The organism is Streptococcus sp. 22.1, from assembly GCF_016648645.1.
In the GTDB taxonomy this organism is placed as follows: Bacteria; Bacillota; Bacilli; order Lactobacillales; family Streptococcaceae; genus Streptococcus.
The window spans coordinates 1-57,671 of the sequence record NZ_JACLQK010000005.1; the positions used below are offsets into that span (position 1 = coordinate 1).

Consider the following 57,671-nt stretch of genomic DNA (forward strand, 5'->3'; position numbering starts at 1 on the left):
ATTCTTGTAAATTGACAGGTTATAATTTCTTCTATCATAACCCTGCACTTGGTTTCTTATTCAGTTTTCAAAGGTCTTTGTCTCTCTTAAGACAACTCCTATATTCTAGCAAATCTAGAATAGCTTGTCAACACTTTTTTTGAAGTTTTTTCACTTCTCGTGTCCGCCGTCCCTTCCGAAACAGCTTATTTATAATATCATCTCTGACTTATCTTGTCAATAACTTTTTTAAAGTTTTGGAACCTTTTCAAGTTTGTGGCAAGTCTGTTAAGACAACTTTTATATCTTATCACCCAATTTAGTTATTGTCAATAGGGTTTTTAAAAAAAATAAAGGAAGCACGTTTCTCAACCTACTTCCCTTTTTTATTATTTAGCTTCAATCAGACCGTAGTTACCGTCTTCTCGTTTATAGAGAACATTAGTTGTATGATCTTCGCTATCAGTATAGATAAAGAAGTCATGACCCAACAATTCCATTTGAAGGATGGCTTCTTCAACATCCATTGGTTTCAACTCAATGTTTTTAGTTCTTACAACTTCAACAGCTGGTGCTTCTTCAACTTGTTCGTTATTAAAATCAGCTGAGAATACTTCTCCTGTTGGAACTTTTTCACGATGCTTACGTGCAATTTTTGTTTTGTTTTTACGGATTTGTCTTTCAATCTTATCAACCACTAGGTCGATAGAACCATACATATCTTGCGAAACATCTTCTGCTCTTAGTGTTACAGAACCTGTTGGAATAGTAACCTCTACTTTAGCTGTCTTTTCGCGATAAACCTTAAGATTTACACGCGCATTCAATTCTTGGTCTTCGTTGAAGTATTTTTCAACTTTGCTAAGTTTACTTTCAACATAGTCACGAAGTGCTTCAGTTACTTCGATGTTTTCGCCACGGATACTATATTTAATCATAAAAGACCTCTTTCTCGCTTGTTAGCGTTTTCTTTATCTTTATTATATCCTTTTCATGAAAATTTGCAAGGATTTTTATTATCTAGCTAGTGAAAAGGTCAAAACTTCTTTAATACCTATACCTTCTAACAGTTGAACCATCTGATATAAAGTGGAACCCGTTGTATAGATATCATCCACTATAATAATCTTATCTGGTAGATTTATACCTTCCTTGAGACAGAAAGCATTATCTTGACTTAGACGCTCCTCGCGTGTTTTTGAGGATTGCTTCTCAATATCTCTTTTCTCAAAGATATCTCGATAGGGAATTCCCTCTATCAATCCCTCAACTTGGTTGAATCCTCTTTCTGCCAAGCGTTCTTCCGATAATGGGACTGGCACTATGGTATAACCTTTCTTCAAAAATGGTTTTAAGCTGTTTTTAATATCTTGTTGAAATATTTTTCTAAGACAATAGTCTCCCATAAATTTATAGCGACTAAAATACTCTTTCATATTTTCCTCATATCGATAAATAGCAAGGTGCTTAGGAATATAGCCTTTTTTCATCCAAAGTTTACAATCAATACAAGCATCTCCATATAACTCTTTATTACAATTTTGACATCTTTCTTTTGAGAGGTTTTTAAACTGATGTTTACATGATCGGCAAGAGTACTCTTTTCTTTGGTTAAACATAATGAGTTCTCTTAATTTTGGTAGTGATTCAATCCAATCATTACATAGCAGACACTTCATTGTTAAACCCTCCTTTTTTATTCATAACCTTTATCTCTTCTCGACACCGAAGCATTGATTTGGATAGTCCTTCATGAAAGAAATAAAGCTTTCCTGTCGGTCTATCTGGTGATCTTCCAACTCTTCCTCCAATCTGAATAAGACTCGAACTAGTATATAAGTGATGATTTGCCATACAAACAAAAACATCTACTTGTGGAAAGGTTACACCACGTTCGAGGATAGTTGTTGTCACTAAGATAGACAGTTCTTTTTTTCGGAACTTCTCTACGATAGTTGAACGCTTCTCGCTTTTTGAGGAAACAAAGGCCATTTTTTCATCTGGAAGATATTTTTGTAGAATACTTGTAAACTTTTCACCTATCGCTATATTTGGAAAGAAGATTAATAGAGGAAATTTTGATTTACGTTGCTTTTTAATCTGATAAAGAAGAGGTCTTGGAAGCTTGCCTCTTGTCAGAGATTTTTGTAATCTGCCCTGCCAGAAGAATTTAGGAAGTACTAAAGGATTTCCATGGAAACGTCTAGCAAGGTGATGCTTTTCTAAAGTCCCAAGTCGAACTTGCTCTTCTAAAGATAATGTTGAAGTCGCTGTTAAGTAAATAAATCGACCGGTTTCGGTCTTCGCCTGTTCTACAGCATGATTTAACATGACATTGCCTACAAAAGGATATGCATCTACTTCATCTACAATAACTAAGTCAAAACTCTGGTAAAACTTTAGTAGTTGATGTGTGGTAGCTATTACAAGCGGACTACCATCATATGGTTCACCCTCAGCATGAAGCAGGGAAATACTACAAGTAAAATCCCTCTTCATACGTAGAAATAATTCTCGACAAACATCAACCCTAGGACTTGCGATAGCTACATGACCTTTATTTTCCAGAACATAGGCAACGATGTTATAAATCATTTCTGTCTTACCAGCACCGGTCACAGCATGTACGAGACTATCTTTCTGTTTTTGATAAGTTCTCAAAAGTTTCTCTGAGATCTCAGCTTGATAGGGAGTCAGTTCTCCAAACCACTTCAAAACAGGAAATTCAATTTCTGATGTTTTGGAAGGAAAATAATAAAGTTCTTTTCCTTCTTGGTTTCTACCAAAGACAATACATGCTCTACAATAATACTGACCTCCCGGTAATTGCCAATCTTCCTCTATCCAACTGTAACATCTTTTACATCTAAGTTGTTTATCGACCTTTATCATACTTTCTAATGTTAAAGCCTCTGGGTGATAGTTCACTGGCAACTGCTCTTTCGTAAATAGTCGTCCATAATATTCTTTAGGTACCATATCTTTCTATTCGAAAATATGTTTGAATTCATCTTTTTATGATAAAATTTTTTTATGGATTACAAAACTATTGCCAACGATGGAATCGTTGAAGAAGAAATAAAAAAATCTCGTTTTATTTGTCACTTGAAACGTATCAGCCGTGAGGAAGAAGGAAGAGAATATATCGCTCAGATTAAGAAACAGCATCACAAGGCCAATCATTCTTGCTCTGCAATAATCGTTGGTGATGATGGCCAAATTAAGCGTTCCAGTGATGATGGTGAACCTTCTGGAACAGCTGGGGTTCCTATGCTTACCGTTCTAGAAAAACAAGGTCTTACTAATATCGTAGCAGTTGTGACTCGTTATTTTGGAGGAATCAAGCTTGGGGCAGGTGGTCTTATCCGAGCTTACTCTGGTAGCGTTGCTCATGCTATTGAAGAGATTGGCCGAGTTGAAGTCAAGGAATTAACAGGACTAACCGTAGAGTTAACCTACTCTCAATACCAAGTCTTTTCCAACTTCCTTGAAAAAGAAGGACTCCAAGAATTTGATACAACTTTCTTATCAGATGTTTCTACTACTTTATTTGTCGAAGAGTCTGAGATTGAAAGACTCGGTCAGGAACTAACCGAATTCTATCAAGGGAAAGTTACTTATGAAAAATCTGGAAAGAAAATCGTTGAAATTCCTATCTGATAGTCAAACGTTATCACAGTGATAAAGAAGATGTATTTTACAAGTTGGCCCTACCGTCGTATACTTAGAACCATCAATCAAAGATTAAGAGGATTTTAAATATGACAATTTACAACTCAATTACCGAACTTGTTGGGAAAACACCTGTTATTAAACTTAATTCTATTGTTCCAGAAGGATCAGCGGATGTTTACGTTAAACTCGAAGCATTCAACCCTGGTTCTTCAGTAAAAGACCGTATTGCTCTCCGTATGATTGAAGATGCTGAAAAAGCTGGTACGATTAAATCTGGTGATACCATTGTTGAACCAACTTCAGGTAACACTGGTATCGGTCTCGCTTGGGTTGGTGCTGCTAAAGGCTATAAAGTTGTTATCGTAATGCCTGACACAATGAGTGTTGAGCGTCGTAAAATAATCCAAGCTTATGGAGCTGAACTTGTATTGACTCCTGGTAGCGAAGGAATGAAGGGTGCGATTGCTAAAGCTAAAGAAGTTGCTGCTGAACGCAACGGTTGGGTACCACTTCAATTTGCTAACCCATCAAACCCAGCTGTTCATGCGGCTACAACTGGCCAAGAAATTCTTGAAGATTTTGGTGCAGAAGGTTTGGATGCTTTTGTTGCTGGTATCGGTACTGGTGGTACTATTTCAGGTGTTTCAAAAACCCTTAAGGCTGCCAATCCAAATATCAAGGTTTATGGTATCGAAGCTGACGAATCTGCCGTCTTGAATGGTGATAAACCAGGACCACACAAAATCCAAGGTATCTCAACTGGTTTCATTCCTGACACATTGGATACAAAATCATATGACAGTGTTGTGCGTATTCCCTCTGATGAAGCTATCGCAACATCACGTACATTGGGTAGCCAAGAAGGTTTCCTAGCTGGTATCTCATCAGGTGCTGCTATTGCTGCCGCCCTAAAGGTTGCCGCTGAGCTTGGCGAAGGCAAAAAAGTCTTGACACTCTTGCCTGACAATGGTGAGCGCTACCTCTCTACAACACTTTACGATTTTCAAGACTAATAAAAAAGAAGCTGGAGCATAATGCTCTAGCCTCTTTTTATTGTATAAAGTTAAACCTGTAGTTCATTAATTACTAGAAAAAGTAAGGATTTTAATCTTATTTCCACTGAACTGTTCCTACAAACTTTCTGTTTTTTTATCCTTGTTATTAGTCTAACTCTTTTGCTTCTGTTTCTGCAATTTCAGTAACTGTAAATCCTGCTTCTACAAAAACCTTCTTGAGTTGTTCAATCCCAATCTCTCCTTCAACTTGAAGTTCAACACGAAGCACAGTGTCATTTTTAGGGGCAACAATTGTACGTTCGATGTTGAGATTCTCACTAGCAATAAGGTTCGCAATTTTTTCCAAAACACGTGGAGTATCTGTAACTTCCAACCCAATACGAATTCCAGCTTGACCATAACCAGAAATTTCCAAGAAAGCACGAAAGACATCTTTATCTGTGATAATTCCTGAAATTTGGTCATTGTCCACAACTGGAAGGACTCCAACCTTATTTTGAAGCATGATATAGATTGCATCCTCAAGGCTAGCATATTTGGAAACAGTAAGGACATTCTTAATCATGATATCTCCTACTTTTGTCTTATTAAGGAGATAGTTCATTTCATAAATTGACAAGCTTGTTGCTTTTGATGGTGAGGCCTCCGCCATTGTACCTTCTGTAACAAGCCCAACAAGTTTATCGTGTTCAATTACTGGCAAACGGCGCAAACCTTTCTCACGCATAATATCTGCAGCTGCTGCAACTGTTGTTTCTGGTGAGACATAAACTACACGTTTCGTCATAAAATCTTTTACTGCCATGTTTCATTTTCCTCCGAATGATTTCTTACTTGTATTATACCACACTAAGTGAAACCGATTGCAATATTTTACTGAAAAATTAGTATTTCACAATCAGCATGAGACGATAGAAAAACGCCCTTGGGCGCTTTTTCTTATCCTCCAAGATAGGCTTTACGAACTTCATCTGATGCAAGAAGTTCTTCACCAGTACCTGAAAGAACCACTTTACCTGTTTCAAGAACATAACCACGATCCGCAATTGACAAAGCCTTATTGGCATTTTGTTCAATCAAAAGAACTGTAGTCCCTTGTGCCTTGATATCTTCGATAATATCAAAAATTTCTTGAATAAAGATTGGAGCAAGTCCCATTGAAGGTTCATCCAAAAGCAAAAGTTTTGGACGACTCATAAGGGCACGACCCATTGCAAGCATTTGTTGCTCACCACCAGAAAGTGTCGCTGCATCTTGATTCTTACGTTCTTCTAGACGTGGGAAACGTTGGAAGACTTTTTTCAAGAGAGCTGCGTTCTCTTCTTTATTTGTATGAAGGAAAGCTCCCATTTCAAGATTTTCCATTACGGTTAATCCTGCAAATACATGACGTCCCTCAGGTACTTGAGCCAAACCTTCGGCAACAATCTTACGTGCTGGTGTTTTGTGGATGTCGTTTCCAAGATAAGAAATGGTTCCCTCAGTTGGACGAACAAGACCTGAGATGGTACGAAGAATTGATGTCTTACCTGCACCGTTAGCTCCGATAAGAGTTACGACTTCACCTTCATTAACTTCAAAGCTGACGTTTTTTACAGCTTCGATCGATCCATATTTAATTGAGAGATTTTCAACTTTCAACATTGCCATTATGCTTCACCTCCCAAGTAAGCTTCAATAACGCGTTTGTTATTCTTAATTTCATCAGGTGTTCCTTCGGCAATCAAGCGTCCATATTCCAAAACATAAATACGTTCAGTAACATCCATGACCAAACTCATATCGTGCTCAATCAAGATGATGGTAATTCCGAAGTCTTTTTGAATTTGACGAATATGAGCAGTCAATTCAGCCGTTTCTTGTGGGTTCATACCCGCAGCTGGTTCATCAAGGAAAAGAATTTTTGGTTCTGTTGCAAGTGCACGAACAATTTCCAAATGACGTTGTTGTCCGTAAGCCAAGTTTTTCGCAAGTGTATCTGCCTCACCATCCAAATTGAAGATAGCCAACAGTTTCATAGCTTTTGCTTTTAACTCTTCTTCACTTGAATAGTACTTGGGCAAACGCAAAAGAGATGCAAAGAAATTTGAAGGTTGCTTATTTGATAAACCAACAAGAACGTTTTCAAGTACAGTCATGTCTTTGAAAAGACGGATATTTTGGAAAGTACGTGACAAACCGAGTGAAGCGATTTTATAAGGTGCTTTACCGTTTAGGACTGTACCATCAAGTATAACAGTCCCTTCACTTGGCTCATAGACACCTGTCAAAAGGTTAAACAAGGTTGTTTTACCAGCACCATTTGGTCCGATAAGCCCAACCAACTCACCTTCATTGAGTTCCATTGAAACATCACCAACGGCAGTCAAACCACCGAAGTTTTTAGTCAGATTTTTAACTTCAAGAAGTGCCATTTTTATTTGCCCTCCTTAGATTTATTGAAGAATTTTGAGAGATAGAGTTCTTTTGTTCCGAGAAGTCCACCTGGACGGAAGAGCATTACAAGAATCAAAGCCAAGGCGTAAATAATCATACGAAGGTTTGAAACATTTTGTAGGAACATGTTGATAATACCAAGAACAACAGCGGCAATGATAGTACCTGTGATAGATCCAAGACCACCAAGAACGGCAATGATAAGGTAATCAATTGATTTCATGATAGTGAAGTCTTTTGGCACGACTGTACCGATGTAGCTGACATAAAGTGAGCCAGCAATCGCTGAAATCATGGCACCGATAACAAAGATAAGAACCTTCATTTTTGTGACATTAACACCCATTGACTCAGCAGCAATTTCATCTTCACGAAGAGTGATTGCTTGACGTCCAGTTGCTGAACGTAAGAAATTAAGCACCAAAATTGTAATGATTACCACAAAGAAATAAATTACAGGCCAACTAGTATAAGGAAGGATACCTGTCAAACCAGCGGCACCATTGGTCAATTCACCACCATTAACGATAATGATACGGATGATTTCAGCCATACCAAGAGTTGCAATGGCAAGGTAGTCACCTTTCAAACGAAGGGTAGGTAGACCAAAGATAAGGGCAACAATAGCTGCGATGATGACACCGACAACCATTGAGAGGTAGAAACCGTCATATGTTGGCATCATACCAGTGATGATAGCTGATGAATAGGCACCAATTGCCATGAAACCAGCTTGCCCAAGTGTAAATTGCCCTGAGAAACCAAGAACCAAGTTAGTACCAAGTCCCATAAGGATTGAGATTCCAATCCCCATTAAAATTTGGATATAGTAAAGGTTCATGATGCCTGAAAGTTCAAGACCTTTCAAGATAAGGAAGAGCCCAATGATAAGACCAAACCAAATAAGGTTTACTTTTAGATTTTTCTTCATGTCTTACACCTTCTCTTTCACATTTTTACCGAGGATACCCGCTGGACGAACCAAAAGGATAACAATCAAGACACCATAAACGATGGCATCACGGTAACTTGACAAACCAATTGCAGTTGATAATGTCTCCAAAATACCGATAACAAATCCACCAAGTGCTGCACCAGGGATAATACCGATACCACCAAGAACAGCGGCAACAAAGGCTTTAATACCTGGCGTCATACCCATAAGAGGTTCGATAGAGTTATAGTAAAGACCAATAAGGACACCCGCTGCCCCTGCTAGTGATGATCCAAGAGCAAAAGTGAAGCTAATAGTGTTATTAACATTAATACCCATCAATTCAGCGGCATCACTGTCTACAGATACGGCACGCATAGCTTTACCCATCTTAGTCTTTTTAACAATCAATTGAAGAGCAACCATAAGCACAAGCGCAACTACCAAGATAAGCAATTGCACATTTGTTACAGAGATTGATCCAAGATGATAAGTCTCAATTGCAATCTTTTGAGGGAATGAACGTGTATCTGCCCCTACAAAGAGAACCATGATGTACTCAAGGAAGAATGAGACACCGATAGCTGTAATCAAGGCAGAAATACGTGTCGAATTACGGAGCGGGCGATAAGCCAAGAACTCAATAACAACCCCTAAAATCGCACAGACAAGCATAGCAAAGACAAGGGCAACCCAGAAATTCATTCCAAGGCTATTAATCGCATAGTAACCAACGAAGGCACCCATCATATAGATGTCTCCATGGGCAAAGTTAATCAATTTGATAATCCCATAAACCATGGTATATCCAAGGGCAAGTAGGGCATAGATACTACCCAAGATAATACCATTGACTAGTTGTTGGGGAAGTTGTTCAAAAAACATATATAACCAAACTTTCTAGTTCATTTTCAGTATAGATAACAGATTATTTTTCAATTTCAACGGCTTGCGCTGAAACTTCTTCACCATTATCTCTTTTAACCATAAGAGCTGCTTTAATAGGGTTATGATCCTTATCAATCGTCATTTTACCAGTAACCCCGACAAAGTTTTTCAAATGTGCTAAGTTATCAGCAATATCAACTGATGTTTTCGCATCTTTAGATGCTTCTGCAATCATATAAACTGAATCGTACGCTAGAGCAGCAAACATATTTGGTTCAGTTTTGTAAGCTTTTTTATATGCTTCGATAAATCCTGATGCTTTGTCAGAAAGAGAAACATTTGTTGAATATCCTGATACATAGTAGACGTTTGACGCATTCTTTTTACCTGCAAGCTCAGTGAATTTCGCATCACTGAATCCATCAGGTCCAAGGATTGGTTTATCAATTCCAAGGTCACGTGCTTGTTTAGTGATAATACCAGTCTCAGTATAGTAACCAGGCATTACAATAGCATCATAATCAAGGTCTTTAAATTTAGTCAAAGCTGACTGATAGTCCTTGTCACCTGAAGCAAAGGTAGCTTCAGTAACAATTTTACCTTTATATTCACGCTTGAATTCATCCGCAATCCCCTTAGCATAATCCGAAGCATTATCATAGTAGAGAACTACTTTCTTAGCATTCAAATTATTGTAAGAATAAGCTGCCAAAACTTTACCTTGGTAGCTATCTTTAAAGGTTGTACGGAAAACAAATTTCTTAGCTCCGTTAGCATCTACCGTAAGGTCATCCTGAGTACCAGAAGGTGTCAACAAAGGAACCCCTGTTTTTTGTGATACGAGGCTAGCCGCAGCGACAGCACCTGATGTCGCTGGACCAACGATAGCATTTACATTACTCTGAATAGCCAAGTTCGTTGAAGAGGTTGAAGCTTCAGCGTTTTCAGATTTATTATCTTTTGTGACAAGCTCAAGTTTTTTGCCATCGACGCCACCAGCTTTGTTAATTTCATCAACAGCCAACTTAATACCATTTTGCTCTGCCTTACCATAGGCTGCAACGGCACCTGTCAACTCCATATTAACACCAATTTTGATGGTATCGCCAATCTTAGTACCATTGGCATTAGCAGTCACATCTGGTGACTTGCCACAGGCAACCAAGAAAATGGAAGCAAAAAAGGCTAACACAATAAGTGTGATCTTTTTAGACATAAGATTTCTCCTTAATATTTTCTTAAAAAAGTCCACCTTATAGCTTACAGAATTATCAGACAATTGTCAACTACACACAACTAAGCTTTAGCGGCAGTAATCGTTTCCATTGCTTTAAGAATAACTCTTATTAAAGAAAAAAACTTTTCTCTTATTAAAGAGAAAAGTTCTTAAACGGTTCAGGGACTGAGGTGTCATAACGTTCCAGACTACCTACAAAGTCCATATCAATATCAGAATAGTAAGAAGGCAGAGCTTTTTTCACTGCTTTCATTCCATCTAGCTCTTTCAAAATATCCTCGACCTTGTCCTCATCTACATAAAGGTGCACATAACGCATCTTAAAAGAATGGTAGACAACATCCCCAAACTTGGCAATTTTACGTAAGTCTCTATTGTAGTATAAATAAACAATAATGCCTTGACGCTTAATCATGACTCATCTTCTCCTTTATGTTAGTGTCTCCCTTTTTATGATGTGGTTTATGAGGGGCAAGAGGTAGCCCAGTATCAATAAAAATCTGATTTGAAACAGCTTGGGCAATCTCCTCACCAAGATTGGCTAAAATAGTCTGTAAATCGAACTCTGCCTGACGATAGCCAATAACCACCTCGTTTAAATCAATTTGGCGCTTCATTCGCAAAACCTGACGTTTCAACTCTCTCACATCTGGTCTAAAAGCCTCATACGCCTTAGCAGCATCATAGCTATCTTTTAATTCTTGAAATGCAAAGAGTTGCTCTTGAAGTTCTCTGTCATTTTCGAATTTCTGGCGTTTCAAACGATAATTCTCTACCTCAGGTAGCTTTAGAAAATACGAAACAAGACACTCTATAGCTTGATCAATCGCAAGCAACTCCTCATTGATTATTAACATGCTTTCTATTATAACACAAAAAGCCAGATGAAACGGTCCTTATACAACCGATTTGCATCTGACTTTTATTTAAGACAAGCTCAGTTTATTTTAATTGGTTATTAGCCATGATTTCATCGATGAAACCATATTCAAGCGTTTCTTGAGCACTCATCCAATTGTCACGTTCAGCGTCTACATGAACTTTTTCAATTGGTTGTCCAGAATTATCTGCCAAGATTTGCTCCAAATTATTACGTGTCTTGAGCAAGTGTTCAGCTGCGATAGCCATGTCTGTTTGTTGCGTACCGCCACCAGTACCACCCATTGGTTGGTGAATCATGTACTCTGCATTTGGCAACATGAAACGTTTACCTTTGGTACCGCTTGAAGCGATAATTGTTCCCATAGATGCTGCCATCCCCATAACGATAGTCTGAACATCAGACTTGATGAAGTTCATTGTATCAACAATGGCAAGACCTGCCGAAACGGATCCACCTGGTGTATTAACATAAAGATAGATATCTTTTGTATTGTCTTGAGCATCCAAGAACAAAAGTTGGGCGATAATTGAGTTTGCCATATTATCTTCAACAGGACCTGTTAACATGATGATACGATCCTTGAGCAAACGTGAGTAAATATCATAAGAACGCTCACCGCGTGATGTTTGTTCAATTACTACAGGAATCATATGAATCCTCCTTTTAATATTGTCTTGATGCTATTATATGATTTTAGTCAAATTAGGTCAAATAAAAAACATCATTCTTAGCACTCTTTTCAAAAGAGTGCTAAACTCCCCTAAACCAATCTCACTTAAAACTTATTAATCTAGTAAAAAAAGGGAAATTTTCCCTTTTCAACTTATTTTGTACCAAAGAGACGGTCACCTGCATCTCCAAGACCTGGAACAATATAACCGTTTTCATTAAGTTTCTCATCCAAAGATGCTGTGTAGATATCGATATCTGGGTGAGCATCTTGCAATTTTTTGACACCTTCTGGTGCTGCAACTAAGCAAACAAACTTGATATTAGCTGCACCACGTTTTTTAAGTGAGTCTACTGCCAAGATTGCTGAACCACCAGTCGCAAGCATAGGGTCTACTACAAAAATCTGACGTTGATCAATGTCTTCTGGTAATTTAACCAAGTACTCAACCGGCTCAAGAGTTTCCTCGTCACGATACATACCAATATGACCAACTTTAGCTGCTGGTACAAGGCTAAGGAAACCATCGACCATACCAATACCCGCACGAAGAATTGGAACAATCGCCAATTTCTTACCAGAAAGTTGTTTTTGTACAGTTTTGGTAATTGGTGTTTGAATTTCAACCTCTTCGAGAGGAAGGTCACGAGACACTTCGTAACCCATGAGCATAGCAATTTCATTAACTAGCTCACGGAAGTCCTTAGTAGAAGTATCCTCACGACGGAGGATTGAAAGTTTATGTTGAATCAGTGGATGTGAAATAACTTGAAATTTACCCATAATAGTTTCTTCCTTTGCTTTATATTCACTCCATTATATCAAAAAGGCAAAAAAAACGCTTGCTTTACTGCAAACGTTTTTGAAAAGGATTATTTTTTAGGCAAATGAATCTTTCCTGTGACCAAACCATAGCCAAGAAGAGCTAGACTTGCAATTGCTGCAAAGATAGTCGCCAAGATTGAAAGAATGTTGCTCTTTGAACCTTCTGAATCACTTGGTGTCTTAGGAGTCGTAGCAAGTTTGGCAGCAACTTTAGTATTGTTGTCTTTACTTGACTCATCAGACTTAGTTACTTCATCAGCTTTAGCGACTCCGTGAGACTGAACTTCCTCTTCAGACTTAGCTGGTTTTGGAGCTTCTGTTTCAGTGACAGACTCTTCTTTAACAGGAGTCGTTGAAACAGTTGGTCCAGTTGCTACAATAGCCTCTGGTACTGGTGACGCAATCTCTGTAGCTTGAGCTACTGGACGACGGTCACCCACAGAACCCTCTGTTGAAGGTTTCGCAGGAACCTCTACATGATGATCATCTGATGAATTATTATCATTAGATGGGCGATCTGTGAAATAAGGGAACGGATTACGAACTGGAGAATCTGGATTCGTCGGCGTTGCTGGTTTATCTTCTTTATTAGTTGATGGTTGATTATTGTCTGCTGGTTTAGAAGGTGTATCTGGTTTGTTAGACTTATCATCAACAGAATGATTACCTTCTGTTGGACTTACTGGTGTTTCTGGCTTATCTGCCTTCTTGTCTTTACCATCTTTAACAGTTACAGTCAAGACACCGTGAGCTTCAGAAACGCCTGTTGAACCATCAACTGTAGGATAAGTATGTGGTTTAAGACCATAACCCGATACCGCATAATAATCTACATTAAAGTCCTCGTTTGGCAATTTAGCACTGTTTTGATCGCCTACGTGTACCAAGCTTTCACTAGATTTATCCCAAATCCAGTCACCTTGATTCGTCATCTTAGGAAGAACTTCTGTAGTATCATCTGCATTCATCTTGATAAGGAAGCTTGGAGCCCATGTTGATTTATTCTCAGCACCGGCAATTCCACCACGGTTAGTCATGTAAGAAGTTACCAAAAGAGTATCTGATGAGCCTTCAACAGGAACCGCATAGTAAGAATAGGTAGATGTACGCCAGTCAGCTGGTACAGAGGCTGTCAAAACCACACCTGAGCCATTAAGCGGACGATATTCTCCACGGAGGCTATCTGATACGAATCCGAGCATGACAACGTCATCACCGACAGCTTCACGCGCTGCTACAGTACCTTCAGCATCCGTAGATTTATTGATACGTGAAGCAGTGAAGAGGTAATACTTGTTACCCATCTTAACAACACTTGGACGTTCTACTTCATCAGTAACCAAGTGGCTAGTAACAAGTGGTGTGTAAAGTTCAGCTACAGATGGATTTTTCTCATTGTCGTCAAGTTTCAAGATACCAATAGAACCATTTGCCCATGAAGCAAGGTTATAAAGGTGTTTATTATTGACAATATTGAGGAATGACTTAAGGTTAAAGGCGTCATCTCCTCCATAGTTTGACCAGTTGTAGATTTGTTTTTCGCCTTGGTAGTTTTCGTCACCTGTATTTGATTCGAAAATAAGGTAGCGGCTACCGTTATCTTCAATGATGTGTGGGTCACGAAGACAGTAGTTATCTGTACGGTCTGGATTTCCATCGTGGTTGTGGTCATCGTTGAAAGTACTCATGAATTTTGGATAACTTTGATAATGATAGTTATCCCCACCAAAGAGAATGTGGTCATTTTCAACTGACTTGATAACAACTTCATCGTTTTCAACAGCTAGGTTAAGTGTAGCACTAGCCAATTGTTGCCAGTTCAATTTACCGCCACTAGTATCATTCTTAGTGTAGTAAAGTTGGATACTACCGTCAGAGTTTACCGTCGCTGAACCTGACCATTGTTGGTCATCTTCAAGGGCATTATAACCAAAGATTGGACCCGCATTTTTCCAATGTGTAAAGTCATTATCTCCATATTTACTATAGAGCAAGTAAATGTGGTTTGAGTTTTTATTTGGTGCACCGGCCATTGAAATGACTAACTGGTAACCGTTCCAGTTACTTACTACACCTGACTCAGCATCTTGGACTGGCCAAGAATCCCAAACGTCGATTTCTTCTTTTTCCATTGTTTGGGCATCAACAGTGTTGAAAGCAGGCATATTGATGATTGTATCTGCTTTAAAGTAAGGAACTGCCAATTTGCTGTCTTGCTTCAAGAAGCTAGCAACGATATCTTTCAAGTTACGGTAAGTCAAGCTAGTACCTGTACCCTTGATTGCATCATCACTAAAGTCAACTTTATTAAGTGCTTTAATTTCTTCCTCAGTCAAGGCAACGATTTGATCTGAGGTCATATTATCTTCAACAATAGACTTGATACGACCGTTAAGTTTGCTAAGGTTTGCATTAGCAGCACTGTTTTCAGTAGGTTTAAGGGCTACTTCAGTGTGTGTATCAGCTGTTTCTGAGCTTGCTGTTGAAGTTGGTGCTTCTACTGCAGCCTCTGATGTATGAGCTGGAGCAGAAACCGCAGCAACCGTTTCTGAAGGTGTTGTTGCATCTGATGAAGATGTCACTACTGTGCTAGACGCCTTTTCTTCGACTACTGATGGAGTTGTGTTGCTTGGTTGTGTCTCTGTAACTGGTGTAGTTACAACCTCTGAATGTGCAACTGAAGATTCAACTGCTTCTGAAGTTGCCACACTTGTTGCTGTTTCACTGGCTACCGTTAGAGATGCTGTGCTTGTTTCTGGTGTTGCTGTCGCAGTAGCTACCGCTGGTGCTGTTTCTGTAACTTGATCAGCTTTTACCTGAGTGGCACCCAAAAATGCCAAGGTACCAACGAGCGCTGATGTTGCCCCTACTGTGGCAACCTTACGGATGCTATAACGCATCTTTTTGCACTCTGCTTGCTTTGGTGCTACTGTATTTGACTGTGAATTAACTGTACTATCCATATTAAACTCTCCTTTTAGGTTTTCACATGTTTTATTCTATCATTTTTTAATCTAAATTCCAATCTTTTTTTAATGACAAATTTATATTTTTTGTAAAAAACTATTTTTTTGTTAAAATAATAACTAGAAAATTAGTAATTTTATCAGGAAATATCACTATATGGAATCAAAATATTCACCTCTAATTTTAGCTCTCGTTTTTTTAATTTTATTTTTTGTTTTTATAATAAAAAATGAGAACGCTAACAATCCTTCCCAAAAAACAAATAGGGTTTCTGTGAGTCAAACCTTTCATCTAGCATCTCATAAAGGATGGTCTAACGACCTACAGACTATCGTGTGGAATCAAGAAAAAAATTACTATGATATCTATTTTCTACATTCTGTAGATGGGGCTACTGATCCTTTTGGACCTAGCGGTCAAGATTGGATACATACAACGACTAAAGATTTTATCACCTATAGTAAACAAGAGACTGCTATACCAGCAAAGGGTGGTGACTCTAAAGAAGGATGGCATTCTGCTTGGACAGGGAGTGTAGTCACAGATAGTCAGGGGATTTCTGGTATCCAAAACGAAGAACCTGTCGCCTATTTTACAGGGCTCATGGATGATGGAAGCCAGGCAATCTATGCTAGTGAGTCAAACGACAAGGGAGCTAGCTTTACTAAAGCCTTAAAAGATGGTAAACCTTTATTGACAAAGGAACAATCCTATAATGGTAAGGACTTCCGCGATCCTTATGTCTTCCACTTCAAAGACAAATTACTCATGTATGTCGCTGAAGGTGACGCCTTAGGTGTTTATCAATCTCAAGATGGTATCAACTGGACCAAAGCAGATAGCAAGGGAGACTCCAAAATCCTACCCGAAACATTTTTTAAGGGTCGTAACTGGCAGGACAACGCTCCTATCGAGTGTCCCGTTCTAAAAACAATGACAACAACTGATGATCGGGACAAGCAAGTTCTCTTTTTTGGAGCTAAGGATACAGCCTCAGGTGAAACAACTGGAACCTACTATACTGTAGGGCATTTAGATGATAAAGGCTTATTTATTGCAGACACAGAAACGAAACGCTTAGATCAAGGCTCAGACTATTATGGCGCTAACTTCACTGGAAGCGATCGAATTGAAGAAAGCAACCATAACCTTATCAGTCTTGGCTGGGTTGGTAATTGGAACTACTTCACGTCAGGCATTCACAGTGACCAAGAGGCCAAGAGTGATTTTCTAAAAACTATCGGTTTTTACACTACACCCAGACAGCTACAGCTAGATAAGAACAATATTATTCAGTCTGCTCCCCTCTATAAAAATGAACAATTAGCCCTCAAAAATCAAAACGGCAACATTTCGAGTCAAAGGCCACTCACCAGTGACAATAGAAAACCTTGGATTGATAAAAGTCACAATCAGAATGCTAATGGCCTTCTTGACCTTGCTGGAAAAAATAGTTCAGGGTATTACCAACTGCATTTTTCAAATATTAAGAAAGAAGGAGGCTATATCTACATTGATATCTGGCAAGGCTCTGATTACGTTAAAATCGCCTACCAAATAACAAGTGGTACCTATCAGGTCTCTGCTTATGCTGCTGAACTGAGCAACAGCATGGATGGCAGTCAAGTTGCTTCTTCTTACTATTACGATGGACTCTTGGGAAATGGTCAAGGTTATCAAGCTGACAGTCGCTATAAGGAAACTGATAATATTACTATAACGCTTATTACAGACAATCGTAGCTTGGAAATCTTCTTTCCAAATGGCCAAACCTACACTCTAGCTAGGTTTAATACTTCTGGCAAGCAAGATGTCAAGGTCTTCTCCACTCAGAAAGACCTTCTACTAAACTTGAAAATCTACGATATGCACTCATAAGAATAAGAAAAGTGATGCAAATAGCATCACTTTTCTTATTTTCCAAAGACAGAAACGAGACGTTTCACCCCTTCTGCAACAACAGTAGTCGGTGTAGCTACGTTAAAACGGAAATGTTTTTCTCCTTCGGAACCAAAGGTAATACCGTCATTTAGCACTACCTTGGCTTCTTCTTTAAGCAAGCGTCCAAGTTCATTATGGTCTTGAACGTAGGCTGAAAAATCAAGCCAGACCAAGTAGGTTCCCTCAGGTTTCATGACTTTGATATTAGTCTTTTCACTAAGTTCCTTGGTTAAAAGGTCAATATTAGTTTCAAAGACAGTCTTCAATTCCTCTAACCAAGGTTTCCCATAGGTCAAAGCTGCTTGCGTTGTAATCAAACCAATGGTTGGAATTTCATGTTGATTATTTGCCAATTGCTTTTGTTTAAAGGCTTTACGTAAGTATTCATTTTCAATGATGGTAAAACTATTTTTGGTACCAGCAATATTAAAGGTTTTAGTGGCCGAACTAAGTACCAAGGTAAAGTCCTTGTAAGCATCTGAAATGGTATTCATAGAAATGTGCTTATTCCCATATAAGGCTAAATCTTGGTGGATTTCATCCGATACTAAAAGGACACCATGTTTTTGGCAGAGGTCTGCCACCTTGGTCAATTCTTCCTTAGTCCAGACACGCCCACCTGGGTTATGTGGGCTACAGAAAACATAAAGTTTAACCTCATTATCGACGATATCACGTTCCAATTGTTCAAAATCAATTTCGAAATGCCCATTAACCTTAACAAGACTATTTTCAATCAACTGACGATTATTCAAACGGACAGAACGAGCAAAAGGCGGATAAACTGGTGTGTTGATGAGAACAGCATCGCCTTCTTTCGTAAAGGCTTGAATAGCTGTTGAAATGGCTGGAACAACACCTTCAATGAGCACAATACTTTCTTTATCAACGACGTAACCATGTTGATTTTTTTCCCAATTAATAATGGACTGATAAAGCTCATCACTTGGATAAGGATAACCAAAAATATGTGTCTCAGCATAGTTGATGACTGCATCCCTAATCTCAGGAACAGGTAGGAAGTCCATATCAGCAACCCAAAGCTCAAGGAGTTCTGGATTACTTTCAGCTTCGTGCCATTTCATGGTGTTTTGATTCAAGCGATTTGGTTGTGTTGTAAAATCATAACGTGTCATAGATAACTCCTTAAAGACTAAGGGCATTTTCCAAGTCAGCAATCAAATCTTGTGCTGCTTCAATACCAATTGAAAGACGAAGCAAGTCATCTGTCAAACCATAGGAAGCACGTACATCACCTGGAATATCTGCGTGGGTTTGTGTCGTTGGGTAGGTAATCAAGCTTTCGACACCACCTAGGCTCTCCGCAAAGGTAAAGACCTTTAGAGAATTGATAATGGTTGGAATCTTGTCTTGATCAGCCACTTTGAAGGAAATCATCCCACCCTTGCCTGGATAGAGAACTTCCTTAACAGCCGGTGACTTTTCTAAGAAAGCTACAACTTCTTGAGCATTAGCTGTCGATGCCTCCATACGAAGTTTTAAGGTCTTAAGACCACGCATGAGCATATAGCTATCAAATGGTGATAAGGTAGGACCCGTAGTATTGAGGTTATAATAAAGTTTATCGTAAAATTCTTGGTTGCTAGTCACAACAACACCAGCCAAAACATCATTATGACCTGATAGGTATTTAGTAGCTGAATGTACAACGATATCAGCACCTTGAGTAATCGGTGTTTGATAGATTGGGCTATAGAAAGTATTATCAACAATAACCACTGCACCCTTATCATGAGCAATTTTTGCCACTTTTTCAATGTCAAACTCAATCATAAGTGGGTTTGTCGGTGTTTCGATGTAGACAATATCAGTATCATCAGTGATAGCCGCAATCATCTCATCTTCTGTATTAGTGTATTCAAAAAAGAAACGACCTTCTTTTTCCTTGTCGTTAAACCAACGGAAAGAACCTCCGTAAAGGTCACGCGCAGCTACAACCTTGCTACCTACTGGGAAAATTTCAAAGGCCAAAACAATGGCGCTCATCCCTGAACTTGTCGCAATAGCATAATCTGCTTTTTCAATAGCTGCAAGTGTTTTTTCCACTGTTGCGCGTGTTGGATTTTTAGTTCGTGTATAGTCAAAACCAGTAGAATGGCCAAATTCTGGATGTTGGTAGGTTGTTGAAAAATGAATCGGTGAAGCCAAGGCTCCGGTTGCTTCATCCGAATTGATTCCTGCGTGTGCCAAAATGGTTTCTAATTGATATTCTTGTGTCATAATGTGCCCTTTCTACATGGTAAAGTGGATATACTCCATATCTATGACCTCTATTTTATCACTATTTTCTGAAAATAATGGTAAGTTCATCATACGGATTCTTGATAGTTAGTTATAGTTTATTTCTATAACCTAAAAATACAGATAGTTGCTGGCTATAATTTAAAATAAGCCAATTTTTGAGAATGTCAAAAATAAGTTTTCAAACGTCAAAAAGTGCCTAAAACATTATAGTTTCAAGCACTAAGAAATGATTTAAAAGTCTTGCTTCAATCTGAGGTTAGCCACTGACTTACTTTTTATCAAATAAGCGATATCTAATTTCTTCCAAAGCCATAATAACAAACGGACAAGCGAGTAAATAGAGCCAATCATCAAGTCCAATAGGTGCAGTGTTAAATAGCGTGTAGAAGAGAGGCACGTAAGACAGGATGATAAAGAGAACAATTTCTAAAACGATCCCTAAGCTAATAATCCGATTAGCAAATGGTTTAATTTGGAAAATAGATCCCCTACCCTTACGGCTATTCATAGCCATACCAATTTGGGTAAAGATAATAGCACCTAAGGTCATTGTGGTTGCCTCTCGGTAGAGAGGACCTGAGCTAGCCAAATGGTTTAAGTTACCTTGATTAACCCAATAATTAAGGAAGAAAGCCCCCATAGCTAAGGCTGCTTCAATCAGTCCATACCAGACAAAAGCTTTAATCAATAGTTGGCGATTGAGTAAGCGGTCTGATAAACGTCTTGGTGGCTTATCCATCACTCCTTCTTCAGGTGGTTCAACCCCCAATCCCAAAGCAGGTACCATATCTGTCCCCAAGTCAATAGCTAGGATTTGCATAACCGTTAAGGGAAGAGGTATGCGTCCCAAAGAGAACAAGAAGAAAGCAGAGGGTACAGCTTCAGGTGTATTGGAATTAAAAATATAAGTCAGGAATTTTTGAATATTTCTATAAACCGCACGACCTTCTTCAACAGCATGTACAATCGAAACAAAATGATCATCTGTTAAAATCATATCCGCAGATTCCTTGGCAACATCGGTTCCCGATACCCCCATAGCTACACCGATATCGGCTTTTTTAAGGGCAGGGGCATCATTAACACCATCACCAGTAACAGCGACAACCTCACCAAGTTCCTGAAGTGCATTGACCACACGGTATTTCTGTTCAGGCGCTACACGAGCAAAAACAATTTCCCCTTTAAGCGCTTCTTTGAGCTGGTCGTCATCCATGGCAGCTAGTTCAAGTCCCGAAACAACACGCGCATCATCACCTTGTACAATTCCGATTTTCTTGGCAATGCTAAGAGCTGTCAAACCATAGTCACCTGTCACCATGATAATACGAATACTAGCTCTATGGCATTTTTCAATAGCCTCTCGAACCCCCTGACGTGGCGGATCACTCATGGCAACTAAACCTAGAAAGACCATATTGTCCTCCAGGGTCTGCATGTCCCACCGGTCTTCTCCAATATGCTCGCTATCTAAAGGTCTATAGGCCACAGCTAAAACACGTAGACCATCACGGGCAAACTTATCGTTAGCCGCAAGGATAGCCTGACGCTCAGTAGCTGTCAATGATTTAATCAGCCCTTGATTATCAAAGTAATCTGAGCAAAGCTCCATCACTTCTTTCGGAGCACCTTTGGTGATAGATATATGATAACTACCATCCAATCCTGACTCAAGCTTATGCACTGTTGTCATCCGTTTACGATCAGAATCAAAGGGGATTTCCTTGATGCGAGGGGCCCAAGTATGATTGTCATTTAAATTTATTCTTGCTTTTTCGGCGAGAACATTAAGACAAGCCTCCGTCGGATCACCTAAAATCGTATAATTGGGATTATCAGCATTAGGAGCTACAACTTGAGCATTACTAGCCAAATGTGAGAATCGGACCAAACGATTAAGGAGCTCATTTTCTTCAAGAGAAACAGGTTGTCCTTCCTGCTCAATCTGCCCTTCCGGTGCGTAACCTAGCCCAGTTACCCCATAACTGTCTGACAAGGTCCACAGGTGGTTAACCGTCATAGCATTTTGCGTCAAAGTCCCTGTTTTATCCGAACAAATAACAGAAGTTGCTCCTAGCGTCTCTACCGAAGACAACTTCTTAACCAAAGCATGATCCTTAGCCATACGCTGAACTGCCATGGCTAGAGAGAGAGTAACTGTGGGAAGAAGTCCCTCTGGAATAAAGGCCACAATCATCCCCAATGCAAAAATAAAGGCTTGAGACAAAGGCTGATGGACAAATAGGGTCGCTGCCACCATAAAGAAGAGACCTACAGATACTGCGATGACCGAAATCTGTTTGGTCAAATGGTCTAGTTCCTTTTGCAGTGGACTTTTTTCCTGAGCTAGGTTTTGCGTCAAGTCTGCAATTTGTCCGAACTCAGTTTTCATACCGATAGCAGATACTATAAAATGTCCAGAACCAGAAGAGACTGTCGTCCCTGCAAATACCATATTGTCATATTCTAACTCAGTCTTGTCGGGAGTCAAATCTGCTTGATCTGACTTGTAAATAGGATTAGACTCACCAGTGAGGGCCGATTGATTAACCTGCAAATCTGTCACAGTGACCAAGCGTCCATCAGCAGAAATACGATCTCCTTCTTCAATGAAAACCAAGTCACCTGGCACCAAGTCCTGAGCTAGAATCTTGTTCTCCTTACCATTACGAAGAACTCGTGCATAGGATGGAAGAAGCTTGTTAAGAGCTGCCGTAGCCTGACTTGCCCTATATTCTTGAATAAAGCTAAAGAGACCATTAATAATGTTGACCAACCAAATTGCAATCCCCAACTCCAAGCTATGAGAGAGCATAGCGATAAAGCCACCAGCCCACAATAAGAGAGCCATGAGACTAGTAAAATGTCTGAAAAAGGTCAGCCAAATAGGCTCCGTCTTACTTTCCTTCAATTGGTTAGGTCCATAAGTCGCCTGCCTCTCCTTAACCTCTTGTGAGCTTAAACCTTGACGGCTTGTCTGCAAGACTTGGTAAACTTGTTCAGGAGGATAGGTCCCTAATTTTATCTTTTCTTGTCTAGAATCAGTCATAGTCCTTTCCTCGATTCTAAATCATTAAAACGATTTCATTTTTTCACCCCTATTATACTCCTTTTTCAGAAAATGTTGATAAGAAAAAACCAAGCTACACGACTTGGTTTAAATCTTATTTAATATGTAATTTAGCACGTAGGCTAGCTGCTCGGGTGCCAATCAATTGATCAGCCATACGAGTTACAAGAGCAAGAACGCCATAGACACCAACTCCAAGGCCTCCTCCAATGATCAAGTAAATCACACTGCCCACACGGCTTGTTGGTGAAAGTACAAACTGGAACACCCCATAGAAGACTGCAACTGGAATAGCCATGAGCACTGTAAGGATACAGATGAGTAAGGCTTTTCTAAACACTGTCTTACGACTAAAGTGCGTAACAGTGTGGAGGCGATTATACATCAGAGCAATTGGAACACCTAAGCCGATGGCTGTTGAAATAACTGGTCCAAGAGCTCCTAGGAAAATAATCAATGGTAACTGTAAGATTCCCTTAACTAAAACCCCGATCGCAAAATAGTTGATAGCTTTACGGGTTTCAAAGATTGCCTGAAGCATAGGTGCTAAAACGCTATACAAGGCCAAGAAAATAACTTGAATCAGACTGGCTACAAAGAGCAAGTGGGCCTGCCTATCTGGTGCCCCGTAAAAAACTGTGTAGAGTGGTTTAGCCAGAACCACTGATCCTGCAATGGCAGGTACAATAAAGAGCAAAAGCAACTGTAGGTTATTGATAATCAGTTTAGCTGCTCCCCTAAGATCCTTCTTAACCATATTTTCTGTCAAGAGTGGAATCCCAACCCCAGCAATGGAGATAGCTACAGCAATCAAAATCATAGTAATCTTACTTGGGTTTGAAGACAAGTAAGCATAGAGAACCTGAAGCTGACTGTTACTATAGCTTGTAAACTTCTCCATAGTACGGATAAAGGTCCATTGATCAATCAACTGAAACAGTTGAACCGCTGACCCAGTGATAATGAAAGGAATGGCTTCCTTAAAGGTTTCAATAACAATTGCAGTCGGATTGATATCTGGATGAACAGCCTGCTTGCCAAAAAGACTCTTGAGCTTCCCCTCCTTCCAAAGGTAGAAGAAAAGCACCCCATAACTAGCCAACATTCCGATGAAAGCGGCAAAAGTCGATTGGACAACTGCTGTCACATAATCGCCTGTCCCAATTTTCATGATGAAGAAGGTCGCCAACAGCATCCAAATAACACGGATAATCTGCTCCGCAATCTGACTTAAGGCATAAGGCTTCATGTTGTTAAAGCCTTGGAAAAAGCCTCGTAAAACAGACATCGATGGGAAAATAACAACTGCCCAAGAAAGACTACGCATGACGCGAACCAGATCCTCGTCTCCCCCAGAAAGGTAAGACATCCACGGCGAAGCAAAGTACATGAAAACGCCAAAAATCAATCCGAGACCAATCATGTAATACAAGATACGCTTGAGTAAGAAGAAACTCGTCTCCATCTTTCCAAGAGTATTGTATTTAGACACCTGTTTGGCAATTGCGACTGGAATCCCTGCTGTAGAAATCAAAAGGAAAAGGGCATAAATGTTATACCCTTGACCAAAGAGGGCATTGGCTTGGTCACCCTGTTTACCCATCCAAGCATACCAGGGAATAATGTAAAGTGCCCCTAATAGACGACTGATAATATTGGATGCTGTCATCCACGCCGTCCCTCTTAGCATCTGCTGCTGCTGTGTGTCAGTTTTAGTTTCAGTCATAACTTTCTTTCTAGAGAATAAAATATAATCTAGTTTATTATAAACTTTTGGCTGTGACTTGTAAAACAAGAACATTAAGGCTAAAATAGGAACTATGATTACTATTGAACAAGTTCTAGAGGTTCTCAAAAAGGACCGTAAGTTTAGAGATATTATTGACCAAGACAACTACTACTATTCATGGACTGGAGTGACTTTTGATCATCTTTCTTACGACAGTCGTGATGTCACACCATCTTCCCTCTTTTTTGCCAAAGGGGCTGCCTTTAAGCCTGAATTTTTAGAGAATGCCGTCAAAGCAGGCTTGAGTTTCTACGTGGCTGAAAAAGATTATCAAGTGGGAATTCCTGTCATTATCGTAACAGATATCAAGCAGGCTATGAGCCTCGTTGCTCAGGCCTTCTACCAATACCCCCAAGACAAACTAAAATTGCTGGCTTTTACTGGGACAAAAGGGAAAACAACAGCAGCCTACTTTGCCTTCAATATTCTCAAGCAAAATCATAAACCTGCTATGCTTTCAACCATGAACACGACACTAGACGGAAAAAACTTCTTCAAGTCTACCTTAACAACACCTGAGAGTTTGGACCTTTTCCGTATGATGGCTGAAGCTGTTGATAATGGCATGACCCATCTGATTATGGAAGTCTCAAGTCAAGCCTATCTGACTAAGCGTGTCTATGGACTGACTTTTGATGTAGGTGTCTTTCTTAACATCAGCCCAGACCATATTGGACCTATTGAACATCCAACCTTTGAAGACTACTTCTACCATAAGCGTCTTCTCTTGGAAAACAGTCGAGTTGTTATCATCAATAGCGGTATGAATCACTTTGCTTTTGTCGCTGAGGAAGTTGCGGATAAAGAGCATGACTTCTATGGTAAAAACTCCGACAATGCTGTTAAACATGGCTCAGGCTTTAGCTTTAAGGCAAGTGGAAAATTAGCCGGCGACTATGATATCCAACTTATCGGTGATTTTAACCAGGACAATGCTATGGCTGCAGGTCTAGCCTGCCTACGTCTTGGAGCTAGCCTTCAAGACATCAAAGAAGGGATTGCTCAGACCTCTGTTCCAGGGCGTATGGAAGTTCTTACACAAACTAAAGGAGCCAAGGTTTTTGTGGACTATGCTCACAATGGAGATAGCCTAGATAAGCTCTTACAAGTCGTAACCAGCCATCAAGATGGCCATATTAGCCTAATTCTAGGGGCTCCTGGAAATAAAGGTGAAAGTCGTCGTAAAGACTTCGGACATGTCCTCAATACCTACCCTGATGTTGATGTCTTCCTAACAGCCGACGATCCTAACAAGGAGGATCCTCTTGCTATCTGTCAAGAAATTGCCAGTCACATCAACCGTGAGGTACGTATCATTGTTGATCGAGAAGAAGCAATCAAAACAGCAATGTCTGAGACTACAGCCTCCAAAGACGCTGTGGTTATTGCGGGTAAAGGTGCTGATGCTTTCCAAATCGTAAATGGGAAACGTGATAACTATGCTGGCGATATTGAAGTCGCTAAGAAATATTTGTAAACAACAAAAAGTCAATTGAGGTATTACAATTAGCCTCAATTGACTTTTTCTATATAGAAACTAGTCTTTACCTAGTGTTTTCTTAAAAATATCATAGAAAGGATTTAGGGTCTTATCAAAAGAGCCAACAAGTGTTTCTAACTGCCCTCCAAATTGACGTTTGAAATGGAAGTTCCCTTTTCCAGTACTAGCTGCTTCAGTTTCGATTGTCCCATAAAAATTAAACCGCTCTTTACCCTTACGCATAGCATATTGTAGCATTTCCCAATGAAGAAGAACTGCCCCACCAAAATTAAGGTAGGCTTCATCATTCCCGCCGTAAAAGCTGACGACTTCTGGTCCATAATCCATAAAAAGATAAGCCGATAGAGGTAATTTGTCACCAGTGATTTGATAGGTCTTAAATTGCTCTAAACGTTTATAGTAGCTTCTAAGCTGATCTTGGGCATCCGCAATCTGACCCTTGGTTCGTTTTTTCTGAGGACCATCTTTTAAAGCCTGAATCTTAGTTTCAAAAGATTTAATGTTCTCATCAAGATAAGCCAAATAAGCTGGGCAATCCAAATAAGCTAACATAAACTTTGCAGATTTTCCAAAGTTCCTCTTCAAATCTTGGAAATAGGTTAATGGATGAACTGAAAATCCTTTTCTCTCTGCTGTCCGAACTAGGATGTCATAAAACTGATCGAGATTATCCTCACTTAGCTCTTCAACTTTGACATTCAAAGCGGTAAATTTTTTTAAATCTCGCTTCAAGGATGGTGAGAAAGCTGCGAGCATCTCGTCAGAAGTAGTAAAGGTATCAATGGGTTTGACAAACATCTGATTAACAACTAGAGCCTGTTCTGGATCTAAATACTGCTCAAAACCTAATTTTTCAAATACCTTGGAGACTTCATCAGCCTTATCTTCTTTAAGGATTTCAAGTTCTTCATTCCTAATAAGATTGGTAAGATAGGGATGAATAGAAAGTGATGCAATATTTTTCTTTTTTAAATAGAGTATCAAGGCCTCAAGAAGGTCTGGCAAATCAGTTATAGAATTGTAATCTAGCAAGGGGCCATGCAATAAGAGTGCTTTCCTAAAGATACGAAAACTCCTCCTGTAAACGATAATGGTTTGCCCCACTATCAGGCCATCCCTTTCAAAAACCAGAGCCTCTACTTCACCGATATGATTACGGCTTAACTGAAGCTTAGCCATCTCAGCTGACTGTAAAAAATTAGTATCCTTATAGCTTGTCTGTGTCTTTTGATAATCATCAAAATTGACACTTTTAACCATAATAGACATTACTATCATCCCTTTCGTCTATCCTAAATCCCACATTTGCTGCTAAACGTTAAATTAGTCTAACGATTAGCAAAGTTTCCAGACCAAGAGGGGTATTAAGTATTCATGGATATTACTCACAGATGATGAGGAAAATTTGGTAAACGATTAAATTTACAAACACTATTATATACAAATTATTCATTTTTGTTAAGGGATTTTTAGTTAATTTTCTGAAATTTATAAGAAATACTAATTACTATCGTCTCTTCATCAAAAAAACTCTCCTCGTTTAAACTTAGAGAGCTGATCTATCATAAAAATTAGCGATAACGTCTCAATTGAGGAGGCGTGTAAGACTGGACGAAAGCTTCAATTTCTGAAAAATCATCTGTAAAGAGGAATTTTGCTGCTGTTTCAGCCTCTAAAAAGTCATGAGTAACCATGGTATCCAACATTGTTTTCATAGCATCATAATAGCCATTGAGATTGAAGAAAACACAGGGTTTGTCCAGCTTACCGACGCGAGCCGCTGCAATAGCTTCAGAAATTTCTTCCAGTGTTCCTAGACCTCCTGGAAGGGCGATAAAGAGGTCTCCTTGCTCTAGCATGGCAGTCTTTCGTTCTGCCATGTTTTCTACTATGGTCATTGAAGTCAATCCCTCATAAGCTATCTCCCTATCTTTGAGGAATTGCGGCATAATTCCATGAGCCTCTCCCCCATTTTCCAAAACAGTATCACCAAGAACTCCCATCAGCCCCATCTTACTACCACCATAGACTAGAGTATGCCCATTTTTAGCAATCCACTGGCCCAAGGCAATCGTTGCTTTCTTAAAGCTAGGATTGTCACCCATATTAGCTCCCAAATAGACTGTTACTTTCATTGAAGTCCTCCTTTTTATTCTATTATAACGCAAAATTCCTGCCATAACTGACAGGAATTTTTTCTTAGTCTTTACGCTCCAAATTACGAAGCATTTCATCAATTTTATTACCGTATTCGATAGATTCATCCTTAATGAAGGTTAAATCTGGAATCTTATACATGGTCAATTTTTTACCAAGTTCACGCTTGATTGTCCCAGTAGCCTTTTCAAGCCCAGTTTGTGCTTTTTGGTTATCTGAGGCCAAGGTTGAATGAATAGTGTAAAAAATCTTAGCAGCCGACAAATCACCTAGCATTTGTACATCTGTGATAGTGACATCTTGCACGCGTGGATCACGAACCTTCTTTTGAAGAATTTCATTGACCTCACGTTTGATTTCCATACCAACACGGTCTACACGAAATGAATTTCCCATAGTCTTATCCTTTCTCTCTTATTATGATGGAACAAAAGCCAGGCCAGATGACCTAGCTTTATCTCCTAAGTAAGCTTTTTAAAGCTAACAAAATTAACGTTTAATTTCTTCCATAATGTAAGCTTCGATAACGTCATCAACTTTAATATCGTTGTAGTTTTCAATCATCAAACCACCCTCTTGAGCGTTTCCGACTTCTTTAACGTCATCTTTAAAGTGTTTCAAGCTTGCCAATTTACCATCAAAAATAACGACACCATCACGAATCACACGGGCACTTGAATCACGAGTGATTTTACCACTAGTAACCATGAACCCACCGATTGTTCCGACTTTAGAAACTTTGAAGGTTTCACGGATAATAGCTTCACCCATGACTTTTTCTTCAAACTCAGGATCAAGCATCCCTTTCATGGCATCTTCGATTTCTTCGATAACCTTGTAGATGATGCTGTGAAGACGAATTTCAACTTCATCAGTTTCCGCTTGTTGACGTGCTTGTGGTGTAGGACGAACGTTAAATCCGATGACAACGGCATCTGAAGCTTCCGCAAGAGTAATATCAGATTCGTTGATAGCACCTACTGCTGAGTGAACAACATTAACGCGAACACCCTCAACATCAATCTTAAGAAGTGACGCTGCCAAGGCTTCAACAGAACCTTGTACATCGGCCTTGATGATAACATTAACAGTCTTCAATTCACCGGCTTTAAGGGTGTCAAAGAGGTTATCAAGGCTAACACGATGTGTTTGTTGACGTTGTTTCATAAGGGCACGTTTGGCACGTTCTTCACCGGCTGCGCGAGCTGCTTTTTCATCTTCATAAACGGCAAAATGGTCACCCGCCATAGGTGCTTCGTTCAAACCAGTAATTGAAACTGGTGTTGAAGGCGCAGCAGTCTTAATACGACGGCCAAGATCATTGGTCATAGCACGGACACGTCCGAAGGTATTACCAACAACGATTGGGTCTTGAACATGCAAGGTACCTTGTTGAACAAGGAGGGTTGCGACCGCACCTTTACCTTTATCCAAACGAGCTTCAATAACGGTACCGATGGCACGAACACTTGGATCCGCTTTAAGCTCTTCCACTTCAGCCACAAGAAGAACGGTTTCAAGCAATTCTTCAATGTTTTGTCCAAATTTAGCTGAGATTTCAACGAATTCACTATCACCACCCCATGCAGTTGAGATAACGCCATGCTCAGCCAATTCACCAATAACACGCTCTGGGTTAGCACCTGGTTTATCAATCTTGTTAATCGCAACAATGATTGGAACACCAGCAGCCTTAGAGTGGTTGATGGCTTCAATAGTTTGTGGCATAACACCGTCATCCGCAGCGACAATCAAGATAGTAATATCTGTAACAGAAGCACCACGGGCACGCATAGATGTAAAGGCCGCGTGTCCTGGAGTATCAAGGAAGGTGATTTTCTTACCACCCTCTTCAATTTGATAGGCACCAATATGCTGTGTGATACCACCAGCTTCTCCAGTCGCAACACGTGAGTTACGAAGGGTATCAAGAAGGGTTGTTTTACCATGGTCAACGTGTCCCATGATAGTAACAACTGGTGCACGTTCTACCATAGCATCTTTATTGAGGTAGTCTTCGTCAACAAAGAAACGTTCGATATCAGCATTATCGACTTCTTCTTTCTTGGTTGCTTCAATACCGTAGTCAACCATCAACAACTCAATAGTATCCCCATCAAGAGATTGGTTTTGAGTTGCCATAACACCCATCATGAAGAGTTTCTTAACGATTTCAGCTGGCTCACGTTTAATACGTTTTGCGATTTCTGCAACCGTCATGCCTTCAGTGTATTCAAATTCTTTTGGTAATTCATGGAATTTACGCTCTGTTACTGGTTTTGGAGCTGAATTACCACGGTTATTTTTACCTTTTTTATTTTTGTTTTTATTCCAGTTACTATTTCGTTGATTTCTCACTTGGTTTTGATTATTCCACTTATTATTTCTTGTTTGCTTAGGTCCATCTTCATTCTCGCGACGATTATCACGTGATTTATCTGGACGTGCCTTTTTACGACGTGTATCTTGTGCTTGCGCAGCTGGAGCTGGTTGAGCAGCCGGTGCTGGTTTGGGAGCTGGCTTAGCTTCAGCAACTGCTTTTTGAGCAGCGACTTCAGCCTGTTGTTTTTCTTTTCTTGCCTTTTCTTGCTCTTTCGCACGGCGTTGCTCTGCAGCTTTTTCTTCACGGAAGCGTGTTTCACTTTGACGTGAATATTCTGCATTTTGCTCTGCTTTCAAGGCTGCTGCACGCGCTTTAAAGTCAATACGTGGACCTGCCTGATTGTTGCGGGCAGCATCGTTACGTTTATTTCGACCTTGATCATTGCGCTGTTTACCTTGGAAATTACGGTCACGATTACTATTGTTACCGCGGTTCCCATTATTACGGTTGCCTTGACCATTTCCATTTTGGTTGCGACGATCATTATTCTGACGTTTACCTTGATCGTTCCCTTGTTGATTTCGGTTACGATTACGGTTGTCACGGCCTCCGCCGTTTTGACGACGCTCTGCTTCTGCCTTGGCACGTGCTTCACGTTCTGCCTTAAAATTACGGCTTTGTGGTTTTTTCGGAGTCGCAGGGGCTTCTTTGACTTCAGCCTTTGATGTTTCTTTAGCTGGAGCTGATTTGGCAACAGGTACCTTATAAACCTTAGGCGCTACCTTTTCCTCTTTAGGAGTTGGTGTCGCTTTAGGAGCTGGCTTGCTTTCAGCCTTAGCTGTTCCCCCTTTTAAACTTGAAGTGATACGATTAGCATCAGCTTCTTCAACTGATGAGGAATGGCTCTTCACAGAAAGACCAAGTTCTTGAGCTTTTGCAACAACAACCTTGCTTTCTACACCAACCTCTTTTGCGATTTCATATAATCGTTTCTTTGACACGTGATGTCCTCCTATTCTTTATTCCATAAGAGTCCTCATTTTCTTTGAAAATCCAGCATCAACTACAGCAACCGTTTTTCTTGGTTTACCAATAGCCATGCTTAATTCCAGTGCGTTAAACACTGTGGAGACTTCTATATTATAGTAGTTACATTTATCAGTCGTCTTTTTAGTCACGTTACTACCAGCATCATTGGCAAGAAAAACTAGTCTCGCCTGTCCTGATTGAACTGCCTTGATGACAAGTTCTTCGCCAGAAATAAGCTTTCCAGCTCTTTGTGCTAGTCCCAACATATTTGACAATTTTTCTGTGTTATTCAAGACCTAACTCTCTTCTTTTGACCTTGTGATCCACATAAGCAATGAGTTCATCATAAAAACTTTCAGGAACATCCATGGAGAAACTATGGTTAAAAGCACGTTTCTTTTTAGCTTGGAGAGCTTCTTCATTATCTAATTTAATGTAAGCACCTCTGCCATTTTGCTTTCCTGTTGGATCAATGAAAATCTCACCATCTTTAGTTTTTACGATGCGGAGCAAATCACGTTTATCAATGATTTCTCCTGAGACAACTGATTTGCGTAAAGGTATTTTTCGTGTTTTAGCCATCAAACACCTCTATGTTCTTCTTATTCTGCTTCTGTTGTTTCAATTACTTCTTCTGTTGTGACTTCAACAGGTGTAGCATCTTCTGCAACAATCTCGTCAACAACTTCCTCAGTAGCAGCCTCAGCTTTTTCAGCTTCGAGTGCTTCATATTCAGAAGCTGACTTGATGTCAATACGGTAACCAGTCAAATGAGCTGCCAAACGAACGTTTTGTCCACGACGACCAATTGCAAGAGATAATTTGTTATCTGGTACAACTACTGTCGCACGTTTGCTATCATCTTCGTCAAAGAGAACATAGTCCACTTCAGCCGGTGCAATAGCATTGTAGATAAATTCAGCTGGATCTTCAACCCATTGAATAACATCAATATTTTCCTCAACAGGAACTTCAATTCCTGTCTTAGCATCCAAACGTGTTGGGTGGAAACGGCTGACAACTTTCTTGATGTTACTTCCACCACGACCAACAATAGTACCAATAGCATCAACGTTAGGGTTATGACTACGAACAGCAACTTTGGTACGATCACCAGCTTCACGAGACACGCTCATGATTTCTACAGTTCCATCAAATACTTCAGGAATTTCTTGTTCCATGATACGTTTGATGAATTCTGGATGGCTACGGCTTACAAAGACGTTAACACCTTTAGGGTTGTTTTCAACTTTATAAACATAAACATCGATGACGTCGTGTGACTTAAAGCTTTCGCCAGGAATTTGGTCTTGGCGTGACAATTGAGCTTCGAGCGTTCCAAGATTGACATAAATGAAACGTTGGTCAAAGCGTTCAACTGTTCCTTGCATGATTTCACCTTCATGTTGCTTATAGTCATTATAAGTGATTTCACGCATCTGCTTGCGCATCTTTTCCATAATGGTTTGTTTGGCAGATTGCGCTGCAACACGGCCAAATTCATCGACTGACTCTTCAAAACGAATCTTGTCACCAAGCTCGTAAGCAGAGCTGATAGCAAGGGCATCTTTCAAGCTAATTTCCAAACGACTATCAAAGACTTCGTCTACAACTTCACGAACGGTATAAACTTGAAAATCACCTGTTTTTTCATTGAATTCAACTACAGCTGATTCTGACTGACCATAACGACGCTTGTAGGCTGACTTAAGCGATTCAACCACAGCATCGATGATATCTTCCTTGTTAATGTGTTTTTCTTCTTCCAAGACACGGAAGGCTTCTAGCATTTCTTTGCTCATATTCTTTGTTGTTTTAGCCTCTAAAGGCTAAAACTGGCATCCTTTCTTTATTTACACTAAGAGTTTTAGAGTTTGACTGCCAAACGAGCTTTAGCAACTGTTTGATAGGGAATCTCAACAGTTTTATGGCGAGTCTTATCAAGGTAATCAATTGTTAGGGTTTCCCCATCAAAGGCCACCAAGTCACCTTGGAAAATCTTGATCTTATCAATAGCCTTGTAAAGACTAACATTGATATACTGACCAACAGCATTTGTCAAAGCTTCTTTGGTTTTTAAGGGACGCTCTAACCCTGGACTAGAAACTTCCAGCATGTATTGATCCGGGAAAGGATCAGGCTGAATAGTATCCAAGAGGGGACTGATAATTTCAGTCAAGTCTGCAGTATCTTCTACAGTAATACCTCCTGGCTTATCAATCAAAACTGACAAGACATAGTCACCGCCAAGCTTTTCGTACTCGATATCGACCAGTTCGTATGGCTCAGGAATAGCTGGAGCTACGACTGCCGTCACGAGATCAATAATTTTTTGCGACATTATGACCTCCTTACACACACAAGAGACGAAGTTTCTACTCCGCCTCTCTTTCGTTATTTTCCTATATTATAGCATAGGTCAAAAGCCATTGCAAGGAATAACCATATTGCTATCATTTCAAAGCAAAAAGGTTGGGAATCACCCAACCTTATTTATTGCGCCGCTGGAACAGTGCTATAAGTAGTCACACCCGATCCATTATTATTGTATGTAGGGGTTGTCGTACCTTGTTCCTGAACATAATTACCTGTGTTTTCACTATAGTTATTGCTATAGGTAGTACCTCCATTGTAGGTACTTACTGACCCACCACCAGCTGCCTCAGATGTCCCGCCCTCATAATTTGAAGATGCCTCACTCGAAGCCGCACTTCCTTTAGAATTAACGAAATCATCTGAGCCATAGTTAGAGCTACCAGAACCATAGAGAACCAAACTAGTCTTAAGATTAGATTCAGAAACTTTCTTCTTACCAACTTCCTGCTTAATGCGATTTTGCACCTTAAGAATATCCTCAGTGGAGGCTACTTGATAGCTTCCTCCATCGATCATGGCATCCGAACCAGCCAATTGGTATGACTTAATATTTTTAAGGGCATCACTATAACCCATCAAGCTACGCAAAGTATTGGTATCACCAAGATCGATACTGGTTTGAACATTTGAACTTACAGCCGACAAAATTTTCTTGTAAGAACCAATAGAGTCCATCTTCAAGAGCTTAGCTACAACTTTTTGAATAACCTCACGTTGACGTTTTTGGCGACCATAGTCACCATCAGGGTCATCGTAACGCATACGTGAATAGACTAAAGCTTGCTCACCATTGATTTTATGGGTTCCGGGCTCAACTTTTGCCTGAAATTCAGGTTCATTTTCTGCAATCGAAATTGGAAAATCAAAATGATTCGTTACCTCAATACCACCAACAGCATCTACCAAATCAATCATACCCTGCATATTAATCAGTGCATAATAGTCAATATCAATATCTAAAACCTTTTGAATGGTTGAAATAGCCAAGTCAGCACCACCCTCAGCATATGCTGAATTTAGTTTTGCTTCACCCGACCCCTCAATATCTGTCAAAAGGTCACGTTCCAAACTGGTCATGGTTGTTTTCTTAGTCTTAGGGTTCACTGTTACCAAAATCATGGTATCAGAGTTTCCTTCCCAGGTTTCCTTACGTTCTTTGGATCCTGTATCTACCCCCATCAAGAGAATAGTTATAGGCTTAGTCTGTTGAATAGCCTTACTATTCCCTGAAGTTGCTTTAGAAGCCCTAAACGTTTTTGACAATTCGCCTGTGGCGTAATTATAAGTTGTCGTTAGGTAAATACCAGCAGCTACTACTGTCGTTGCAAAAATCGCCAACAACATCAATAAAATTTTTCGTCCAAGTTTCATGTTTTTTCCTAATCTATGAGTTTAGCCATAAGGTAAACATCTAGAAATTCTCCATTTTTAGTTCTTGCACCACGTTTCTTAGTGCCTTCAATGTCAAATCCGAATTTTTGATAGAGATGAACCGCCCGTTCATTACGTGCTTGAACCGTCAACTCTAAGCGGCGGATAGTTGGTGTATGATCTGCCCAGTCAATCATTGTTTCCATAAGAAACTGGCCAACACCATTCCCCCAGTAGGGTTTAGAAACCGCAATAAATACGTCGGCGATATGACTGGTCTTAGTATCTTGATCAGAGGTAACATTACAAACACCAATGACCTCATGACCCAATTTTGCCACCAAACAAATCTCATTAAGCCTATGCTGATGACTTTCAATATAAGTGGCTAACTGTTCAACACTCAGTATAGAACTTCTATCATCTTGTGCTAGAAAATCCGATTCCAAGGCTACAGTCTCTAGTAAACGAGCTAGAGAGGCAGCATCCTCTCTTTGAGCTTCCTCAATGACTAATTCTTGCTCAGCCATTTACCATTTCCTCCTGAATCTCCTTACTTCTAGGACCGAAAGATTCAAAAAGCAACTGACGTCCATCTCCATGATGAGATATCGAAATTAGGAGATAATCCCCTAACAGACTCTCGTCTAGGAGCTCACCCCACTCGATGATGGTCACACCTTCACCATACAGAAAATCATCCAAATCAATAGAATCAGGATCATCACCAATGCGGTAGACATCTAAATGATAGAGTGGCAGCCGCCCCTCATACTCCCTTACAATAGTATAGGTTGGACTCTTTATCATCTGTGAAATATCCAAACCTTTGGCAATCCCCTTGGTTAAGGTTGTTTTGCCAGCTCCCAGATCACCTGAGAGAACAATTATATCTCCAGAATCGAGCAGTCGACCTAACTTTTGGCCGATACTAATCAATTCTTCTTCATTTTGACTGTAAATCATGTTTTCATTATATCAAAAAATAAAAATATGGACTAGAATCCACTGTAAAAATACAGTAGAAACTTATAAATATCGAATCATTTAAGTAAGAAGTTAAGATGTGTATTTTAATCTTCAATTTATTTTAACCACATCAACCACTCATAGATTAGAAATCATTTTGTAAAACTTACTATAGATTTGAAAGTTAATCAAAAAAACTCTCTCACATTCCCCAGATAAAATCGCAAAAGAAAAAGCCTGACAAATATACAGACTTTTAACTTTCAAGCTTTAGAACACAGCCATACTGATGAAGTTAAGGATAAACAAGATATCCAAAATCCACATAATAAAGTGGACATCCTTAGTTTGACCTTTGACGATTTTGACCAAAGTATAAGTAAGGAAACCAGCTGCGATACCATAAGTAATACTATATGAGAATCCCATGAAAATAGAAGTGAAGAAGGCAGGAATAGCTTCAGACAAGTCTTCCCAATCGACACTCTTAAGGTTAGAGAGCATCATAACACCTACAATAATAAGAATAGGCGCTGTTGCCGCATTTGGAACGATTGACACCACTGGACTAAAGAAACTAGAAATGGCAAAGAGTACAGCAACCACAAGAGCTGTCAAACCAGTACGTCCACCAGCACCAATACCTGCTGCAGATTCAACGTAAGTTGTAACGTTTGAAGTCCCTGCAATGGCACCAATACTTGTACCAACAAGGTCAGAGTAAAGAGCACGGTCAAGAGCTTTTGATTCGTTGTTATCACCTGTTGAAGCAATGATACCAACCTTCTCACCAGTACCAATCAAGGTACCGATAGTATCGAAGATATCAGTCAATGAAAAGGCAAGAATAGCCATAAAGACACCAGGCAAACGAGAAACGTCTGCAAAGAGTGATCCCAATCCCTTAGATCCAAGCGCTGCACCAAAGACCTGACCAAGATCCTTAATAGATGATGTCAAGCTAGCTGCGTGCCAGTCAATGCTTCCAAGATCAACGACACCAGCAAAGATAGCAATGATAGTCGTTACGAGGATTGAAAGAAGAACACCACCACGAATACCTTTAACAATAAAGAAAATCGCAATCGCAAGACCAATCAAACCTACAATTACAGTTGGGTTATTGAAAGCAACCAAACCTGGTGTAGCTGACGATGAAGCTGTAATTGAAGCCTTAGCCATGTCAGCACCTTTGCCTGCTACAGTGTAGGTATGTGGATTAATTGAGAATTTCAAGAAACCAGCATTTTTAATCCCAACATAGGCAAGGAAAACACCGATACCTGCTGAAATAGCAGATTTGAGGGCTGTTGGAATAGACTCAATAATCATCTTACGTACTTTAGTTACCGTGATGATCAATGAAATAACACCACATAGAAAGACCATTGCTAAGGCCTCTTGCCAAGTGTAACCCAAAGAAAAGACCACTGTGTAGGTGAAGAAGGCATTAAGCCCCATACCAGGCGCTTGAGCGTATGGTAGGTTAGCATAAAATGCCATCATCAATGTCCCTGCAACCGCACCAATAATTGTTGCTAAGAAAACACCTTGTGCAGGCATTCCTGTTTGGGCCAACATCGCTGGGTTAACAAAGAGGATGTAAGACATGGCAAAGAAAGTTGTCAATCCGGCAGTCACTTCTGTGCGGACGTCAGTACCATGTTCTTTCAATTTGAAAAACTTTTCCATGAAAGTTTAGACTCCTTAATAAAAAATATTGTCAAAATCCGAATAATTTCGGAACATTCTCATGTAGAATGCAACATTACTATTCTACATGAAATTATTTGACGGTGCAAGGTTTATTTCCTGAGACTTTTCTTATGAAAAACCGAACGTTCTCAGAAAGCTCTTTCTTAATCACCAACAAAGGACAGATTTTTGCTATAATAGGAACATGACAAAAAAATTGATTGCACTAGATCTTGATGGAACCCTCTTGCGTCCAGATGGAACTATTTCAGAATTTACACAAAAAACGATTAAAGACGTACAAAACAAAGGACACCAAGTCGTTATCGCTACAGGTCGTCCTTATCGTATGGCTATTGACCATTACAAAACACTAGGGTTAGAAACACCACTCATTACCTTTAACGGCTCCTTGACCAATCTTCCAGACCAAAACTGGGCTTATGAGCATTCGGTTAAATTAGATAAGAAATATCTGATTAGCCTCTTACAACGCCATGATGAATTAGAGATGGATTTTCTGGCTAGTGAATATCGAAAACACTTCTATATCACTATGAATCACCCAGAGCGTATCCAACCACAACTCTTTGGTGTTGATAAAATTATTGAGGCTATGCGTTTAGAACCAACTAAAATCACGCGCAACCCTAACGCTCTCCTTATGCAAACTCGTCATGAGGATAAGTACCAACTTGCCGATGACATCAAGAAGGACTTCAAGGAAGAAATTGAAGTTGATTCTTGGGGTGGCCCGCTTAATATCTTGGAATTTTCGCCTAAAGGCATAAACAAGGCCTACGCCCTAAACTACTTACTTAAGGCCATGCGCAAATCAACGGATGATCTGATTGCTTTTGGAGACGAACACAACGACACAGAGATGTTGGAACTTGCTAAAACTGGTTATGCCATGAAGAATGCTAGCTCTGTTCTTCTCCCCCACGCTAACGAACAAATTGAGTGGACTAATGAAGAGGATGGCGTTGCTCGCAAACTCCAGGAACTCTTCTTATAAACAAGAAAAGACACTGAAAATTTCTTCGGTGTCTTTTGTTCTGATTAAGGTAAAATAGCCACTGCACGCACTGGGGAACCTGTCGCCTTGTCCCAGTGAGGAAATGCAATTGAAATCAAAGCACCAACAGCTGGAACTTGATCCAATTGATTCAAGACTTCTACCTGATAAATGTTTTGTTCCAAAAGGTAGTATTCGTTAACCAAGCCATGTTCTGCTGCTGGAATACCCGCATCGGTATCAAAGGTTTCATGACCGACAGCCTTAACATGGCGTTCATGAATCAAGAATTCTAGAGCTTCTCGGCTCCACCCTGGACTTTGTTGAATCCCATTTTCATCAAGGTTACGCATAGCATCTTGATTTGGCCAACGCTTCGACCAATCACTACGAAAAGCGACAAAAGCCCTTTCAGTAATTTTTCCATGCTCTGCTTCAAAGTCTAAGATATCTTGTTTGCTCAAGATAAAGTTTGGATTCGCAGCAACTTCTTTAGACTTGTCGATAACATAGAGTGGTAAAAGAAGATCTTTGAGAGCAATCTCATCCAACCAACGACCACCTTCTACAAAGTGAATCGGTGCATCAATATGCGTTCCGTATTGACCAACTACTGTAAATTTTTGAACATGGAAACCATCTTTTAATGTGAAAAGGTCTTCTTGTTTCAAAGCTGGGAGAGCTGGAAAGTGTGGACTTTCTGCATTAATTTTGTGGGTCAAGTCAACCCATTTCTTAGATTGCAATTCATTATAAATACTTAGTAAATCTGACATAAGGAGGTCCTCTTTTCTTATAGATTTAACCTTAAATAGCTAATTGAAGAAATTATAGCAGCCATTAATAGCTATTACAAGCATTTATCTCATTTTTTCTTAATCCCATTTCTTCTAGTTAGATATAGCTTCAAACTATATCTAACTCTTTTTGTCTGAAAAGAAAGTATATTTGCGATAATTTGATATTTTTTTCAATTTTATGACACTTTTGTTACGAAAAGCATTGACAAATCTATGATAACGTTTTACAATTAGATTGTTCTAATTTTCGAGGGACTAAAAAAATATTGTTGTCATTTTCATGTCATGAATGATAATACCAATAATCATTTTTCTATTCCTAAGAAGCAATATATAAAAGGAGGAAGAACACTAATGGGTATCGGTATTATTATTGCTAGCCATGGTAAATTCGCTGAAGGTATTCACCAATCAGGTTCTATGATTTTTGGTGAACAAGAGAAAGTTCAAGTGGTTACTTTCATGCCAAATGAAGGTCCTGACGACTTGTACGCTCACTTCAAAGATGCCATCGCTCAATTTGACGCTGACGACGAAATTCTTGTCCTTGCAGACCTTTGGTCTGGGTCACCATTTAACCAGGCAAGCCGTATCAAGGAAGAAAATCCTGATCGCAAGATGGTTATCGTGACAGGACTCAACTTGCCAATGCTTATCCAAGCATATACGGAACGTATGGTAGCTCCTGATGCTGGGGTTGAAGAGATTGTCGCTAACATTTATAAGGAAACCAAAGAAGGCGTTAAAGTCCTTCCAGAAGGCCTTATTCCTAAAGAAGACACTAAACCAGCCGACGCTAAGCCTTCTGTTCCTAAAGGTACCATTCCTGAAGGAACCGTTCTTGGTGATGGAAAAATCAAATACGTTTTGGCTCGTGTTGACACACGTCTCCTCCACGGTCAGGTTGCGACTGGTTGGACTCACTCAACTCACCCAGACCGTATCATCGTTGTTTCAGACACTGTTTGTCATGATAAACTTCGTACAAACATGATTAAACAAGCCGCTCCATCTGGTGTTCAAGTTCACGTTATCCCAATTAAAAACATGGTTAAAGCAAACAATGACCCACGTTTTGGTGATACACGTGCTATGCTTCTCTTTGAATCTGTTGAAGATGCTCTTGCTGCTGTTAAAGCAGGTGTTGATGTTAAAGAAATCAACCTTGGTTCTTCAGCTTATAAAGAAGGAAAAGTCAACGTTACTAAAGCTCTTTCATTTGACCAAACAGATGTGGATGCTATCAAAGAGTTGCAATCATTGGGTGTCAAATTTGACGTTCGTGGGGTACCAAGTGATAGCCCAGCAAACGTTGATGCCTTGATTAAGTCAGCTGAAACTAAATTAGCAGAGAAGAAATAATTTTGGAGGATGCATAAATGAGTTTAGTACAAATTATTTTAGTCGTAATTGTTGCTTTCATCATCGGTTGTAGCTCAGTTAACGACCAAATCGAAACATACCAGCCAGTTGTGGCTTGTTCCCTTATCGGTCTTGTTACTGGTCATCTCGAACTCGGCGTAATGTTGGGTGGTAGCTTACAGTTGATTACTATGGGATGGGCTAACGTTGGTGCTGCCATGGCACCAGATGCCTCACTTGCCGCTGTTGCTTCTACAATTATCCTTATCTTGGGTGGTCAAGGAACTAAAGGAATTGGTCCTGCCATCGCCCTTGCGGTGCCTTTGGCTGTTGCCGGTCTTGCCTTGACAATGGTTGTCCGTACAGCAACTGTCTTCATCGCTCATATTATGGATAGCCGTGCAGAAGCTGCTGATATCGCTGGTGTTGAAAGATGGCACTTTATCGGTATGGCCCTTCAAGGTCTCCGTGTTGCTATCCCTGCCCTCCTCTTGCTCTTGATTCCTGCACACCTCGTACAATCTGGTCTTGAAGCTATGCCTGAATGGTTAAAATCAGGTATGACAATCGGTGGTGGTATGGTTGTAGCCGTTGGTTATGCCATGGTTATCAACATGATGTCTAGTCGCGAAGTTTGGCCATTCTTCTTCCTTGGTTTTGCTTTGGCTGCCCTTAAAGAGTTGACCTTGATTAGTTTGGGTATCATCGGTCTCTGTCTTGCCGTTATGTACCTTGCACTTGAAGCTAGTGGTTCAAATGGTTCTTCAAATGATGGAGGATCAGGTGATCCCCTCGGTGAAATTCTGGAAGACTTTTAATTAGGAGGAAAGAAAATGGCTGATTCAAAAATTAAATTAACAAAAGCAGATCGTTTCAAAGCTTTCTTGCGCTCATACTTCCTTTTAGCTTCATTCAACTATGAACGTATGCAAAATGGTGGTGTGGCCTACACCCTTATTCCTGCAATCAAAAAACTTTATCAAACTAAAGAAGAACGTGCTGCTGCCCTTAAGCGTCACTTGGAATTCTTTAATACACAACCTTTCATGGCTAACCCAATCTTTGGGGTTACGCTTGCCTTGGAAGAAGAACGTGCCAACGGTGCTGAGATCGATGATGCGGCTATCTCAGGGGTTAAGGTCGGTATGATGGGACCTCTTGCAGGTGCCGGTGACCCTCTCTTCTGGTTTACCCTTCGTCCAATCTTCCTTTCACTAGGAGCAGGTTTGGCTGTTTCAGGTAACGTCCTAGGCCCAATCGTCTTCTTCGTTCTCTGGAACGTCATGGTTGCCGCCGTTAAATGGTATACTCAAGAATTCGGTTACCGTGCTGGTACTGCGATTACAGACGACTTGTCAGGTAACCTTCTTCAACAAGTAACTCGTGGCGCATCAATGATGGGGATGTTCGTTATCGGTTCTCTTATCCAACGTTGGGTAAGCATTACCTTCACACCAGTTGTCTCTGTTGTTAAACAACAAGAAGGTGCTTATATCGATTGGGATAAACTTCCAAAAGGTATTGCCGGTGTTAAAGCAGCCTTCCTAGAACAAGCTGCTGGTAAATCACTCGAAGCCAACAAGGTAACAACATTGCAAGATAACTTGAACCAATTGATTCCTGGTCTTGCTGCCCTTGGTTTGACTTTCCTCTGTATGTACCTTCTTAAGAGAAAAGTTTCTCCAATCGTTATCATCTTGGGTATCTTTGTTCTAGCTATTGTGCTCCACATTATTGGTGTACTCTAATCGGAGCAAGGTATGGTTAAATCGCTCAATACCGAAATGGCTCACACAACTAAGGGAACTTGGTTTCGTGAAGGGCCTATTTACGGAAATATTATGGTCGGTGATAAGGCCTTCGAATTTTACAACGATACGAAGTTACAAGATTACGTTCAAATTCCTTGGGATGAAGTCACTTATGTGATTGCCGATGTCTACTTCGGTGGTAAGTTCATCCCACGTTTTGAAATCCGTACTAAGCAAAATGGACGTTTCCGTTTTGCCAGTCGAAAAAGCCGAATAACTTTGAAAGAAATTCAAAAAAGAATTCCTCGAGAAAGTTTAAGAAAAGCACCTAGCTTTATCTCTGTCCTCAAACAAGGATTTAAAAATCTTTTCCGACTCATTGTCAAGAAGAAATAATCTCCGAATATTATAAAAAGATTGTTCGATCTAATGGTTGGGCAATCTTTTTATAATATTTTGCTCATTTTTGAAAGAAATTGACTTCTTTTGAAATTTTATCTCACTAGCTATTGACATTTACTTGAAAGCGTTTTACAATATAATTGTTCTTGATTTCTTATGTTTAAAAAGATTGAGAGACGCTTTTTTTTAGCGTCTTGATAAAAATCGGAGATAGTCTTTTTAAGCCTAGGAAAAAATAATTTATAAGGAGGAGAACACGAATGGGTATCGGTATTATTATTGCCAGCCATGGTAAGTTCGCTGAAGGAATCCACCAATCAGGCTCTATGATTTTTGGAGACCAAGAGAAAGTTCAAGTCGTAACTTTCATGCCAAGTGAAGGTCCTGATGACTTGTACGCTCACTTCAACGACGCCATTGCACAATTCGATGCTGATGATGAAATTCTTGTTTTGGCTGACCTTTGGTCTGGTTCACCATTTAACCAAGCTAGCCGAATTGCTGGAGAAAATCCAGGTCGCAAGATTGCTATCATCACAGGACTTAACTTGCCAATGCTAATCCAAGCATACACTGAACGTATGATGGATGCTAACGCTACTGCAGAGCAAGTTGCTGCTAATATCATCAAGGAAGCTAAGGGTGGTATCAAGGCGCTTCCAGAGGAGCTCAATCCAGCTGAGGAAACAACAGCAGCTCCTGTAGAAGCCGCTGCACCTCAAGGAGCTATCCCAGAAGGGACAGTTATCGGAGATGGTAAACTCAAGATTAACTTGGCACGTTTGGACACACGTCTCTTGCATGGTCAGGTAGCAACTAACTGGACACCTGCTTCTAAAGCAGATCGTATCATTGTTGCTTCAGACGATGTTGCTAAAGATGAGCTTCGTAAAGAATTGATCAAACAAGCAGCACCAAATGGGGTTAAAGCAAACGTTGTTCCAATTCAAAAATTGATTGATGCTTCTAAGGACCCTCGCTTTGGTAACACACACGCGCTTATCTTGTTCGAAACTGTTCAAGACGCACTTCGTGCTATCGAAGGTGGCGTGCCAATCAAAGAACTTAACGTTGGTTCTATGGCTCACTCAACTGGTAAAACAATGGTTAACAACGTTTTGTCTATGGACAAAGACGATGTTGCTTGCTTCGAAAAATTGCGTGACCTTGGCGTTGAATTCGACGTCCGTAAGGTACCAAATGATTCTAAGAAAGATTTGTTCGACCTTATCAAAAAAGCTAACGTTCAATAACCTTCATTCGGATAAATTAGTTGATAATCTCAGCTAATCACAACTCAATAGAAAAGGAATTATTACCATGTCAGATATGTCAATTATTTCTGCAATTTTGGTCGTAGTTGTTGCCTTCCTTGCTGGTCTTGAAGGTATCCTTGACCAATTCCAATTCCACCAACCACTTGTTGCATGTACCCTCATCGGTGCTGCTACAGGTAACCTCACTGCAGGTATCATGCTTGGTGGTTCTCTTCAAATGATTGCCCTTGCTTGGGCTAATATCGGTGCCGCTGTCGCTCCTGACGCTGCCCTTGCCTCTGTTGCTGCTGCCATTATTTTGGTTAAAGGTGGTAACTTCACAACTGAAGGTATCGGTGTTGCGACTGCAACAGCTATCCCACTTGCGGTTGCCGGTCTCTTCCTAACTATGCTTGTTCGTACAGCCTCTGTTGCCCTTGTTCATGCCGCAGATAAAGCTGCAGAAAACGGAAACATCGCTGGTGTTGAACGTGCACACTACCTCGCCCTCCTTCTTCAAGGTTTGCGTATCGCTGTGCCAGCTGCCCTTCTTCTTGCTATCCCAGCACAATCTGTTCAACATGCCCTTGGATTGATGCCTGACTGGCTCAACCACGGTATGGTTGTCGGTGGTGGTATGGTCGTAGCCGTTGGTTACGCCATGGTTATCAACATGATGGCAACTCGTGAAGTTTGGCCATTCTTCGCCATCGGTTTTGCTTTTGCTGCTATTAGCCAATTGACACTTATCGCTCTTGGTGCTATCGGTGTCGCTATTGCCTTCATCTACCTCAACCTTTCTAAACAAGGTGGCGGAAATGGTGGCGGAACTTCAACTGGTTCAGGCGACCCAATCGGCGATATCTTGGAAGACTACTAGGAAGGGGTGCTCTCATGGCTGAAAAAATTCAATTATCTCAAGCGGATCGTAAAAAGGTTTGGTGGCGCTCACAATTCTTGCAAGGTTCATGGAACTATGAACGTATGCAAAACTTGGGTTGGGCTTACTCACTCATTCCTGCTATCAAAAAACTCTACACTAACAAAGAAGACCAAGCCGCAGCTCTTAAACGTCACTTGGAATTCTTCAATACCCACCCTTACGTAGCTGCTCCTATCATGGGTGTTACCTTGGCTCTTGAAGAAGAAAAAGCTAACGGTACTGACATCGAAGATGCTGCTATCCAAGGGGTTAAAATCGGTATGATGGGACCTCTTGCCGGTATCGGTGACCCTGTTTTCTGGTTCACAGTTCGTCCTATCCTTGGTGCCCTTGGTGCATCATTGGCACAAGCTGGTAACATCGCTGGTCCACTTATCTTCTTCATCGGTTGGAACCTTATCCGTATGGCCTTCTTGTGGTATACTCAAGAACTTGGTTACAAAGCAGGTTCAGAAATCACTAAAGACATGTCTGGTGGTATCTTGAAAGATATTACTAAAGGGGCATCAATCCTTGGTATGTTCATCTTGGCTGTCCTTGTTGAACGTTGGGTATCTATCGTCTTCACTGTAAACCTTCCAGGTAAAGTTTTGTCTAAAGGTGCCTATATCGAATGGCCTAAAGGCAATGTTAGCGGTGACCAACTTAAGACTATCCTCGGCCAAGTTAATGACAAACTTAGCTTCGATAAGATTCAAGTTGATACCCTCCAAAAACAATTGGATTCATTGATTCCAGGTTTGATGGGACTTCTCCTTACTTTTGCATGTATGTGGTTGCTTAAGAAGAAAGTTTCACCAATCACAATCATCATCGGACTCTTTGTAGTTGGTATTGTTGCAAGCTTCTTCGGAATCATGTAAAAAGAGTAAGAGTTTAGCAAAGCTGAACTCTTTTCTTATGCTATAATAAAGGTACTACAATCAAAAAGCGAGATAGATATGGCACAATCACTAAACAAAACAGTTGAATTGCATACAACAGGCGTTTCCTACATGGCTATCGGAGGGAAAGTCGGTAAATTTCTAATCGGAGATGTGGCTCTTGAATTCTACCCAGATGTCAATGTCGAGCAATACATTCAAATTCCATGGACTAGCATCACACAAATCGGTGCAAATGTCTCAGGAAAGAGAATTAGCCGCCACTTTGAAGTGTTAACAGACAAGAGCAAATTCCTCTTTGCCTCTAAAGATTCAGGAAAGATTCTAAAGATTGCTAGGGAACACCTTGGCAATGAAAAAGTCGTCAAGCTACCAACTCTCATTCAAACTATTGGGGCTCGACTCAAAGGTTTATTTGCCAAAAAATCATAATTTTTGTATAATATAACAGACGGATAAGTACTAGCTAGACCCTTACAGAAAGCCTGCGGTTGCTGCGAGCAGGTAGGGTTGACCTACGAAATTCTACCGTTTCTAATAATTAAAAACATAAACAAGTGCACTCCTGTGAAGTTGGATGGAACCGTGGCCTATGTCACTCCAACACTTTCACTGGAGTGTTTTACTTTTTGGAGGAACTTATGTTAGATGTAAAACGTATTCGTAACGACTTCGATGCCCTTGCCGAAAAATTGGCTACACGTGGTGTCGCTGCTGAAACTTTAAATGAACTCAAAGAGCTTGATGTTAAACGTCGCGAACTTCTTATCAAATCTGAAGAACTCAAAGCTCAACGTAACATTGCTTCAGATGGTATCGCTCAAGCTAAGCGTAACAAAGAAGATGCTTCCGAACAAATCGCAGCAATGCAAAAAGTCTCTGCAGAAATTAAGGAGATTGATGCCGAACTTGCTGCTATCGATGAAAAGCTTAATGCCATCGTTGTGACACTTCCAAACACACCAAATGACTCTGTTCCTGTAGGCGCTGACGAAGATGAAAACGTAGAAGTTCGTCGTTGGGGAACACCTCGTGACTTTGATTTTGAAGTTAAAGCACACTGGGATCTTGGGGAAGACCTTGGTATCCTAGATTGGGAACGTGGTGCTAAAGTCACTGGTTCTCGTTTCCTTTTCTACAAAGGCCTTGGAGCAAAATTGGAACGTGCAATCTACAACTTCATGTTGGATGAGCACGCTAAAGAAGGTTACACTGAGATGATCACACCTTACATGGTTAACCACGACTCAATGTTCGGTACTGGTCAATATCCAAAATTCAAGGAAGATACTTTCGAGCTTGACGGTACTGACTACGTCCTTATCCCAACAGCTGAAGTTCCTTTGACAAACTACTACCGCGGTGAAATCCTTGACGGTAAAGAATTGCCAATCTACTTCACAGCTATGAGCCCTTCATTCCGTTCAGAAGCTGGTTCAGCTGGTCGTGATACACGTGGTTTGATTCGTCTTCACCAATTCCACAAGGTTGAAATGGTCAAATTCTCAAAACCTGAGGACTCATATGATGAGTTGGAAAAAATGGTAGTTAACGCTGAAAACATCCTTCAAAAACTTAACTTGCCATACCGTGTCATCACTTTGTGTACTGGCGATATGGGATTCTCAGCTGCGAAAACTTACGACTTGGAAGTTTGGATTCCAGCACAAAACACTTACCGCGAAATTTCTTCATGTTCAAACACAGAAGATTTCCAAGCCCGTCGTGCACAAATCCGTTACCGTGACGAAGCTGATGGTAAGGTAAAACTTCTTCACACTCTTAACGGTTCAGGACTTGCTGTTGGACGTACAGTAGCCGCTATCCTTGAAAACTACCAAAACGAAGATGGTTCAGTAACTATCCCTGAAGTTCTTCGTCCTTACATGGGTGGTGCTGAAGTGATTGCACCAAAATAACAAGGAAAATCTCCAGAAAGAACCTGGAGATTTTTTAGTTTTTATTAGCTTTCTCGTAATAGGCTTTCAACTTATCAAATCCATTAGCAAGCTCTTCTACTAACTCTTCCATAGTTTTACTAGTAGTCACTACCACATCATACTTAACCAATACCTTGCGGATACGACCATCTCTAACTGCTGCTTTAAGCATCTGACGATTCTCTTCAGTTCCTTCTACACGATGACTGACACCATCTTCCTGGGCAAAATAGTATAGAGAGGGGGCAATCGGTAAGTCTAGGACCTTATGTTGCTTAGCTAGAGTGGTGTCTGATTTTTTCCGTTCGACAAAGCTAACCTCAACTGAAATCCCCCATTTTTCAGGCTGACCATAAAGGCGAATCGCCATGGCAACATCGTCTAAACTGTCCTCAGGGGCCCTATAATAGCACCAAAAGTGTGGGCGACATATTTGTGCCTGATTGGCCCAATTACTGACACGATCCACCTTAAAGGGTGCCAAACGCTCCTCTAAAACTTTTGACAAAGTCTGCATTTCCTTACGAGCTGCTTGACCAAGTGCCTTGAGCATTTCCATCTCTTCTTGATGCGGACCCGCTTTTTCAGGTTTGATATACTTAACCCCTTGTTTAGATAAATAAGCTTTAATATTTTCTAACATCATTTCTCCTTACAATGACAAAAGACCAACCCTTAAAGATTCTATTCTGGTTGGTCTCTTTTTTTATTTACGTTTACGAGCAATCAAGTGGATTGGTGTTCCTTCAAAACCGAAAGCCTGACGAATTTGATTTTCCAAGAAACGCATGTATGAGAAGTGCATAAGCTCTTCTTCATTGACAAAGATAACAAATGTTGGTGGTTTAACCGAAACTTGTGTGCCGTAGAAAATCTTAAGACGTTTTCCTTTATCTGTTGGTGTTGGGTTGATGGCAATGGCATCCATAATAACATCATTCAAGACAGCCGATGAAATACGACGGTTTTGACTCTCACTGATGCGTTTAATCATCTCTGGCAACTTGTTAAGACGTTGTTTAGTTTCAGCCGATACAAAGATAATTGGTGCATAGCTCAAAAATTGGAACTGCTCACGGATATCCGCTTCCCAATTGGCAACAGTATGGTTGTCCTTCTTAATCGTATCCCATTTGTTAACTACGATGATAATCCCTTTACCAGCTTCATGGGCAAAACCAGCAATACGCTTGTCATACTCACGGATACCTTCTTCGGCATTGATAACCATAAGGACAACATCAGAACGGTCAATAGCACGCATAGAACGCATGACAGAGTATTTCTCTGTATTTTCATAAACCTTACCAGATTTACGCATACCAGCGGTGTCAATCATGGTATACTCTTGACCTTCACTGTCCACAAAGTTTGTATCAATGGCATCGCGAGTCGTACCAGCAATTGGGCTAGCAATTACACGGTCCTCCCCCAAAATGGCGTTAATCAAACTTGATTTTCCGACGTTTGGACGTCCAATCAAACTGAAACGGATGATATCTGGATTTTCTTCTTCAACTTCTGTTGGGAGATTTTCAACGATAGCGTCGAGAACATCCCCTGTACCGATACCGTGAACAGATGAAACTGGATAGGGATCACCAAGACCAAGAGAATAGAAATCATAGATATCTGCACGCATCTCAGGGTTATCCACTTTATTTACCGCCAAGATAACTGGCTTGTTGGTCTTATAAAGAATACGGGCAACGTACTCGTCCGCATCTGTCACGCCTTCCTTACCTGAAACGACAAAGACAATAACATCAGCTTCAGTCATGGCGATGTCGGCTTGGTGCTTAATTTGTTCCATAAATGGTGCATCAACATCATCGATACCACCAGTATCAATCAAGCTAAACTGGCGATTAAGCCATTCAGCAGAGGTATAAATACGGTCACGTGTTACCCCTTCAACGTCTTCGACGATAGAGATACGTTCACCCGCAATTCGATTAAATAGGGTTGATTTCCCAACATTTGGGCGACCCACGATAGCAACTGTAGGTAATGTCATATGTTTAAGTCCCTGATTAAAATAGGGATTCCTTTCTTCATTTAGCAGTCTCACTTCCACCAAAGGAAGCAAACTCTCTTATTCTTTATCATTATTAGATTCAACTTAGCGGCGATTAACACCCTTCAAGTGAATCTCTTTGGCAAGAAAACGAATACGCTCCATCACACGTTTGGCCTGCCAAGTCTCGTCTCCTTGACGTCCATTGGATAGCTTAGCTTCTAAATCCGCAAAACTATAGTTAGACGTAAAGAAAGTAGGCAGCTCTTCAATCATACGATGCTGGAGGATGACTTGCAAAACATCATCCCTAATCCAAGAAGAGAATTGCTCTGCACCAATATCATCTAGAACCAAAACTTCTGCTTGTTTGACAGCGTCTATTTGTTCCTTAACAGAACCATCCTTAATTCCATTTTTAACATCAATGGTAAAAGATGGGTAATGAATAATGGTCGTCGTAACCTTCTTGGTTTCGGAAAGTTCATGAGCCATAGCAGCCAACATGAAGGATTTTCCAACCCCCATGTCCCCGTAGATGTAGAGGCCTTTCTGGTCTGGACTAGGGTAATTCGCCACAAAATCCACGAGACTCTCAAAGGTATCCACACGCGCCACATCATCTAGAGCAATATCCGCAAAGGTAATCTTACGATAAGACTGAGGCAGACTCACCAAATTAATCCGTTTAGCGATAGCCTGTTGTTCCTGTTGCTCTTTGAGCTGACGCGTCTCCTTATAGGTCACATCAGCGTAGCCTTCATTCATGGTCAGAATCGGCTCATACCCTTTAGCAATATAGGAGGCATCACCTTCTTTGACCTTACGGCATTCCACCAGGAATTGATTAAACTTAGGAAGACTACGTTTGATTTCATCCTGGCTTAGGCTATGCTCTTGAATAAAGCTAGCCACTCTTGTATCTGCCAAAATTTGCTTCGTTAAATCTGTTGCATTGCCAGACCCATGATGCCCTGTTCGGTTTAGGGTTTGTCCAACTCTTTCCATAGGCTACTCCTTTCCTTTTTCTAGTTTTGCCAAAGCCCGACGTCTAATTTCATCCAATTTAGCCTGATCAGCCTGACTGGTTTGATTATCATAATCTGGATTACTCCAGCTCGGCACATTTGTTTTCTTCTTAGAATCAGCTTTTGCTTGTTGTGATTTCTTGTTGTAACCACTACGCAAAGCTAAAAGCCCTTGTTCGGCAGTGAGGATATTCTTAAAGTCAAAGTCGTTAGCAAGTTTAGAGATATACTCTCGATTCACATTCGTTGAACGTGTCCGTCCCAAACTGTAGGCAACCATGAGGTTAATGACCTCATCCATAAAGCCTCTTTGTGCCAAATCTGTGAGAATCTTCTTCTCAGAATTAGTCACAGCACCACCAGGACCCTTGGCACTTTGTAGATAATCTATAGGTTTTTCAGACCTAACCGCTTTAAGAATTTTTTTCTCCGTCTCCGTCAAAGCAGAGTCACCACCCAATTTTTGAGCTTGTGCCTGCTCTAATTGCACCTGCATACGCTTGACAATAATCTGGTAGTTGACGGCTGTCTTTTTAGCTAAGAGATAGGTATCATACCAATTCATGCCATGAGTCTCAGACAATTTATATATTTCTGGCACATCTGTCTTTTCATCTGTAAATACAAGCCCATCAGCCTGCATACGATTCCTAAAACCAGTTAAATCAAATGAATTTTTAGGCTTGATTTCAGACACAGACTTTTGAGCCAAACGCTCATCGGTAAAGACATCCGAAAAACGTTTAGATAAATCTTGCAATCCTTGGAGACCTGCCGGTTTCAAAGCGTCTACTGCTGGTTCACTAATCTTTTGCTCGAGAAGTGAACTATAAACGGCATGTTTTAGAAACTGCTCAATTGTTAAGGGAGACTTAAGCTCTATCACATAAAACCCTTGAGGTGACTGGTAAAAGGCCAAGAGATCTACTGCTGTCAGAACCGCCAGTGCTTCTTGAAGGGGCTGCATTCCAAAGTTAAGGTGATTCAGAATAGCCGCAAACTTATGGCGGCGATTACCATTGTCATAAAAAGCCACGAAATACTGGTAGAGAGCGTATCCCTCACTCCCAATAATGGGATAATAGCAACGCATTAAACTTGCCTGATCGGGAACGATAACCTGATTACCAACATAGACAAATTCTTCAATAGGTCTCATTTTTTAGACTCTTTTTTCGCACGTACAGTCTTGGTGATTTCTTGAAGCAACTCTTCAATCTCATCAACATCTTTGAAAGAACGGTAGACACTGGCAAAACGCACATAAGTAATTTCATCAAGGTCAGCGAGTTCTTTCATCACTAAATTCCCAATGACATCACTATCAACCTCCCCATCATGATTACGGCGAATGTTTTGCTCAATACGGGTGATGGCATTTTCGATATCCTCACTAGAAACCGGACGCTTCTGAGCACTCATCAAGATACCATTGAAAATCTTATCGCGAGAGAATTGTTCACGAGTACCGTCTTTTTTGACAACCAAAAGTGGAACTTCTTCCACACGCTCAAAAGTTGTAAAACGAGCATGACAAGAATCACACTCACGACGACGACGAATGGTATTCCCATCCTCTGCCTGACGGCTATCGATAACACTAGATTTATTATGTTGACATTTTGGACAACGCATGCACTTCACCACCAATCTCTGAAATTCGGTACTCTATTTTACCATAAAAACACAAAAAAAGCACGCTCTAAACGAGGCGTGCTCACGACCAAGAATCACTCTAAGACTCTTATAAATTGATTTAAAGCTCAAGTTGAGGTGTCGTCGTTTCTCCATCCGCAAACGGAATGTAAAGGTCGAAACGTGTTCCAACACCAAGTTCAGAACTAACATCGATACGGCAGCGATAAGCTTCCACAATTTGGTAAAGGATTGACAAACCAATACCAACACCAGATTGTGTTGTCGTACGATTACGTGCCTTGTCTGAACGATAGAAGCGTTCAAAGATATGCTCAATATCTTCTTTAGAAATCCCTTCACCATTATCTTGTACTTGTACCAACATTTCATCTTCCAGAGCCTTAATTGTAACCTGGATTTCCTTGTTAACAGGAGAATACTTGACCGCATTATCAATCAAAATAGTAATCGCCTGTTCAAAGTGTTGGCTGTAAATCTGTGCTGGACGCTCTGAGCTCTCAAAATCATTGAGATAGAATTGGTAATCTTCATGCAAGACACGGAAGTTACCAATAACCGTACGGATTGAAGAATTCAAATCACACGTATCATTTCTATGATTTTCAAATGATCCTTTGACACGGATAGAATCCAACATATCATTAATCATAATCGTCATACGGTTGGCCTCATGACTTGCAGCCTCAAGACTCTCCTCAAGAATCTCAGGGTCATTTTTACCCCAACGTTGCAAGAGGTCCATATGGCCCTTGATAACCGCAATCGGCGTACGTAATTCATGACTGACGTCACTCAAGAAACGCATCTGCATCTGATTATTTTCTTGGATTTTATCCATCATACGGTTAAAGTTAACCGCCAAATCACCAATTTCATCGTGACTTTCAATCTTAGAACGAAGTTCCAAATCACTTGGCGAATCGGTGATAACTCCCATCGTTTCGTGCAACTGTCTCATCGGACGAAGAATAGATGTCAAGACAACCACAGTTGCTGCGATAACTAGGACCGTCATCCCCACTTCTAGGAAAATCAATAAGAAAATCAAACGCTCTTTCAGAGCATAGTAGAATTCCAAATCATGGAAAATCTGGGCATAACCAACGATGGTCTTTTTATCCTTACCGTAAATTGGAACTTGCAGTAAGAAACCACGCTTTCCTTTATAGGACACTGACTTCAGTTTGTTTACTTCAGACATGCCTGGAGGAGAGTCTGTGTTTTCCTCAGAAGTAAAGATAAACGTTCCCTTTTTGTCATAAACAAAAACAGATTGGTTAGAAAATAATTTATTAGAAATTGCAACTTGACCATCCAAAGAGTGCTTTTCAGAAAGCACACCATTAATGATTGATGCATAGATATTTTTAGGCGAATAAAGGGCCGCTAAAAGCGGTTCTGGACTCAACTCTTCATCAGAATCCCAGTCCTTTTCGATATAAGTAACAACTTTCGAAATTGTATTATTTACATTTTGACGTTCACGTTGCAAAAGAAGCGTATTGGCCGAGAAAACAACAACTAGAGTGAACATCGACAATACAAGAAAGAAGACCACAGCAGTTGTCATGGTCAACTTTTTTCTAATGGTTACTTTACCAAATAATTTATCTTGTAATTTACTCATTTTTCACGGATAACGTAACCCATTCCTCGCACTGTTTGAATGTATGATTCCTTACCTGGAACATCGATTTTTCCACGCAAGTAACGAATATAAACATCTACAACGTTTGTTTCGATTGCATCATCATATTTCCAAACTTGAAGCAAGAGTTCCTCACGGGTCATCACTTGGTTCATATTGCTCAAAAGTGTGTTCAACAAATCAAACTCACGTTTTGTCAATGGAATTGCTTCATCACCACGAACAACTGTACGGTTTTGAACATCCAATTTCAAATCACGATAAGTTGACGCTTTAGCTGGTGCATTCTTAGCAGCTTCGATATCTTGGCGACGGAAGGTTGCACGAATACGTGCCAATAGTTCTTCAATCGCAAAAGGTTTTACAATATAGTCATCAGCACCACGGTCCAAACCAGCAACAATGTCCATGATTGAATCGCGGGCTGTCATCATCATAATATAAGTATCTTTTTCTTGTTGGAGACGACGTGTTACTTCAAAACCGTCCATCTCAGGCAACATAAGGTCCAAGAGAATAAGATCGAAATCTTTCTCGAGTGCCATTTCAAGTCCTTCACGTCCGTTGTCTGCTGTCACAACGTCGTATCCTTCGTGTTGAAGTTCAAGAGAGACAAAACGAGCAAGGTTTTTCTCATCTTCAACAATCAAAATGCGTTTGCTCATAATAAGTATTTACCACTTTCTTAAAATTTTTTGACTTCTATTTCCCTTAAAAAGTCTGTAGATTTACCCTATAAATAAATCCGAAAATTAACTTCTAATGATATAATAATACAGATTTTTAAAATTGTCAAACATTTTTAGTTTATTTTTTTGAATTAATTTTCGTCAAATAGACCGTTCAATTGGGCAAAGGGATTACTTGCCTCTTTTTTCTCCTGTTGAAGTGCGGCAAAATCCTCTTCTGACAAGACATCCCAGTCATTACCTGAGAGCGAAATTTGTCCTGATTCTTCCTCAGGTGTTAATACTCTCAAAGGAATATTAAGAAGAATATTATCTAGAATACTCTCATCAAGATTAATGGTATCCCCATCCAAGATAAGAACTAGATTTTCTTCGACTAATTCCTTTTGAAGAGCTGCATCTGCCTCTTGTATAAAGGTTTCTGAAACTGGATAGTTAAAGCTAAGTGTCACAGGTTCAAGTGAACGGCTAGATGGCAAGGTAATATCATAGCTAAGTTGATAGTCCAAAAGGTACAAGCCATTATCATAGGCTACCTGACCACTTGCTTGAATCTGTTCAAGATTTAAAACTTGATCATAGCGTTCTTTAATAGACTCCAACAAAGAAGGTGCTTCGGTAAAGGCGAGCCCCTCTGGAGACTTTCTAACTTCTGAAAGATAAATCATTCTTAATCCTCAAATTAAATTTCCCCATAGGGATCTATTTTCAATCCACAAGACCATAATCCCCTACATTCACTTTTCATTAGAGAGCATGATTATGATTTTAGACTTAATTAGTATTATATCAAATTTTTAAGAAAAAATAACACCTTTAATATTACATATTTCTTAAACTTAGAACTTTTTTCACAGCTAATGAGAAACTTACTCGGACCCAGTTTTCATCTGTCCTATAGAGTTAGATGAAAGCTCTTAATTATGGTAAAATAAGAGCATTGAAACTAGATAAAAGGAATATATAATGACACCTGAAGATTTTTACAAGGCTTTGAAAGAACTGGGGTTCAATCTCAGCCAAAAACAAAAAGACCAATTCCAACGCTACTTTGAGCTTTTGGTAGAATGGAACGAAAAGATCAACCTTACTGCAATCACAGAAAGAGACGAGGTCTACCTCAAACATTTCTACGATTCCCTAGCTCCTGTGCTTCAAGGGCATATTAAAAATCAAAGTATTCGACTTCTGGATATCGGAGCTGGAGCTGGATTTCCAAGTCTCCCTATGAAAATCCTTTGCCCTGAGCTTGATGTGACTATCATCGACTCTCTTAATAAACGCATCAATTTCCTCAATTTCTTGGCTGATGAACTTGAGCTCAGCGGTGTTCACTTCTATCATGGACGTGCAGAGGATTTTGGACAAGACAAGGCCTTCCGTGCTCAGTTTGATATTGTTACTGCCCGTGCCGTCGCACGCATGCAGGTTCTCTCAGAATTGACCATTCCTTTCTTGAAGGTTGGTGGACAACTTATTGCACTTAAAGCTGCAGCAGCTGATGAAGAGTTAGCCGATGCTAAAAATGCCTTGAACTTGCTTTTTGCCAAGCCTATTCTCAACGAGAACTACAGACTGCCAAATGGGGATGGACGTAATGTCACTATTGTCGATAAGAAAAAAGAAACCCCAAATAAGTACCCCCGTCGTGCTGGAATTCCTAACAAGAAGCCACTATAACGTTTATCCAAGGAGGTGTCTTACTCCTTGGATTATTATTTACTCTTATGATAACTCGGAGGTTTTCATTGATTAATCGTCTTTCTGTTACGCAAAAGCTTGTGCTCAGCTTTGTCTTTGTCATTATAGTGGGGAGTATTTTACTTAGCCTTCCCATAAGCCACTATGCTAATAGTCCAGAAACAAGCTACCTGGATCATCTCTTCAATACTGTGTCAATGGTCTGTGTAACTGGACTTTCTGTTGTCCCGGTCAGTAAGGCTTACAATGGTCTCGGTCAAATTTTCTCTATGCTTCTCATGCAGACGGGAGGACTTGGGCTCGTCTCTCTTATAGCCTTTAGCACCTATACCCTGAAAAATAAATTAGGACTGAGTGATCAAGATCTCCTTCAATCCGCACTTAGCAGGGATAACCAAAAAGATTTGAAAGCTTATCTTTTTAAGGTCTATAAAATTACTTTTTCTATTGAAGCTTTGGCAGCACTTGTGATTATGACTGATTTCGTTCCTCGTTTTGGACTTGGTCACGGCATTTTTAATAGTCTCTTTCTAGCTGTCTCTGCCTTTTGTAATGCTGGATTTGACAACTTAGGTTC

55 protein-coding genes (1 of these 55 running past the window's edge) are annotated in these 57,671 nt (G+C 40.2%); 16 read left to right on the forward strand and 39 right to left on the reverse strand.

Going from position 1 to position 57,671, the window contains the following annotated elements; genetic code table 11:
* Positions 1 to 368: 368 nt before the first annotated feature.
* From hpf to H7U04_RS03375, 3 genes are all read right to left on the reverse strand, one after another.
* Positions 369 to 917: a ribosome hibernation-promoting factor, HPF/YfiA family gene (gene hpf / locus H7U04_RS03365; RefSeq protein ID WP_002883786.1), complete on the reverse strand. Its 549-nt coding sequence runs from the start codon at positions 915 to 917 to the stop codon at positions 369 to 371.
* Between the two features lie 78 nt (positions 918 to 995).
* Entirely contained in the window at positions 996 to 1,658 is a 663-nt protein-coding gene (locus H7U04_RS03370; protein WP_061652494.1) for a ComF family protein, read from the reverse strand.
* Entirely contained in the window at positions 1,639 to 2,958 is a 1,320-nt protein-coding gene (locus H7U04_RS03375; RefSeq protein ID WP_061652495.1) for a DEAD/DEAH box helicase, read from the reverse strand. Before H7U04_RS03375 ends, H7U04_RS03370 begins: the two co-directional genes overlap by 20 nt.
* A gap of 54 nt (positions 2,959 to 3,012) precedes the next feature.
* On the opposite strand from H7U04_RS03375, the gene H7U04_RS03380 reads away from it, so the two are divergent.
* Both H7U04_RS03380 and cysK read left to right on the forward strand, forming a co-directional pair.
* Positions 3,013 to 3,639, forward strand: a complete 627-nt coding sequence (locus tag H7U04_RS03380; protein ID WP_061652496.1) for a YigZ family protein — start codon at positions 3,013 to 3,015, stop codon at positions 3,637 to 3,639.
* A 101-nt stretch (positions 3,640 to 3,740) separates the two neighbouring features.
* Positions 3,741 to 4,667: a cysteine synthase A gene (cysK, locus tag H7U04_RS03385; RefSeq protein ID WP_061652497.1), complete on the forward strand. Its 927-nt coding sequence runs from the start codon at positions 3,741 to 3,743 to the stop codon at positions 4,665 to 4,667.
* 148 nt (positions 4,668 to 4,815) lie between these two features.
* On the opposite strand, the gene H7U04_RS03390 is transcribed toward cysK, so the two are convergent.
* From H7U04_RS03390 to H7U04_RS03440, 11 genes are all read right to left on the reverse strand, one after another.
* Entirely contained in the window at positions 4,816 to 5,475 is a 660-nt protein-coding gene (locus H7U04_RS03390; protein WP_037600377.1) for a CBS and ACT domain-containing protein, read from the reverse strand.
* Positions 5,476 to 5,609: 134 nt separating this feature from the next.
* Entirely contained in the window at positions 5,610 to 6,320 is a 711-nt protein-coding gene (locus H7U04_RS03395) for an ABC transporter ATP-binding protein (protein WP_002883761.1), read from the reverse strand.
* Entirely contained in the window at positions 6,320 to 7,084 is a 765-nt protein-coding gene (locus H7U04_RS03400) for an ABC transporter ATP-binding protein (protein ID WP_021143582.1), read from the reverse strand. Before H7U04_RS03400 ends, H7U04_RS03395 begins: the two co-directional genes overlap by 1 nt.
* A gap of 2 nt (positions 7,085 to 7,086) precedes the next feature.
* On the reverse strand, positions 7,087 to 8,037 hold the full coding sequence (locus H7U04_RS03405; RefSeq protein ID WP_002883720.1) for a branched-chain amino acid ABC transporter permease: 951 nt from the start codon (positions 8,035 to 8,037) through the stop codon (positions 7,087 to 7,089).
* A gap of 3 nt (positions 8,038 to 8,040) precedes the next feature.
* Positions 8,041 to 8,925, reverse strand: a complete 885-nt coding sequence (locus tag H7U04_RS03410; RefSeq protein ID WP_002890014.1) for a branched-chain amino acid ABC transporter permease — start codon at positions 8,923 to 8,925, stop codon at positions 8,041 to 8,043.
* A 43-nt stretch (positions 8,926 to 8,968) separates the two neighbouring features.
* Complete coding sequence (locus tag H7U04_RS03415; RefSeq protein WP_110980894.1) at positions 8,969 to 10,144, reverse strand: ABC transporter substrate-binding protein; 1,176 nt, start codon at positions 10,142 to 10,144, stop codon at positions 8,969 to 8,971.
* Between the two features lie 154 nt (positions 10,145 to 10,298).
* On the reverse strand, positions 10,299 to 10,580 hold the full coding sequence (locus H7U04_RS03420; RefSeq protein WP_110980895.1) for a DUF2129 domain-containing protein: 282 nt from the start codon (positions 10,578 to 10,580) through the stop codon (positions 10,299 to 10,301).
* Complete coding sequence (locus tag H7U04_RS03425; RefSeq protein ID WP_110980896.1) at positions 10,573 to 11,022, reverse strand: YlbF family regulator; 450 nt, start codon at positions 11,020 to 11,022, stop codon at positions 10,573 to 10,575. The genes H7U04_RS03420 and H7U04_RS03425 overlap by 8 nt, the downstream gene beginning before the upstream one ends.
* Before the next feature lie 85 nt (positions 11,023 to 11,107).
* Complete coding sequence (locus H7U04_RS03430; protein ID WP_002883818.1) at positions 11,108 to 11,698, reverse strand: ATP-dependent Clp protease proteolytic subunit; 591 nt, start codon at positions 11,696 to 11,698, stop codon at positions 11,108 to 11,110.
* A gap of 173 nt (positions 11,699 to 11,871) precedes the next feature.
* Complete coding sequence (gene upp, locus H7U04_RS03435) at positions 11,872 to 12,501, reverse strand: uracil phosphoribosyltransferase (RefSeq protein WP_002883819.1); 630 nt, start codon at positions 12,499 to 12,501, stop codon at positions 11,872 to 11,874.
* An 89-nt stretch (positions 12,502 to 12,590) separates the two neighbouring features.
* A complete protein-coding gene (locus H7U04_RS03440; RefSeq protein WP_110980897.1) occupies positions 12,591 to 15,506 on the reverse strand; it encodes a glycoside hydrolase family 68 protein in 2,916 nt (971 codons plus the stop codon).
* A gap of 160 nt (positions 15,507 to 15,666) precedes the next feature.
* On the opposite strand from H7U04_RS03440, the gene H7U04_RS03445 reads away from it, so the two are divergent.
* Positions 15,667 to 17,388, forward strand: coding sequence for a glycoside hydrolase family 32 protein (locus H7U04_RS03445; RefSeq protein WP_110980898.1), 1,722 nt, complete (start codon positions 15,667 to 15,669; stop codon positions 17,386 to 17,388).
* 35 nt (positions 17,389 to 17,423) lie between these two features.
* Here the strand turns inward: H7U04_RS03445 and H7U04_RS03450 are convergent, their stop codons facing one another.
* The 4 genes from H7U04_RS03450 to H7U04_RS03465 form a co-directional block, all read right to left on the reverse strand.
* Complete coding sequence (locus H7U04_RS03450) at positions 17,424 to 18,587, reverse strand: MalY/PatB family protein (RefSeq protein ID WP_110980899.1); 1,164 nt, start codon at positions 18,585 to 18,587, stop codon at positions 17,424 to 17,426.
* 10 nt (positions 18,588 to 18,597) lie between these two features.
* Entirely contained in the window at positions 18,598 to 19,692 is a 1,095-nt protein-coding gene (locus tag H7U04_RS03455; RefSeq protein ID WP_110980900.1) for a cystathionine gamma-synthase, read from the reverse strand.
* Between the two features lie 292 nt (positions 19,693 to 19,984).
* The gene (locus tag H7U04_RS03460; RefSeq protein WP_110980901.1) at positions 19,985 to 22,765 is read right to left on the reverse strand and encodes a cation-translocating P-type ATPase; all 2,781 of its coding nucleotides are present in this window, start codon (positions 22,763 to 22,765) and stop codon (positions 19,985 to 19,987) included.
* A 115-nt stretch (positions 22,766 to 22,880) separates the two neighbouring features.
* Positions 22,881 to 24,512: a polysaccharide biosynthesis protein gene (locus tag H7U04_RS03465; protein ID WP_201059300.1), complete on the reverse strand. Its 1,632-nt coding sequence runs from the start codon at positions 24,510 to 24,512 to the stop codon at positions 22,881 to 22,883.
* 94 nt (positions 24,513 to 24,606) lie between these two features.
* On the opposite strand from H7U04_RS03465, the gene H7U04_RS03470 reads away from it, so the two are divergent.
* A complete protein-coding gene (locus tag H7U04_RS03470; RefSeq protein WP_155198364.1) occupies positions 24,607 to 26,052 on the forward strand; it encodes a UDP-N-acetylmuramoyl-L-alanyl-D-glutamate--L-lysine ligase in 1,446 nt (481 codons plus the stop codon).
* A 60-nt stretch (positions 26,053 to 26,112) separates the two neighbouring features.
* On the opposite strand, the gene H7U04_RS03475 is transcribed toward H7U04_RS03470, so the two are convergent.
* The 12 genes from H7U04_RS03475 to H7U04_RS03530 all read right to left on the reverse strand — a co-directional run bounded on the left by H7U04_RS03475 (position 26,113) and on the right by H7U04_RS03530 (position 37,993).
* Positions 26,113 to 27,345, reverse strand: a complete 1,233-nt coding sequence (locus H7U04_RS03475) for a lipid II:glycine glycyltransferase FemX (protein WP_201059302.1) — start codon at positions 27,343 to 27,345, stop codon at positions 26,113 to 26,115.
* Positions 27,346 to 27,647: 302 nt separating this feature from the next.
* Positions 27,648 to 28,211 (reverse strand): TIGR00730 family Rossman fold protein, encoded by a 564-nt coding sequence (locus tag H7U04_RS03480; RefSeq protein WP_201059304.1) that lies wholly within the window; start codon positions 28,209 to 28,211, stop codon positions 27,648 to 27,650.
* A gap of 64 nt (positions 28,212 to 28,275) precedes the next feature.
* Positions 28,276 to 28,629, reverse strand: a complete 354-nt coding sequence (gene rbfA, locus H7U04_RS03485) for a 30S ribosome-binding factor RbfA (protein ID WP_002883798.1) — start codon at positions 28,627 to 28,629, stop codon at positions 28,276 to 28,278.
* Between the two features lie 93 nt (positions 28,630 to 28,722).
* Positions 28,723 to 31,557 carry a translation initiation factor IF-2 gene (gene infB, locus H7U04_RS03490; protein WP_201059306.1) on the reverse strand — a complete coding sequence of 945 codons (2,835 nt, stop codon included), beginning with the start codon at positions 31,555 to 31,557 and terminating at the stop codon, positions 28,723 to 28,725.
* Between the two features lie 18 nt (positions 31,558 to 31,575).
* Complete coding sequence (locus tag H7U04_RS03495; protein WP_002947460.1) at positions 31,576 to 31,878, reverse strand: YlxQ-related RNA-binding protein; 303 nt, start codon at positions 31,876 to 31,878, stop codon at positions 31,576 to 31,578.
* Positions 31,871 to 32,167, reverse strand: a complete 297-nt coding sequence (gene rnpM, locus H7U04_RS03500) for an RNase P modulator RnpM (protein ID WP_014633911.1) — start codon at positions 32,165 to 32,167, stop codon at positions 31,871 to 31,873. The genes H7U04_RS03495 and rnpM overlap by 8 nt, the downstream gene beginning before the upstream one ends.
* 20 nt (positions 32,168 to 32,187) lie before the next feature.
* Positions 32,188 to 33,387, reverse strand: a complete 1,200-nt coding sequence (nusA, locus tag H7U04_RS03505; RefSeq protein WP_002883755.1) for a transcription termination factor NusA — start codon at positions 33,385 to 33,387, stop codon at positions 32,188 to 32,190.
* Between the two features lie 65 nt (positions 33,388 to 33,452).
* On the reverse strand, positions 33,453 to 33,926 hold the full coding sequence (rimP, locus tag H7U04_RS03510) for a ribosome maturation factor RimP (RefSeq protein ID WP_002883745.1): 474 nt from the start codon (positions 33,924 to 33,926) through the stop codon (positions 33,453 to 33,455).
* 152 nt (positions 33,927 to 34,078) lie between these two features.
* Entirely contained in the window at positions 34,079 to 35,332 is a 1,254-nt protein-coding gene (gene brpA, locus H7U04_RS03515) for a biofilm formation/cell division transcriptional regulator BrpA (protein WP_070438637.1), read from the reverse strand.
* Positions 35,333 to 35,340: 8 nt separating this feature from the next.
* A complete protein-coding gene (locus H7U04_RS03520; protein WP_070438634.1) occupies positions 35,341 to 35,862 on the reverse strand; it encodes a GNAT family N-acetyltransferase in 522 nt (173 codons plus the stop codon).
* Positions 35,855 to 36,298, reverse strand: coding sequence for a tRNA (adenosine(37)-N6)-threonylcarbamoyltransferase complex ATPase subunit type 1 TsaE (gene tsaE / locus H7U04_RS03525; protein ID WP_014633907.1), 444 nt, complete (start codon positions 36,296 to 36,298; stop codon positions 35,855 to 35,857). Before tsaE ends, H7U04_RS03520 begins: the two co-directional genes overlap by 8 nt.
* Before the next feature lie 273 nt (positions 36,299 to 36,571).
* Positions 36,572 to 37,993, reverse strand: a complete 1,422-nt coding sequence (locus H7U04_RS03530; RefSeq protein ID WP_037599034.1) for an NCS2 family permease — start codon at positions 37,991 to 37,993, stop codon at positions 36,572 to 36,574.
* A gap of 208 nt (positions 37,994 to 38,201) precedes the next feature.
* On the opposite strand from H7U04_RS03530, the gene H7U04_RS03535 reads away from it, so the two are divergent.
* Entirely contained in the window at positions 38,202 to 39,014 is an 813-nt protein-coding gene (locus H7U04_RS03535; protein WP_014633905.1) for a Cof-type HAD-IIB family hydrolase, read from the forward strand.
* A gap of 44 nt (positions 39,015 to 39,058) precedes the next feature.
* Here H7U04_RS03535 and H7U04_RS03540 read toward each other — a convergent pair whose 3' ends face one another.
* Positions 39,059 to 39,790, reverse strand: coding sequence for a cyclase family protein (locus H7U04_RS03540; RefSeq protein WP_110980904.1), 732 nt, complete (start codon positions 39,788 to 39,790; stop codon positions 39,059 to 39,061).
* 378 nt (positions 39,791 to 40,168) lie between these two features.
* Here H7U04_RS03540 and H7U04_RS03545 point away from each other — a divergent pair, with 378 nt between their 5' ends.
* From H7U04_RS03545 to serS, 9 genes are all read left to right on the forward strand, one after another.
* The gene (locus H7U04_RS03545) at positions 40,169 to 41,176 is read left to right on the forward strand and encodes a PTS sugar transporter subunit IIB (RefSeq protein WP_021143568.1); all 1,008 of its coding nucleotides are present in this window, start codon (positions 40,169 to 40,171) and stop codon (positions 41,174 to 41,176) included.
* A 17-nt stretch (positions 41,177 to 41,193) separates the two neighbouring features.
* Positions 41,194 to 41,994 (forward strand): PTS mannose/fructose/sorbose transporter subunit IIC, encoded by an 801-nt coding sequence (locus tag H7U04_RS03550; RefSeq protein ID WP_002886606.1) that lies wholly within the window; start codon positions 41,194 to 41,196, stop codon positions 41,992 to 41,994.
* Positions 41,995 to 42,009: 15 nt separating this feature from the next.
* Positions 42,010 to 42,924 (forward strand): PTS system mannose/fructose/sorbose family transporter subunit IID, encoded by a 915-nt coding sequence (locus H7U04_RS03555; RefSeq protein WP_002889984.1) that lies wholly within the window; start codon positions 42,010 to 42,012, stop codon positions 42,922 to 42,924.
* 12 nt (positions 42,925 to 42,936) lie between these two features.
* A complete protein-coding gene (locus H7U04_RS03560; protein WP_110980905.1) occupies positions 42,937 to 43,323 on the forward strand; it encodes a DUF956 family protein in 387 nt (128 codons plus the stop codon).
* Between the two features lie 266 nt (positions 43,324 to 43,589).
* A complete protein-coding gene (locus H7U04_RS03565) occupies positions 43,590 to 44,582 on the forward strand; it encodes a PTS sugar transporter subunit IIB (protein WP_110980906.1) in 993 nt (330 codons plus the stop codon).
* 67 nt (positions 44,583 to 44,649) lie between these two features.
* Positions 44,650 to 45,465 (forward strand): PTS mannose/fructose/sorbose transporter subunit IIC, encoded by an 816-nt coding sequence (locus H7U04_RS03570; protein ID WP_060933518.1) that lies wholly within the window; start codon positions 44,650 to 44,652, stop codon positions 45,463 to 45,465.
* Positions 45,466 to 45,479: 14 nt separating this feature from the next.
* Complete coding sequence (locus tag H7U04_RS03575) at positions 45,480 to 46,391, forward strand: PTS system mannose/fructose/sorbose family transporter subunit IID (protein ID WP_002883717.1); 912 nt, start codon at positions 45,480 to 45,482, stop codon at positions 46,389 to 46,391.
* 78 nt (positions 46,392 to 46,469) lie between these two features.
* Positions 46,470 to 46,844 carry a DUF956 family protein gene (locus H7U04_RS03580; RefSeq protein WP_002883765.1) on the forward strand — a complete coding sequence of 125 codons (375 nt, stop codon included), beginning with the start codon at positions 46,470 to 46,472 and terminating at the stop codon, positions 46,842 to 46,844.
* A gap of 209 nt (positions 46,845 to 47,053) precedes the next feature.
* A complete protein-coding gene (serS, locus tag H7U04_RS03585; RefSeq protein WP_073686616.1) occupies positions 47,054 to 48,331 on the forward strand; it encodes a serine--tRNA ligase in 1,278 nt (425 codons plus the stop codon).
* A 34-nt stretch (positions 48,332 to 48,365) separates the two neighbouring features.
* On the opposite strand, the gene H7U04_RS03590 is transcribed toward serS, so the two are convergent.
* From H7U04_RS03590 to H7U04_RS03625, 8 genes are all read right to left on the reverse strand, one after another.
* Positions 48,366 to 48,995 carry a ribonuclease P gene (locus H7U04_RS03590; protein ID WP_201059309.1) on the reverse strand — a complete coding sequence of 210 codons (630 nt, stop codon included), beginning with the start codon at positions 48,993 to 48,995 and terminating at the stop codon, positions 48,366 to 48,368.
* A 63-nt stretch (positions 48,996 to 49,058) separates the two neighbouring features.
* On the reverse strand, positions 49,059 to 50,369 hold the full coding sequence (gene der, locus H7U04_RS03595) for a ribosome biogenesis GTPase Der (RefSeq protein WP_037597430.1): 1,311 nt from the start codon (positions 50,367 to 50,369) through the stop codon (positions 49,059 to 49,061).
* A 105-nt stretch (positions 50,370 to 50,474) separates the two neighbouring features.
* A complete protein-coding gene (dnaI, locus tag H7U04_RS03600; RefSeq protein WP_110980908.1) occupies positions 50,475 to 51,377 on the reverse strand; it encodes a primosomal protein DnaI in 903 nt (300 codons plus the stop codon).
* 3 nt (positions 51,378 to 51,380) lie between these two features.
* Entirely contained in the window at positions 51,381 to 52,556 is a 1,176-nt protein-coding gene (locus tag H7U04_RS03605) for a DnaD domain protein (RefSeq protein ID WP_110980909.1), read from the reverse strand.
* Positions 52,553 to 53,032 carry a transcriptional regulator NrdR gene (gene nrdR / locus H7U04_RS03610; RefSeq protein WP_002883820.1) on the reverse strand — a complete coding sequence of 160 codons (480 nt, stop codon included), beginning with the start codon at positions 53,030 to 53,032 and terminating at the stop codon, positions 52,553 to 52,555. Before nrdR ends, H7U04_RS03605 begins: the two co-directional genes overlap by 4 nt.
* 121 nt (positions 53,033 to 53,153) lie before the next feature.
* On the reverse strand, positions 53,154 to 54,683 hold the full coding sequence (locus H7U04_RS03615; protein ID WP_002889963.1) for a HAMP domain-containing histidine kinase: 1,530 nt from the start codon (positions 54,681 to 54,683) through the stop codon (positions 53,154 to 53,156).
* Positions 54,680 to 55,369: a response regulator transcription factor gene (locus H7U04_RS03620; protein WP_002883757.1), complete on the reverse strand. Its 690-nt coding sequence runs from the start codon at positions 55,367 to 55,369 to the stop codon at positions 54,680 to 54,682. The genes H7U04_RS03615 and H7U04_RS03620 overlap by 4 nt, the downstream gene beginning before the upstream one ends.
* Positions 55,370 to 55,524: 155 nt before the next feature.
* Complete coding sequence (locus H7U04_RS03625; protein WP_110980911.1) at positions 55,525 to 56,061, reverse strand: DUF177 domain-containing protein; 537 nt, start codon at positions 56,059 to 56,061, stop codon at positions 55,525 to 55,527.
* A gap of 298 nt (positions 56,062 to 56,359) precedes the next feature.
* On the opposite strand from H7U04_RS03625, the gene rsmG reads away from it, so the two are divergent.
* The gene (gene rsmG / locus H7U04_RS03630; protein WP_110980912.1) at positions 56,360 to 57,073 is read left to right on the forward strand and encodes a 16S rRNA (guanine(527)-N(7))-methyltransferase RsmG; all 714 of its coding nucleotides are present in this window, start codon (positions 56,360 to 56,362) and stop codon (positions 57,071 to 57,073) included.
* A gap of 68 nt (positions 57,074 to 57,141) precedes the next feature.
* Positions 57,142 to 57,671: the 5' portion of a TrkH family potassium uptake protein gene (locus H7U04_RS03635; protein WP_107372530.1), read on the forward strand. Its footprint extends 835 nt past the window's final position; 530 of the gene's 1,365 nt are visible here — the first part of the coding sequence; the start codon lies at positions 57,142 to 57,144; its stop codon lies beyond the right edge, outside the window.

Excerpts from the sequence above, each read along its gene's own strand:
- hpf (WP_002883786.1), bottom strand. The coding sequence starts at position 917 with ATGATTAAATATAGTATCCGTGGCGAAAACATCGAAGTAACTGAAGCA.
- H7U04_RS03370 (WP_061652494.1), bottom strand. The coding sequence starts at position 1,658 with ATGAAGTGTCTGCTATGTAATGATTGGATTGAATCACTACCAAAATTA.
- H7U04_RS03375 (WP_061652495.1), bottom strand. The coding sequence starts at position 2,958 with ATGGTACCTAAAGAATATTATGGACGACTATTTACGAAAGAGCAGTTG.
- H7U04_RS03380 (WP_061652496.1), top strand. The coding sequence starts at position 3,013 with ATGGATTACAAAACTATTGCCAACGATGGAATCGTTGAAGAAGAAATA.
- cysK (WP_061652497.1), top strand. The coding sequence starts at position 3,741 with ATGACAATTTACAACTCAATTACCGAACTTGTTGGGAAAACACCTGTT.
- H7U04_RS03390 (WP_037600377.1), bottom strand. The coding sequence starts at position 5,475 with ATGGCAGTAAAAGATTTTATGACGAAACGTGTAGTTTATGTCTCACCA.
- H7U04_RS03395 (WP_002883761.1), bottom strand. The coding sequence starts at position 6,320 with ATGGCAATGTTGAAAGTTGAAAATCTCTCAATTAAATATGGATCGATC.
- H7U04_RS03400 (WP_021143582.1), bottom strand. The coding sequence starts at position 7,084 with ATGGCACTTCTTGAAGTTAAAAATCTGACTAAAAACTTCGGTGGTTTG.
- H7U04_RS03405 (WP_002883720.1), bottom strand. The coding sequence starts at position 8,037 with ATGAAGAAAAATCTAAAAGTAAACCTTATTTGGTTTGGTCTTATCATT.
- H7U04_RS03410 (WP_002890014.1), bottom strand. The coding sequence starts at position 8,925 with ATGTTTTTTGAACAACTTCCCCAACAACTAGTCAATGGTATTATCTTG.
- H7U04_RS03415 (WP_110980894.1), bottom strand. The coding sequence starts at position 10,144 with ATGTCTAAAAAGATCACACTTATTGTGTTAGCCTTTTTTGCTTCCATT.
- H7U04_RS03420 (WP_110980895.1), bottom strand. The coding sequence starts at position 10,580 with ATGATTAAGCGTCAAGGCATTATTGTTTATTTATACTACAATAGAGAC.
- H7U04_RS03425 (WP_110980896.1), bottom strand. The coding sequence starts at position 11,022 with ATGTTAATAATCAATGAGGAGTTGCTTGCGATTGATCAAGCTATAGAG.
- H7U04_RS03430 (WP_002883818.1), bottom strand. The coding sequence starts at position 11,698 with ATGATTCCTGTAGTAATTGAACAAACATCACGCGGTGAGCGTTCTTAT.
- upp (WP_002883819.1), bottom strand. The coding sequence starts at position 12,501 with ATGGGTAAATTTCAAGTTATTTCACATCCACTGATTCAACATAAACTT.
- H7U04_RS03440 (WP_110980897.1), bottom strand. The coding sequence starts at position 15,506 with ATGGATAGTACAGTTAATTCACAGTCAAATACAGTAGCACCAAAGCAA.
- H7U04_RS03445 (WP_110980898.1), top strand. The coding sequence starts at position 15,667 with ATGGAATCAAAATATTCACCTCTAATTTTAGCTCTCGTTTTTTTAATT.
- H7U04_RS03450 (WP_110980899.1), bottom strand. The coding sequence starts at position 18,587 with ATGACACGTTATGATTTTACAACACAACCAAATCGCTTGAATCAAAAC.
- H7U04_RS03455 (WP_110980900.1), bottom strand. The coding sequence starts at position 19,692 with ATGACACAAGAATATCAATTAGAAACCATTTTGGCACACGCAGGAATC.
- H7U04_RS03460 (WP_110980901.1), bottom strand. The coding sequence starts at position 22,765 with ATGACTGATTCTAGACAAGAAAAGATAAAATTAGGGACCTATCCTCCT.
- H7U04_RS03465 (WP_201059300.1), bottom strand. The coding sequence starts at position 24,512 with ATGACTGAAACTAAAACTGACACACAGCAGCAGCAGATGCTAAGAGGG.
- H7U04_RS03470 (WP_155198364.1), top strand. The coding sequence starts at position 24,607 with ATGATTACTATTGAACAAGTTCTAGAGGTTCTCAAAAAGGACCGTAAG.
- H7U04_RS03475 (WP_201059302.1), bottom strand. The coding sequence starts at position 27,345 with ATGTCTATTATGGTTAAAAGTGTCAATTTTGATGATTATCAAAAGACA.
- H7U04_RS03480 (WP_201059304.1), bottom strand. The coding sequence starts at position 28,211 with ATGAAAGTAACAGTCTATTTGGGAGCTAATATGGGTGACAATCCTAGC.
- rbfA (WP_002883798.1), bottom strand. The coding sequence starts at position 28,629 with ATGGGAAATTCATTTCGTGTAGACCGTGTTGGTATGGAAATCAAACGT.
- rnpM (WP_014633911.1), bottom strand. The coding sequence starts at position 32,167 with ATGGCTAAAACACGAAAAATACCTTTACGCAAATCAGTTGTCTCAGGA.
- nusA (WP_002883755.1), bottom strand. The coding sequence starts at position 33,387 with ATGAGCAAAGAAATGCTAGAAGCCTTCCGTGTCTTGGAAGAAGAAAAA.
- rimP (WP_002883745.1), bottom strand. The coding sequence starts at position 33,926 with ATGTCGCAAAAAATTATTGATCTCGTGACGGCAGTCGTAGCTCCAGCT.
- brpA (WP_070438637.1), bottom strand. The coding sequence starts at position 35,332 with ATGAAACTTGGACGAAAAATTTTATTGATGTTGTTGGCGATTTTTGCA.
- H7U04_RS03520 (WP_070438634.1), bottom strand. The coding sequence starts at position 35,862 with ATGGCTGAGCAAGAATTAGTCATTGAGGAAGCTCAAAGAGAGGATGCT.
- tsaE (WP_014633907.1), bottom strand. The coding sequence starts at position 36,298 with ATGATTTACAGTCAAAATGAAGAAGAATTGATTAGTATCGGCCAAAAG.
- H7U04_RS03530 (WP_037599034.1), bottom strand. The coding sequence starts at position 37,993 with ATGGAAAAGTTTTTCAAATTGAAAGAACATGGTACTGACGTCCGCACA.
- H7U04_RS03535 (WP_014633905.1), top strand. The coding sequence starts at position 38,202 with ATGACAAAAAAATTGATTGCACTAGATCTTGATGGAACCCTCTTGCGT.
- H7U04_RS03540 (WP_110980904.1), bottom strand. The coding sequence starts at position 39,790 with ATGTCAGATTTACTAAGTATTTATAATGAATTGCAATCTAAGAAATGG.
- H7U04_RS03545 (WP_021143568.1), top strand. The coding sequence starts at position 40,169 with ATGGGTATCGGTATTATTATTGCTAGCCATGGTAAATTCGCTGAAGGT.
- H7U04_RS03550 (WP_002886606.1), top strand. The coding sequence starts at position 41,194 with ATGAGTTTAGTACAAATTATTTTAGTCGTAATTGTTGCTTTCATCATC.
- H7U04_RS03555 (WP_002889984.1), top strand. The coding sequence starts at position 42,010 with ATGGCTGATTCAAAAATTAAATTAACAAAAGCAGATCGTTTCAAAGCT.
- H7U04_RS03560 (WP_110980905.1), top strand. The coding sequence starts at position 42,937 with ATGGTTAAATCGCTCAATACCGAAATGGCTCACACAACTAAGGGAACT.
- H7U04_RS03565 (WP_110980906.1), top strand. The coding sequence starts at position 43,590 with ATGGGTATCGGTATTATTATTGCCAGCCATGGTAAGTTCGCTGAAGGA.
- H7U04_RS03570 (WP_060933518.1), top strand. The coding sequence starts at position 44,650 with ATGTCAGATATGTCAATTATTTCTGCAATTTTGGTCGTAGTTGTTGCC.
- H7U04_RS03575 (WP_002883717.1), top strand. The coding sequence starts at position 45,480 with ATGGCTGAAAAAATTCAATTATCTCAAGCGGATCGTAAAAAGGTTTGG.
- H7U04_RS03580 (WP_002883765.1), top strand. The coding sequence starts at position 46,470 with ATGGCACAATCACTAAACAAAACAGTTGAATTGCATACAACAGGCGTT.
- serS (WP_073686616.1), top strand. The coding sequence starts at position 47,054 with ATGTTAGATGTAAAACGTATTCGTAACGACTTCGATGCCCTTGCCGAA.
- H7U04_RS03590 (WP_201059309.1), bottom strand. The coding sequence starts at position 48,995 with ATGTTAGAAAATATTAAAGCTTATTTATCTAAACAAGGGGTTAAGTAT.
- der (WP_037597430.1), bottom strand. The coding sequence starts at position 50,369 with ATGACATTACCTACAGTTGCTATCGTGGGTCGCCCAAATGTTGGGAAA.
- dnaI (WP_110980908.1), bottom strand. The coding sequence starts at position 51,377 with ATGGAAAGAGTTGGACAAACCCTAAACCGAACAGGGCATCATGGGTCT.
- H7U04_RS03605 (WP_110980909.1), bottom strand. The coding sequence starts at position 52,556 with ATGAGACCTATTGAAGAATTTGTCTATGTTGGTAATCAGGTTATCGTT.
- nrdR (WP_002883820.1), bottom strand. The coding sequence starts at position 53,032 with ATGCGTTGTCCAAAATGTCAACATAATAAATCTAGTGTTATCGATAGC.
- H7U04_RS03615 (WP_002889963.1), bottom strand. The coding sequence starts at position 54,683 with ATGAGTAAATTACAAGATAAATTATTTGGTAAAGTAACCATTAGAAAA.
- H7U04_RS03620 (WP_002883757.1), bottom strand. The coding sequence starts at position 55,369 with ATGAGCAAACGCATTTTGATTGTTGAAGATGAGAAAAACCTTGCTCGT.
- H7U04_RS03625 (WP_110980911.1), bottom strand. The coding sequence starts at position 56,061 with ATGATTTATCTTTCAGAAGTTAGAAAGTCTCCAGAGGGGCTCGCCTTT.
- rsmG (WP_110980912.1), top strand. The coding sequence starts at position 56,360 with ATGACACCTGAAGATTTTTACAAGGCTTTGAAAGAACTGGGGTTCAAT.